Genomic DNA, 53,741 nt, shown 5'->3' on the forward strand with positions numbered 1-53,741 from the left:
CTACACGACTGGCGCGCCCGCCTCAAATAGCATTGTTGGCCCGGAGTACCAGGCCATTTTTAGATTTTTGTCCTGTACAGAGCCAGAATACATATCGCCAATGAAAAGCCTTTATCCATACTCCATTTATAGACGAAGGCCCTTCAAAAGCAGAGAGACTTGTATGGTTGAGTGGCATTTCAGCCAGAACAGGGTCAGGAAGAAACAGGGTCAGGAAGAAACAGGGTCAGGAAGAAACAGGGTCAGGAAGGCAGATACTCGGGGTCAGGCTCAATGTGCTCTGCAGGATGGGTGCCGGGTTCCAGGCCTGTGGTTCTGGTGGTTTTGATGGTTCTGAGTGTGAGGTCGGATTCGCAGGTGATCTGGCAGCTCAGGCGGCCCTGACCGGCCAGTCCCTTGGCTTCCAGAACGGTTTTTTCTGCCATGGTCATGGGGGTGGGGGTGCCTTCCAGAACCTCCACCATGCAGGTGGTGCAACGGGCCTTGCCGCCACAGCGGTGCAGCATGTCCACCCCTGCGTCTTCCAGACCCAGCACCAGCCGTTTTCCTGTTTCGATTTCAAATGTGCCGTATTGTTCCACCGTGATTTTGGGCATACGCGGACCATTCTAGCGAATTGTCAGCCCTGTTGCAGTGTAGAAAAGACACTTTCCAGTTCACTCTCGTTCAGAAAGCCTTCACTGCCAGAAGCTGCAGCAATTTTGTTGCCTGCAAAAACCACGGCCCGTTGCAGGGCTTCCAGGGGGTGCATTCCCCTGGCATAAAAATGGGTGAAACTGGCACACAGCGCGTCTCCTGCACCCACCGTGCTCTGAATGCTGGGAGGCGAAAATGCAGGAACATGGTGCAGCGTGCGGTCATGGTACAGCAAGGCCCCGTCCGCTCCCAGACCCACCACGATCACCTCTGTGCCATACAGGCGGGCCAGAGCGGGCACAAAGTCTGCAGCAGCTTCTGGCAGCTTCTCATGGCTGAAGAACAGCACCTCGGCGTGCTCCAGAAAAGGCAGGTTGTATTCGTGGTGCAGGCCCTGCAAATCCTGCACATCCGTCACAAAAGGCACCCCGCTGTTCACCACTTCTGGAACCAGGGGTTTCACAAAAGGTGCATTGGTCATCACGGCAAAGTGCACGTGATCCAGCGCTTCATGAAAAAGGGCGCGTGAATAATTGGCCTCTGTCAGGTCCTTGAGGTCGGTGAAGATCTGGCGGCGGCCCTGGGGGTCGGTCAGGACCACCGACTGGGGGGTTTCGGACAGCACCTCTGACAGAAACGTCAGGCCCAGACCTGCCCTTTTCACCTCCTGACGCAGCACCTGTCCCATCAGGTCGGGGGCGGTCAGGGCCGCAAAATGCACTTCGCTGCCCAGGATGCTCAGGGCCTTGGCCACATTGAACCCCACCCCCCCAGGACGGGTGGTGGTCTGGAATTTCAGGTAACTGATGGGCGCGTACTCCAGCGGGAAGCCAGAAACCGGAACCCCGGTTTCCAGGTTGACGTTCCCGCAGACCAGCAGTTTCACACCTGCACTCCAGAATGGATGTTTTTCAGGAAGTTCTGCAGCCAGCGGGCCACATCTCTGGGGTGGTCCAGTTGCTCGTCTGAGACCTCCTGCAAGTAAGGCATGTGACCGACCTGCACCGCATGACCGGCCAGACGCAGCATCTCAATGTCGTTGTCGCTGTCTCCGAAAACGGTGGTGTTGGAAAGACCCACACCCAGCGTGCTGGCGATGTACTTCAAAGCCTCCGCCTTATTGGCGGCTGTGGGGGTGATGGTCAGGAAATGCAGGTAAGGCTCCTGGCCTCCGGTGAGGGTCAGGTGCGGAAGGTGCTCTGCCACCGCAGTTTTCAGGTCAGGCACCGAAGTGTGGTCCACATTGAGCTTCATCACATCGGCCCCAAAAACCTCCTGGAAAGGCTTGACGGGCAGGTAACGGCTCCAGCGTTTGCTGCGTGCCCCTTCAGGTGCGCGGGTGAAGAAATGGGTGGTGGAGAAAGCATACAGTTCTGCTTCCAGATGGGTGAGTTCCACGATCCTCTGCACATCCTGCTGGGAAATCAGGTGCTGCACGTGAATTTCATCCTGAATGCGCACCTGGCCGCCATTGCTGGTGGCCCGCGCATGGTGGGGCAGGCGTTTTAAAAACTCCGGGGGCAACTCCCAGCGGCCTGTGATCAGGACAATCTTGATGCCTGCATCATGGGCCTGCTGGATCAGAGGAAAAATCTCCTCTGGAACCTGCTGCTGGTGCTCATCGAAAAGGGTGCCATCGAAATCAAAGGCCAGAAGGTGGGTGCTCACAAGGCTTTTATTTTACCGGGAATTGCTGGCTGGATTGGGGTCTATTCAGGTTTCCCAAAGAACGTCAGGAAATCTGCAAGCTGACTGGACCAGTACGCCAGATCGTGGTCGCCTTTGTCCTCGCTGAATTCGATGTTGGCTCCAGCTTCCCGCAATTCCCGCACAAAGTGCTCATTGACCTCTCTCAGCAGATCGGATTTGCCCACATCGATTCTGAAATGCAGGGCCTTGAGGTTCACTTTGGTGATCAGTTTGAAGGGATCCCGGTCACTCCGGGTTTCCGGGTTGGGATACAGCCAGTCCCGCTGGTCCTGGTACAAATCGTCCTTGCCATCCCACAATGCGGCACTCTGGGCCGCAATCTTGCTGAAGAGTTCGGTGTGGGTCAGCCCCAGTTGCAGCGCTGCGTAACCGCCCATGGAGGTGCCCCCAATGAAGCGCCCATCCCGCGAAGTCACAGTGGAATATTTCGAGTCGATGAAAGACACCAGTTCCTGGGTGAGGTAATCCGAATAACGTCCTGCATTCACACCCACAATGGCCTCACGGCTGTTCACGGCAAAGCTGTTGTCATAGTTCGGGGAGACCACCAGAAAAGGACGGACTTTCTTCTGCTCGATCAGGCGGTCCATGACCTCGCGGGTGTCCAGTGCACCCAGCCAGAATTTCTCGTCTCCACCATACGGATGCAGCAGGTAGACCACGGGATATTTCTGCTGGTCGTCATAATCAGGAGGCAGGTACACTTTGACGGCCATGTTGCGGTCCAGGACAGCACTTTTCACGGAGAGCAATTCCACATGGGAAGGGTCTGCAAAGGCCAGCCCCATCAGCATTCCTGAAAGCAGCAGAACGCGCATCATGCCCTCCCCTCCAGGTAACGCCCCAGCCACCCTGGAAGTCCAATCAGGGGACAGGACACCTGTTCTTTGCAGATGTCTTTCAAGTAGTGGGCCGCTCCCACCTGCACCGAGTGACCGGCAATGCGCAGCATCTCCATGTCGTTGTCACTGTCTCCAAAAGCAATCACGCTGGCAAGTGGAACCCCCAGCAAATCTGCAATTTCACGCAGGGCATGCTGTTTGTTGGCTTTCTGGGCGGTGATGTTCAGAAAACCCGGATAGGGCTCAATGGCACCTGCAGCATTCAAATGCGGCAAGGTTTCCCGGATCCGCTGCTTCAGTACAGGACAGGCTGGACCCTTGAACTGAAGTTGCAGGATGTCATGGTTCACCATTTCTTCCAGTGGGAACAACTGTCCTGCCTGATGCCACTGCTCCCACTGTGCAGCCTGATAATGGGATACAAAACTCAGGGGCCGATCTGTGAGGGCAGACCCCACCACTGCAAGGCCTTCGGGCACCAGATCCAGCACGGTTTGCACCTCTTGTGCAGTCAGGGCATGGGTGCTGACCTGGGTTTCCCCCAGCACAATGCGGTTGCCGTTTCCCAGCGCACGGGCATCCGGTTGAATCAGGTCCAGAAAATCCCTGAGCAGACCAAACCGCCCGGTGATCAGGGCAATTTTGTGCCCGGTGGCTTTGAGGGACTGGATGTGCTGGACCAGTTCGGGGGCATGGGTGTTGCTGGCCTCATCGATCAGGGTCCCATCCACATCGAACGCAAACAGAGACATGGGGTTATTTTATGCCATTCCCCCTGAGAATTGCAGGAGAAGTTACGGCAAGAGAACAAAGACAGGTGGAAGCCTGCCTTTGCTGGATCTGCAGTTAAAGCAGGCTTCCAATGCGTTGCAATGCTTCCTGGATGTTCTCCATGCTGGTGGCATAACTGATGCGAATGCGGCCCGGAGCCCGGAAATCGGTGCCGGGAACCACAGCCACCCGCCCTTCATCCAGAATGCGTCTGGCAGCCTCAATTTCATCTGCATGAATGGAGGTGGTGTCCACCATCACGTAAAAAGCACCCTGAGGGGTGGGGGTGGGCAGACCCATGCTGTTCAGCTCAGAGACAATGAAATCCCGACGCTCCCGGAATTTCTCACGGGCGAAGTCAATGTACTGCTGGCTGTCCCGGATGGCTTCCAGCGCAGCGTACTGCGCCACACTGTTGGCATTGGAGGTGCTCTGGCCCTGAATGGCATTCATGGCTTTGATCAGGTGCTGGGGTCCTGCTGCATACCCGATGCGCCACCCGGTCATGGCGTAAGCCTTGGAGGCCCCATTGATGGTCAGCACATTGTCCCAGCCGTACAGGGCAGCAGAAACATGCTTTTCATCGTAGATGATGTGCTCGTACATCTCATCGGTGATCAGAAGCAGGTTCTTCTCGGTGCACAGTTCCACCAATGACCGGATGGTGGCCTCTGGATACACCACCCCTGTGGGGTTGGAAGGGCTGTTGATCATGATCGCAACGGTGCGGTCTGTCACAGCAGCACGGACTTTTTCGGGATCCAGGGCGTAACCCTCTTCTGCCAGGGTGTCCACAAAGACCGGAACCCCACCCGCAAAAGTGACCATCTCCGGGTAGGAGACCCAGAAGGGCGCAGGAATGATCACCTCATCCCCCGGATCCAGCAGGGCCATCAGGGCATTGAACAGGGCCTGCTTGCCTCCAGAAGTCACCGTGACCTGCTCTGGGGTGTAGGTCAGATTGTTTTCGCGCAGCAGTTTCTCGCTGATGGTTTCACGCAGTTCAAAAATCCCATTCACAGGGGTGTACTTGGTTTTTCCGGTGCGGATGGCCTGATGGGCGGCCTCTTTCACATGGTCGGGGGTGTCAAAATCGGGTTCCCCCACCGACATGGAAATCACATCGACCCCCTGGCGTTTCAATTCCAGGGCGCGAGAGGTGACGGCCACAGTGCTGGACGGTTTTAAGGCTTGAATCTTCTGGGAAAGTTTGGCCCTGAACATTTTGACAGTCTAAACCCTTGCTCTGGAGGTGGATTTCTGGGTTATAGACCTGTGGAGGGAGCAGAAGGCAGAAGCCCCAAGGGAAGATGGATGTACCGAGGGCTGACCACTGACCGCTGAACACTTTTTCAGCCCTGGGGCCGCACGTTGAGGGCCATCTGCAAAGCGCTGCCTGCTGCTCCAATGGCACTGGCATTGCCTCCAAAGCGGCATTTTACGATCACCTGATCCGAGTAGATGCCCGGATGGGTGCGGGTTTTCACCTCGTTGAGCATGCTGGACCAGAAGTGCCCGGAAAGCTGGATCAATGGACCTCCCAGCACCACCCGACTGGGGTTGAAGGTGGTGAGCAGGTTGCTGATCAGGATGCCCAGGTAACGGGAAAAGCTGTGCAGGGCCGTGAAGGTTTCTGGGGTCTGGGCTTGCAGGGCTTCGGTGATGTCCTGCAAAGACCCCTGACCATGCCCGAACAAACTCTGGCTGAGGGCACGCACACTGATCAGGGTTTCAGCGCACCCGGTTTTCCCGCAGGTGCAGCGCCTGCCCTGATCGGGCTGCAAGATGGTGTGCCCGACCTCTCCGGCATAACCGCTGTGCCCCTGCAGGATGTCACGTTTTAAAACAAAACCTGAACCCAGACCTTCCCCCAGGCTCAGGTACACCAGGTCCTCCACATCAATCAGGTTCCCGAACATGTACTCGCTCATGGCTGCGGTCTTGGCCTCGTTGTTGATGTACAGCAAGACTTCATGTCCGGCCTGTTTTAAGAGGGATTCCAGAAAAGACTGCACCGGAACGCTGGACCAGTCCAGGTTGGGGGCATACAGCAGCACCCCGGTCCTGGGATCCACAGGTCCAGGCAAACCCACCCCGACCCCCACCACTTTGCGCTCCTGTTGCTGACAGAAGTCCAGGGCTGCAGTGATCAGATTGCCCATCTGAGAGAGCACAGCAGAGGGGTCCCCCGCACTGTGCACCTCCTGCACCTCAGAGAGGATTTCTCCTCTGGGATTGGTGACCACCAGATTGATCTGATGGGGGGTCAATTCCACCCCCACCAGGGCCAGCCCTTCATGGTTGAAATGGATGGGGGAGGAGGGCCGCCCCACCCCACTGGCTTCCTGGCTGCCCAGCAGAATCCAGCCTTCATCTGCAAGCTCCTGAATGAGCTGGCTGACCGTGGGTTTGGCCAGATTCAGTTTTTTGGCGAGGTCTGCACGGGACAGGCCAGGGGTTTCCCGCACCGACCCCAGCAGGGCCAGCCGGTTGAGTTTCTTGAGAAGTGCCTGATCACCTGCAATCGCGCCTGCGTGTTTCATGTGGGGGTCCTGTGTGGGGGAATTCTAGCATTTATCAGCCGAGGGTCGAGGGCCGAGGGCAAAAGCCATCAGCTTTCAGCCGTCAGCGTTCAGCATTTGACCCAGAGCTATTGCTAAAGCACCATAGGCTCTCGGCTCTCGGCTCTCGGCAATCCTTGACATCACCCGGCGTAATCCACATACCTCCCATACCCCTCCCGATAAGCCTCTGCATTCTGGGGCACCGTGGTCTGCACAGCAGGTTCGCGCTCTGGCAGTGGGAATCCGGCCACCTTGAAGCCCAGCAGGGCAGCACCGTATGCGGCCCCCTGAACATAAGCGGGTTTTAGCACGGGGATTTCCAGAACATCGGCCAGGATTTGCACCCACAGATCAGACTTGGAGCCGCCTCCTGTGGCCAGCACCTGCTTTAAAGGGGTGAGGGGCTGGATGATGTTCAGGGCGTCTTTTAAAGAGTATGCGACCCCTTCCAGAACCGAGCGCACAATGTCGCTGGCATTGCTGGCGAGGGAGAGGCCAGAGAGGGAGGCGCGCAGGTTGGGGTTCAGGTGGGGTGTGCGTTCTCCGGCCAGGTAAGGTTTGAAGGTCACGCCGCTGGAGCCGGGCTGGCTCTGGGCTGCCATTTCAGTCAGTTGCACAAAGGAATGATTGGGGAAAAGGGTGTCCCTGAGCCACTGCAGGCTGCTGGCTGCGCTCAAGGTCACGCCCAGCAGGTTGTAAGCGCCATCTGCGTGGCAGAACAGGTGCACCCGCCCCTGGGGATCGGGGTTGGCTTCGGTCAGGGGGGCAAAAATCACCCCGGAGGAGCCCAATGAGAGGGTTCCGGTGTGAATGTCATCCTGGCTGATCCTCAGGCCGGTGGCTGCAGCTGCGTTGTCTCCTGCGCCTGCCACCACGGGAATCCCAGCGGGCAGACCCACCTGTTTTGCAACTTCCTCAGAGAGCTTCCCGACCACCTCATCTGAAGCAATGACCTCCGGGAAATACGACACCGGGATGTCCAGCGCACCCAGAATCTCTTCGTCCCATTGTTTGCTGGCCAGGTGGAAGCAGTTGGTTCCGGAAGCGTCGCTGGGTTCGGCCCGCATGGTGCCGGTCAGCTTGAAGGAAATGTAGTCTTTGGGCAGCAGGATGTGGCGCACCCGGCGGTAATTTTCGGGTTCCTCATCGCGCAGCCAGATCACTTTGGGCAGCTGGAATCCGGTGATGGCAGGGTTTCCGGTTCGGGCAATGAAAGTCTCTTTGCCGATGATGGCGTTCAGTTTCTCCACGGCTTTTCCGGTGCGCTGGTCGTTCCAGAGGAGGGCATTGCGGATCACTTCACCCTGGGCGTCCAGGGCGACCATGCCGTGCATCTGACCTGACAGTCCCAGGGCCAGCACTTCAGTGCCTTCTGGAAGCTGTTCGGTCACTTCTTTGAGCGCGTCTATGGAGGATTGCCACCATTCCAGCGGGTTCTGTTCGGTCCAGCCGGGTTGCGGGGTGTAAAGGGGATGGGTTTTGATGACCTCGGCGATGATCTGGCCGCTGGCATCCACAGCCAGCACCCGTGCGCCAGAGGTGCCTAAATCCAGACCCAGTGTGACTTGAGCCATGTGAGCCTCCAAAAAGAGCGGACCAGGAGGGGAGAGAGAGCGTCCTGGTCCGGGAGAATTGCTGGATGAGGGGAAGTCTTGGTCAGAATCTGTGGTCAGAACCTGAGTGGAGAGAACGTCCCCTGAAGGGGGACAGTCCTGAGCAAAGCGAAGGACAGGGGGCGAAGGACAGGGGGTGTTACTTGCCCCGAACGCCCAGCAGCACTTCGGCGGTCAGCTGGTCGATTTTTTCCAGACCGCGCCCCTTGCTGCGGATGCCTTCCAGGTCAAAGCTGGTGTCTTTGAGTTGCTGGGCATTTTCAGGAGAGAATTTGCTGGTGAGGCCACTGAGGGCTTCGTCTTTGACGTAGTATTCGGCCAGGGCAGCCTGAATTTCGGGATCTGCGTTGTACTGCTCGACTTTGTCCTTGAGGATCAGGTAAGTGCGCATGCAGCCCTTCGCAAATTCCCAGACGCCGTCGTAGTCTTCGGTGCGCAGGGCGTGGGCGTCGAAGTGGCGGGGGCCCTGGTAGCCGGAGTCTTCCAGCAGTTTGACGGTGTAAAAAGCGCTCTTGTAGTTCTCACTGCCGAAACGCAGGTCCTGGTCAAAGCGGCCCATCTTCTGGTCGTTCAGGTCCACGTGGAAGAGTTTCTTGGCATCAATGGCCTGTGCCAGTGCGTGTGGGAAGCTGAGTCCAGCCATGGTGTCGTGGGCGAATTCGGGGTTCACACCGACCATTTCGGGGTGGTCCAGGGTGGCGATGAAGCCCAGGGCTGCACCCACGGTGGGCAGGAAGATGTCCCCTCTGGGTTCGTTGGGTTTGGGTTCCAGCGCGAATTTGTAGCCGTAACCCTGGGAGATGTTGTATTCAGCCAGGAAGTTGAGGGCCTCCCGGAACCAGCCCATGGCGTCCAGGGTGCGGCTGCCAGCATCCACTTCGGTGCCTTCACGGCCGCCCCAGAAGACGTAGGTTTTGGCACCAAATTCTGCCCCCAGGTCCATGGCTTTCATGGTTTTCTGGATGGCGTAGGCCCTCACACGGGCGTCTGCGCTGGTGAAGGCTCCATCCCGGAAGATGGGATCTTTGAACAGATTGGTGGTGGCCATGGGAACCACCAGACCAGTGGCGTCCAGTGCAGCCTGGAAGTCTTTTTTGATCTGTTTTGCTTGCTCGGGGGTGGCTTCTGCAGGGATCAGGTCATTGTCGTGGAAGTTGACGCCCCAGGCTCCCAGTTCACCCAGTTTTTCCACAATGTAGGGGGCAGAAATGGCTTCACGCACGGCACTTCCGAAGGGGTCGGCACCTGGATTGCCAACGGTCCACAGGCCGAAGGTGAATTTGTGTTCGGGTTTGGGCTGGTACTGGGTCATGGGTTCTCCTTGAGGGGCCACCTTGTGGGTCTGATGCATGGGTCTGGTGGGTGGTCCGGGGTCACAACTGAATTAGTTAGAAAGACTAACTAAAGTGTAGAGGTAAATCGGAATTCTGTCAATTGTCTGTCCGTCTGAGGGGCAGGTGCAAAGTCCAGATGGGTTTCCAGGGTCTAGGGTTTTCAAGAAAGCCTTGGTTTTTCTTTTGCAGGAAAACAAATTTTTCCTTTGATCTTTCTGAAAATTTGACATGCCCACTCTGGAAGCCCTTACGGGATTGACAGGGGATAGTTAGTTTTAGTAACTTATGCTTAACCGAACTTCTGTTTTGCATTGTCGCTGGACCTGGATTCCTCTCGCTTGATGTTCCCTGAAAGGTGAACGCCTGTGCTGTGGAATCTGGTGGGTTTTGTCTGGATGGTGCTGTATAGGTCAGGCTGCTTTGTACAGCACCTGAGAGCAATTTTAGCGCTAGAATGGTGGCTGAACAGGTGCAGAAATTCAGGCATGAATTCTGGAAGGCCAAATTCAATTTGACCTTTTCATGTCTTTTTCATGACATCATGGATAACTTCTGCATTTGCTTTGCAATGGGAAGATGATTTCGCAAAGAAGGTTTTGAAATCAAAAGACATTGACAAAGTTTGTTGGCAGCACTTACAATCCAAGCGAAGATCAAAACGAAGAGGACGCACAAGAGGACATCTTGTGTGGGGAGGATGTTATATGAAAAAAGCCTGGTTGCTTGCATGTGCTCTTGGGGTTTCTGCTTTTTCTTCTACTGTTCTGGCTGCTGATGTTGTGGTGGGGGTCAGCTGGTCCAACTTCCAGGAAGAACGCTGGAAGACCGACGAAGCCGCCATCAAAGCTGAACTGGCCAAAACCGGTGCCAAATACATCAGCGCCGATGCCCAGAGCAGCAACGAAAAACAGATCAGCGACATCGAAGGCCTGATCACCAAAGGCGCAAACGTGCTGATCGTGCTGGCCCAGGACAACGTAGCGATCCTGCCCGCCATCCAGAAAGCCAAAGAAGAAGGCATTCCCGTCATTGCCTATGACCGCCTGATCGAAGATCCCAGTGCCTTCTACATCTCCTTCGACAACAAGGAAGTGGGCCGCCTGCAGGCCAAGATGGTGCTCAGCGCCAAGCCCAAAGGCAACTACGTGTTCATCAAGGGAAGCCCCACCGACCCCAACGCAGACATCCTGTTCCAGGGTCAGATGGAAGTGCTGAAGAAAGCCATGGACTCTGGCGCGATCAAGAAAGTGGGCGAACAGTACACCGAAGGCTGGAAACCTGAAACCGCCCAGCGCAACATGGAGCAGATCCTGACCGCACAGGGCAACAAAGTGGACGCTGTGGTCGCCTCCAACGATGGAACTGCAGGCGGTGCCGTGGCTGCCCTCAGTGGCGTGGGACTTGCTGGCAAGGTGCCTGTGTCCGGTCAGGATGCAGACAAAGCCGCCCTCAACCGCATCGCCAAAGGCCTGCAGACCGGAACCGTCTGGAAAGACTCCCGCACCCTGGGCCAGAAAGCCGCTGAAATCGCCGTGAAACTGGCGGGCGGAACCGCCGTCAACAAGATCCCTGGAGCCAAACCCTTCAATGGTGGACCCAAGAAAATCTCGGTGAGCGGTATCCTGCTGAAACCCGTGGTGATCAAGAAAAACAACCTGAACCTGATCATTGACGCCAAATGGGCCACCAAAGCCGAAGTGTGCGCTGGTGTGACTGGCAAGAGCATTCCCCCAGCCTGCAAGTAAGCCAGGGGCTGGGAGCCGAGGGCCAGGGGCATTTTGCCTGCTTTGGCCTTCGGCTTCGGCCTTGAAACATCTGGGAAGCAGAAAAATGGGCTTTCGTCTTCAATTTCTTGCTGCCCCTCTCTTCCGACCATGTTCAACTCTGGTCTTTTCGCTCTCGGCCCTCGGCCCTCGGCTCTCGGCACAAACACCCTGACCGCTGGCCCCTGGCCCTCAAGGACAACATGCAAAGAAGTGCAGAAAAACAAACAAGCCAGAGCCTGATGTCCAGCCTGCAACTGGATGGGCGTCTGGTTTTCATGGTGGTCGCCATTGCGGTGGTGTGGCTGGGATTTCACCTGCTGACCGACTTCACCTTCCTGACCGCCAGAAACCTCTGGAACCTCGCGGTGCAGACCAGTGTGGTGGGCGTGATGGTGGGTGGCATGGTCCTGATCATTGTCACGCGCAACATCGACCTCTCGATTGGCAGCATGCTGGGTTTTGCGGGCATGGTGATGGCCGTGACCAACACCCACCTGCCCATTCCTGACCCCTGGAATGCCATTGTCACCCTGCTGCTCGGCCTGGTGCTGGGAGCCGGACTGGGTGCAGCACAGGGCTATTTCGTGGCTTACCTGGGGGTGCCGAGCTTCATCATCACGCTGGGTGGGCTGCTGATTTACCGTTCCGGTGCCTGGATTTTGACCTCCGGGCAAACCATCGCTCCCCTCACCGACAACTTTCAGGTGCTGGGCGGCGGTCTAGGCGGCTCCATCGGTGGCCCCTGGACCTGGACGCTGGGCCTTTTTGCCATGCTGGCCGTTCTGGGAGGGGACATCTCCGGTTACCGCAAACGCCAGTCCAGAGGCCTCGCCATCCGTCCCGTCTGGGCGCAGACCGTGGTCACCCTGATCAGCCTGCTGCTGATTGCAGGTTTCACCCTGGTGATGAACGGCTACACCTATCCCAGAACCGACATTCCCAGAGGAATGCCCGTTCCTGTGCTGATCACCATTCTGGTCATTGGCATCATGACCTGGGTGGTCAGAAACACCCGCTTTGGACGCTATGTGTTCGCTTTCGGGGGCAACCCTGAAGCGGCCCGTCTGGCCGGGATCAACACCCGCATGCTCACGGTGCAGATTTTTGCCCTGATGGGCGTGCTGGCGGGTCTCGCTGGAGCCATCCAGACCGCCCGACTGAACGCAGGCACCAACTCCACCGGAACGCTGGCAGAGCTCAGCGTGATTGCTGCCGCTGTGATCGGTGGGACTTCACTTGCTGGGGGCCTGGGAACCATCACCGGAGCCATGCTGGGCGCACTGCTGATGTCCAGCCTTGCCAACGGCATGGGACTGATGGATTTGCAAACCGCCTGGCAGAACGTGGTGCAGGGGGGCGTCCTGATTCTGGCGGTGTGGATGGATGTCATTTACAACAGGAACCGCCCGAGGTGAGCATGCAGAAGCTTGTGGAAATGCAAAACATCAGCAAGCGCTTCGGGGGCGTGCAGTCTTTAGACGATGTCTCCGTGGACCTTTACCCCGGTGAAGTGGTCGGCCTGCTGGGCCACAACGGGGCAGGAAAAAGCACCCTGATCAAGATCCTTTCCGGTGCGTACACTGCAGATTCGGGCAGGATCCTGGTTTCAGGTCAGGAAGCCCACATCCGCAGCCCCAAAGACGCCCAGAAAAGCGGCATCGAAACCATCTACCAGAATTTGGCACTGGCAGACAACCTGGATGTGGCAGCCAACATCTTTCTGGGCCGTGAATTGCTGCGTGGCGGCACCCTGGACGAGGACCACATGGAGTACGAGTCCCGGCAGGTGCTGGACCGCCTGAAAGTCCATTTGCCCACCCTCAAAAAACCTGTGCTGACCTTCTCGGGGGGCCAGAGGCAGGCCATCGCCATTGCCCGCGCCATCTACTTCAAAGCAAAAGTCCTGATCATGGATGAGCCCACTGCTGCACTGGGACCCCAGGAAACCCGTCAGGTGGGCGAACTGATCAAGGCCCTGAAATCCGAAGGGGTGGGCATCTTCCTGATCTCCCACGACATGCACGATGTGTTCGACCTCTCAGACCGGGTCAGCGTGATGAAAAACGGCAAACTGGTGGGCACCGTGCGCACCCAGGATGTGACGCAAGACGAGGTTCTGGGCATGATCATCTCGGGGGCCAAACCTGCGGTGATGATGCGGTAATTTATGCTCCTGTAAAGCCAGGGAGGTGTTCTCCCTGGCTCTTTTATTTCTTACACGTCATGTCAATCCTGAAATTCGGGGTTTTCACAAAAGGCAGTTTCTTGATGTTGGCCCCGTTTGGGACACGGGTGGCATCGATCTGAATCAGGATTTTGCTGAGGGGCGGGGTGATGGTTCTCAGGCGGGTGGCAAGCCGCAGTTTGATGGACCCGCCCGGAGGCAACTGCGGTCCTGCCACCTGATTTTTCACAGCTTCAAAGATGTAGTTCTCACTGCTGATTTTGCCTGCAGCGTCCACCACTGTGATTTTGTCTGAATCGATGTATTGCGAGAGGAACAGGTTGTACTTGCTGCCGTTGCTGACGGTGAATTCCGTGAACCAGTATTCGTCATCATCGGTCTGCTGGTGTTGCTCGCCCACTTTCAGACGCCACACGCCATTGAACAAATCCTGGTTGACGCAGCCCTGCAGGGCGTCCACCTGATTGCTGCCCCCCGTGAAAAGGGCTCCTGCAGATTGCAGGAAGTCCAGGGGCACCTGCACCACGTCTTTGCCGTTCACCTTGACCACCGGGGCTTCGATGACCTGACCATTGATGTTGAGTTTGACCGTGTTTGCCGCCAGAGCACTGCCCATCAGCAGGGCGGCTGCCACAAGAAATGTAGGTTTCATGTTTCTGAATTACGGGCATGGGGCAGGCAAGGTTGCCAGATGATGCCTCAGGAATCTCCCTGAGGTTGGTCTTTGTGGTCTGTGCGGGCTTCAATGGCCCGGACCACTGCAGCCATGTCCAGCCCACCAAATCCCAGGTTCAGGGTCTCGCCGTAAAGGGCGTAGCACACGTCCAGCAGGGGAGAGGCAATGCCTGCACTTCGGGCGGCTTCTGCCACCAGACGGTTGTTTTTGAACACGTCTGCAATGGAGGCCTGCACCGAGAAATCCTGCTGCAGGAGTTTGCTGGCCTTGATTCTGGACACATCACTCGCCATGGGACCTGCAGCGAGCACCTGCGTGAAAAGGGCAGGGTCCACCCCCTGTCTTTCTGCAAAGTGGTACGCCTCTGAAAGGCCTGTGACCAGGGTGATCAGGAACAGATTCACCGAAAGCTTCATCAGGAGGGCATTGGGCACCGGGCCGCAATCCACCATTTCCCGACAGAGCGGTCTGAGGAGGGGCCGGATGGTTTCCAGCGCAGCGTTGTCTCCAGCCAGCATGGTGATCAACTGGGCTTTTTCGGCAGGAACACGGGACCCGGAAACCGGGGCTTCCACGTACTGGCCCCCAGCAGCCCTGACCTCCTGTTCCAGACTGCGGGAATACCCTGGCGAGGTGGTGCCCATGTGCACCAGAATTTTGCCCCGCAGGTGGGTGGCAAAAGCAGGCGTGCCCCGTCCCAGCACCTCATCCATGCTGTCTTCGGTGGCCAGCATCAGCACAATGACCTCTGTTTTTGCAAAAACCTCTGGGGCATTCTGGGCAACCTGTGCTCCTGCATCTTTCAGGAGCTGGGTTTTGGCGGGTGTGCGGTTCCAGACCAGCAGGGGAATGCCTGCCCTCACAAGATTGAGGGCCATGGGTTCCCCCATGTGCCCCAGCCCAATGAAACCCACCTGCTGGACTGCATCCTGCATTGCACCTGTGGCTTCTGTCATGCTGCCATCTTAACAGCCTGCTGTTACAGCAGCACAGGTGCACCATGCAAATGTGCGTCGACTTTAAATCTGGAGCATCAAAATTATAGTCTTAAAATCCAGAAAATCAAGTCAGGACACCCCTCATTGTTTTCACGGCTTTCCTTATTTTTGTCATACCCATTCAAAACAAAAAAACCTACCATAAGGACATGATTGAACAGTTTAAAGATTTGCTGCAAAACCTCTGGGAAATGCTGCTGCAAAATGGCCTGTGGATTTTTGCAGGTCTGCTGGGTGTGGCGCTCGTTCTGGGCATCGTGGCCTGGATTGTCACCCGTGTGGACCGGGATGCCCTGCAGAAACTGGGGCAGGTGTTCAGGCCCCTGTTCAGTCCGCTGGGCCTGGTGTTGCTGCTGGCCCTGACCACCTGGGGGGCCTGGCTGGCCCTGGGCCTGCTCAAAAACGATTTGAATGTGCGCCTGCTGCACCGGGAAAGCGCCACCTTCTCCAGCACCGAAATGCCTGCTGCCGGAGACACCACCCAGTACAGCCCGTATGCCAGCTACATCCAGGAAAGAACCTACACCCGCAATTTGATTTTGCCCCCCGACATTCTGGACCGCATCGGGGTGGAAGGTGCAGAAATCCTCACCCCTTACCTGCCCGATCCCAGCACCGAAAACATCACCAGACTGCAGGACCAGTTTCGCCGCAGTGGGCGCAATCTGGTGCTCACCCGCGAAGCCACCCAGCTCACAGAGGAACCCATCGCCCTGGAAAGCACCGACATCAAAGTGAACCTGGGGTTCATCCAGAGTTCCGACAGCAAACGCTCTTACTACAACGCCTCTTTTGACGGCAGCTACGTTTTTGAGAACCCGCTGGATCAGGTGGCCACCGTCCGGTTCAATTTTCCGCTCCCTTACGGCTCTGGCACGCTCAAAGACTTCCAGATGACCGTGAACGGCAAGCAGTACGAACTGGCCAATTTAAGTCAGGGGTACCTCTGGGAAGGTGAAGTGGCTGCACAAGAGAAAATCACCGTGCAGGTCAAGTACAAAAATCAGGGTTCCCGCATGTGGCGCTACGAACTCAGCAACAAACGCGAACCCATCAAAGCCTTCAAACTGGTGCTCACCTCCGACCAGAACACCAAATTCCAGACCGGAAGCCTGTACCCCACCTCGCAGGGCGGCAACCGCTACACCTGGGACCTCAAAAACATCATCACCGCCCAGAGCATCGTGCTGGCGTTCTCGGGTGTGGCCATCCGGGAGACCCTGATCAAGGTGTTCAGTTTTGTTCCGGTCAGCTTGCTGTTGCTGGTGGGCTGGGTGGTGTTCTCCAGCCTGCTCAGAAACCGCAAGGTTCCCCTGCTGGGACTGGTGTTCTCGGTGCTGGGCCTGACCCTTTCTGCCGTGTTTGGCGCTTATCTGGTGACCTACCTGCCTGCTGCTCTGGCCGTGCTGCTGGCCCTGATTCTGGGTGCTGTGGTGGCTTTCCATGCCCTGGGCAGTGCCCATCTGGTGCCTGCAGTGGTCAGTGCCCTCACACCAGCCGTGTTTCTCTGGACGGGAAATGCAGGTCTGGTGCTCAGTTTGCTGGGGCTGGTGGTGCTGCTGGGGTTGATTCCTGTGAAGCGATAGATCCCCCGGCTCCTCGCTTCGCTCAAGGCTGTCCCCCTTAACGAAGGGGGACTTGGTGTGCGTCTGGGAGTGCTGAGGTCAGATCCCCTTGCCTTTCGCTATCGCTCAAGGCTGTCCCCCGTCAGCGTTGGGGGATTTTTGGTTGTCTGACATGGTCTCCAGTTCAGTTTCCCACCAACCCCCCTTCGTTAAGGGGGGACCACCGAACGGAGTGAGGTGCGGGGGATCTGACCTCAGAGATCTCAGCCTGCATTCCCCTTCAAAACCACCACCAGCACCACCAGTGTCAAGAGCAACACAGGCACTGTCAAAAGCAGCCCAATGCGGAAATAATATCCCCAGGTCACCTGGATTCCCCTCAAAGCCAGCACGTGCATCCACAGCAAGGTGGCGAGGCTGCCAATGGGGGTGATTTTGGGTCCCAGATCGCTGCCCACCACGTTGGCGTAGATCATGCCTTCTTTGATGGTCTGTGAGACCTGCGCTCCGTCGATGGCCAGGGCTCCGATCAGCACGGTGGGGAGGTTGTTCATCAGGCTGGAGAGCAGGGCCACCAGAAAACCTGCCCCGAGGGTGCCGGTCCACAGGTTGCCTCCCATCTGTTCCAGCAGGCGGCTGAGTTCGCTGGTGAGGCCCTGGTTTTTCAGGCCGTACACCACCAGGTACATGCCCAGGCTGAAAACCACGATGTGCCAGGGGGCACCTTTCAGCACTTTGCGGGTGCTGAGTTTGCGGGATTGACCGCCCACCAGCCACAACCACAGCGCTCCGGCCACCGTGATGAAGCTGACCGGGACATGCAGCCGTTCTGCACTGAAATAGCCGAGCAACAGGACCAGCAGGACGGCCCATCCAGACATGAACACCCCCCTGCTGCGAATGGCGCTTTGCGGATCAGGCAGGCTTTGCAGGTCGTACTTTGCAGGGATGCTCTTGTGGTAAATCCAGTACAGCAGGCCCAGGCTGCCAGCAAGAGAGGCCAGATTGACCCACACCATCACGCTGGCATAGCGCTCAAAGCTGATGGAGAAGTAATCGGCGGTGATGATGTTGGTGAGGTTGGAGATGATCAGGGGCAGGCTGGTGGCATCGGCAATGAAACCCACCGCCATCACAAAAGCCAGGGCCACCGGGCCTGTGAACCCCAGGGCAAAGAGGATTTCCAGCATGATCGGGGTCAGGATCAGGGCAGCCCCATCGTTGGCAAAAACGCTGGTGACCGCCGCTCCGAGCACCACCATCAGCACAAAAAGGCGTTTTCCGCTGCCCCCACCCCACCTGCTGACGTGCAGGGCGGTCCATTTGAAGAACCCGGCTTCGTCCAGCAGCAGGCTGATGACGATCAGGGCAATGAAGGTGAGGGTGGCGTTCCAGATCAGGCCCCACACGGTTTGCACGTCCTGCACATCCACCAGGCCGAGCAGCAGGGCAATGACCGCCCCGATGGTGGCGCTCCAGCCAATGGAAAGTTTGAAGGGTTGAAGAATGACCAGGACAAGTGTAACCAGGAACAGGATCAGGGCGAGCAGCACGACAAATAGCTTAGGGCATGGGTGTGAATGTGCTGATGTGCTTTCCAACAATTGGACGTAATTTAAGGTATGTTGTACCGCGTCCAGCGTGTGGATTACATTCCACCTTACAGTCTCCGGCTTCATTACACCGATGGCGTCCAGCTCAGGGTCAACCTGATGTCCTGGCTCAGAGAAGGACTGGTTTTTGCTCCCCTCAGAAATCCCGAGCGTTTTCAGAATTACCATCTGGAACGCTCGGGACAGGTTCTCAGCTGGGGAGAGGATCTGGAGGTGGATGTGGACACCTTCAGGTGTGACTAGTCCCTTAACCTTTGTGGGATCTCACCCAATGCAGCCACAAAACCCTTACATTTGGGAGTGTCATGCGTTCCCGTGTTTTTGCTGTTGCTCTGCTGCTTTTCCTGAATTCTGCCCATGCCCGTCCGGTGTACCTGGCGGGGCAGAACGCCCGCACCCAGACCCGGACCCTGCAAGGCCAGGAGGTGCTTCCCCTGGAAGGTCTGGTGCTTTTGGGTGTGCAGGTCAACCAGGACCGGCAAACCATTGAACTTGTCTTCCAGAACAACCGTTTTGTGTTCAAAAGTGGTTCTGGCTGGGAGGGCGCAACCCTTCCTGGTCTGGTCTTTGAGCAGGGAAAATGGTATGTGCCCCTTGCTGTGCTGGACGCTCTGGGTTTCAGGGCCCTCAACAACCTGCCTGAACTGCTGGATTATGCTGCTTTGCCTGTGGTGGTGCCTGCTGCTCAACCTGTTGAAACTGCCCAGACTTCCCCAGCGCCCATGCTGCCCGAACCCGTTCCCAACCCTGAAGTTCCCCAGGTGGTGCTGCCCCAATTCCAGGGCATCCGGCACAGCGTGCAGATCGAGGAGTACACAGAGCGCACCCGCATCGTGCTGGACCTCTCTGCTCCCACCCAGTACGAGGTGAAAGACAACAAAATCACCCTGTTTGCAACCCAGGGGCAGAATCTGGCCCAGGCCATTGCAGGTTCAAAAGGGGTAAAGGGCATTCGGGTGGAGCAAAATGCCCAGGGCATGCGGGCCAGCCTGACCCTCTCCAGAGATGCAGAATTCAAGGTGTTTCCCCTGCAAAACCCGCCCCGGGTCGTCATTGATGTTTTTCAATTTGTGCGTCCTGTAACACCTCCTTTCCCCAACCTTTCCAGTTTGCCTGCCGGGGTGTCCTACCAGAAACTGGGAGACCTGGAATTGCTCACTTTCCAGCGCAGCCAGTTTCAACCCAAATTGACCTCGGGTTTCTTGCAGGGTGTGGAAACCTTCGTGAAGCAGGGACAGGCCGTGGCAGGCATCAATGGCGGTTACTTCGACATGAAAACCGGATTTCCCGTAGACATGGTGGTGAAAGAAGGCCGCTTGCTGTTTGGAGGTCTGGAAAAACGGGCAGCCGTGGGCTTCACCTCTTCGGGGGATTTGATGTGGGGCATTCCCAAAGCCCGTTACACCCTCTCCACTCCGCTGGGTCAGGAGCGGGTCAATTCGGTGCGATCAGGTCCCAGGGACGGCTGGCTGACCCTTTTTGTGGGAGACGGAAAAAACGTGGTGGGAGGCAAGAATTTTGTGACCCTGACGGTGCAAGATGGTGTTGTGACCCGGGTGAGCACAGGCGCTTTCAAGGCCGCAGAAGGAGAAATAACCGTCACATTCCAGCCCGAAAAACACCCCATTTTGCCCACCAAAGTGGGGGCAACGGTGGGGGTCAGTGTGGCCTGGACCGATGAATCCTGGCTGACCGCGCGCGATGTGCTGGCGGCTGGACCCATGCTGGTCAAAGACAGCCAGTATGCCGTCAATGCTGTGCAAGAAGACTTTGACACCGGGGCAAGTGTCTGGAGGCCCACCCGTCAGGTGGCGTTTGGGACCACAGGTGCAGGAGATTACGTCTTTGCATACCTGAAATGGGGCACCCCGGAAGACTTTGCCCGTGCCCTGCTCAAAGCGGGCCTGAAGCAGGCCATGCGTCTGGACAGCGGAACCAGTGCCACAGTGTTTGTTTCAGGCGGGTTCCTCAACCGCACCTGGTCCAGACCTGTCCCCAATGCGATCCTGATGGTGCCCAGATTGACCACTGCCCAGAAGTGAGCGCAGACCGCAGTCCAAAACACCTACTGCATTTATCAGTGGAATAGAAGGATTCTTTTGAATCCTTCTATTCCAAAAAACATCAACCCTAGCAGCAACCTCTTCTTCTGTCAAATGCTCTAAAAAGCCCCAGGGATCTTTTGCCTGCATCGGGTAGAATGGCCGTATGCGTTCACTGGTGCTGATCGGACACGGCTCCCACCTCAATCCTGATTCTGCACGGGCGGTTTACCACTATGCAGAACTGCTGCGCAAGGCAGGGTCTTTCAGTGAGGTGATCGAGGGGTACTGGAAAGAAGAGCCTTCCCTCAGACAGGTGCTCAGGACCACCCGCTATTCGGATGTCACGGTGATTCCCATGTTCATCAGTGAGGGTTACTTCACCGAGACGGTGATCCCCAGAGAACTCAACCTGGGACATGCAGGTCCGGTGCCTGCCCATGGCATCACCCGGCAACTGGGTGGCAAAACCGTGCGTTACACCCAGCCTTTCGGGGTGCATCCCAAAATGGCGGAGGTGATTTTGGAAAGGGCCAGAGAGGCCTTTCCCGAACTGTCCCCCGAAGACACCGGGCTTTTGATCATCGGACATGGGACCACCCGCAATCAGAACAGCAACCGGGTGATTTACCAGAACCGGGACCGCCTGCGTGAGCAGGGCCTTTTCAAAGAAGTGCACGCGCTCTTTCTGGATGAAGACCCCAAAGTGGACACCTGGGACACCCTGTTCACAGCAAAGCATGTGGTGATGGTGCCTTTCTTCACTGCAGAGGGCTGGCACACCCAGGAAACCATTCCAGAAGAACTGGGTCTGACCGGAAAAACCACGGCATTTGCAGAACACACCGTGCATTACGCTTTGCCTGTGGGCACCCATCCCATGCTGGCAGAGGTGGTGCTGGAACTGGCGCAGGATGCCCTGAAAAACAGTTCAGCCAGTGGAGAACCCAGTCCAGAGCAGCAGGCAGCCTGGGGAACTTTTCTGGACCTGGCCCGGCAGGGCATGCGCCTGGGAGAACTGCTGATCCAGCAGGAAGTGGGGCTTTATACCGTTCAGCACATGCTGGATCAGGGAAAGGACCAGCTGCAGGTGTTTGTGAGTCCTGAATCCCTGCGGGATCTGGTGCGCCTTTCAGATGCAGGAGAATACCGTCCAGTGCACACGCTTCGCAACCTTCCCACTGGCTGGAAAGCGGTGTTCAACGAATCCGATTTCCAGCGGGCCATCGGGCATGTGTATCCCGGGGTCATTGAAGACACCTTCCTGTACCAGAGAGGGGCACTCAGGGTCACACCCTGGATCAGCACGGCCCGCAGGCAGACCGGGATTTACAGTCGGGTGCAGCAGGCCACTTTAAAAGATGTGGAGCAGGTCAGCAAGAAAATTTGTGGAAAATGCCTGAAAAGCCGTTTGTGGTACGGAGACACCCTTTACCAGACTTTTCTTGATGGGGTTCCTGGTGCGATTCCCTGTGTGGAAGCCTGCACCTACGTGATCTCTGAAGTGCGGGAACATGTGGTGCGCAAAGAGCAGGCGTTGCAGGAAACCCCTGTTTCTTCTTGAGGTTCCTTCCTGAATTGGTGTAACTTGCACACTTTGCATTGGCTTTTTTCGGCTTATGCTGGAAGCATGTTTCATCCCATTGATCCTCAACATTTTCGGGCCAGTCTGGGGCGCTTTCCCAGTGGCGTTACCGTCATTTCCTGCAAGCAAGAAGGCCAGGTTTATGGCATGACCGCCAGTGCTTTTGTCAGCGTTTCCATGGAGCCCCCTCTGGTGCTGGTTTCGGTGGCAAACAAGGCCCGCATGCATGCCCACCTGCTGGCTGCAGAAACCTTTGGCATCAGCGTTCTGTCCCAGGAGCAGGCACACTGGAGCAACCACTTTGCTGGCAAACTGCACGACCAGGAGCCAGAGTTCGCAGAGTGGGATGGTGTTCCTGTGCTGGAAGGTGCGCTGGTGAATCTGGTGCTCAAGAAAGACAAAGCCATTGAAGCCGGAGACCACACCCTCTTTCTGGGAGAGATCACGCACACCCGCTACACCGACCAGGACGCTCTGCTTTACTTCAGAGGACAGTATGGTGCCTTTCAGGGAAAATGACTGAAATGTAGTCAATTTGTAAAGATGTCTACACAAATCCTCTTTGAACCCAGCCCACCGGGTCAGGGTGGGCTGAAGCCTTGCTGAATAGAGATATACTCTGGTGAAAGCATGTTTTAATATTTGAAACAAGGAGTATCCACACCCTGCTTGCAACAAGGCGGGGCGGAGGTCTGGTGTAGTGATGTTCTTCCGCAAAAACGACGTGCATGTGCCGCCTGACACCCCCGAGACGCCTCCCCCAGTGCCCCACTCCATGCGAATGGCCCACTGGGTGTACACCCTGAGTGATGAGTGGTTCATCAGAGAAGATGTTTACCTGGAAGACACCCACTATGCCTACATCCTGCTGTCCAGGTACGGGATTTATGCCATTTACATGCAGCCTTTCATGGGGTATGTGGTGGCCCAGGGCATGCAGCTGAAAGTCAATGGAGAACCCCAGGACCAGTTGATCCGCCTGATCCGCAGCCGCAATGTGTTTCTGGAAAAAATCCTGAAAACCCGGGTGATCCCTGTGGCGATGTTTGACAACAGTGACATTCGGGGTTTCGATCTGGGGGGTGTGAAAGTGGCCAACCCAGAGCTGCTGGTCAATTATCTGGAGGCCCTGCAGGTTGTAGCGGTTCCCCTCAAGTCGCTCAACGCCCTCAACAAGCACCTGAGGCAGGCCCAGGACACCTCAAAAAGCACCTAGCCACACAATTTTAAATTGTAACGGTCTTTTGTGCCAAGAAACGTGTGCAAAAAGCCATGTCTGAAGCGTAAATTTTTTTATCTTTTGCTTGCATTCTTCTCATACTTCGTTACAATAATGATTATGGCGAAAACTGTTCCTCACCCGCAAACCTCTCGCAAAAGAAATGGTGGATTTGCCGCTGTTACTGCTCTGGGTTTTTTGTTGATCGTTGTGATTCTCGTTGGGATTGCTGCGGTCAGCGCAGTGGGCAACCGCAAAAATGCCAAATATTCCGTGAGAATTTCCCAGGCCCAATACGCCGCCGAATCTGGTCTTGAAGAAGCTGTTTATCAGGTCTGGCACAAGATCTGGAGTGGTGTCACCCCCACCAGTTCGGCAGACTACCGCCTGAAACTCAATGCATCATCTGAACCCTTCAAAACACCCGGAGGCAACTTCACTGTCAACCGCACCCTTTCTGGTGGAGGACAGTACAACATTTCCATCACCCGTCGCCCCATGGCCAACAACGATGTGGTCTTTGACATTGTCAGCACGGGCACCCTGCAGGATGGCACCACCCGTGTGCTCAGCCAGGTCTTCAAGGTGGCTGGCACACTGTTCAACGGCTTTGACTATGCCCTGCTCACCAACAACGTGAACTGCATTTTCTGCCACACCACCATTCAGGACATGAGTGCGCTGGGTGGTGCTGCGGCTCCCACCAATCCCCAGGATCGCGTCAAAGTGGCTTCTCTGGAAACCATGCAAATCCGCCCTGACCCTGAAGAAGCTGCCCAGCACGACCACGTGGACACCGTGATTGCAGGCACCCTGTACCTGCGCGGAAAATTCCAGGACAAATCCGGCAACGACCTGACCAGTCAGATGAACACCCTGTCGCTGCAAACCACCCAGACGGTGGATCAGGGAGCCATCACCAGCCGCACCATGCAGAACCTGACCCCCCAGAATTGCCAGACGGTCACCAACTGCAAAGACAAAGCCTACAAAAACTTTTACGTGAATTACCCGGACAAGGCCAACGTGGATGCCGCCCTGGGGGGCAAATGGCCTGATGGGGTTTTGCCTGACAAATTCCCCCTGCCCATTCCTGAAAAAGGCACCCCCAACAACACCATTGACCAGCTGGAATGGGATGAAGTGGTGGACAACTCCAACAACAACATGGATGAGGAAAACCCCAAAGGCAAGATCATGGGGGGCAAGATCACCATCAATCCTTCTGCTGCAGGGCTTTACGACTGGCCTGCAGGCAACGCCACTGAAGTGACCAGCACCAAGTGGAGCACCAAACAGAATGTGGTGCTGGATGGCACCTCTTCCACCTTGAAACTGGAAGGCACCACCTACATCAACGGTGATGTGGTCATCCGCGGAAAAATTGCAGGCACCGGAAAAATCATTGCCAGCGGCAACGTGTATGTGATGGGAGACGTCACCTACGACTGTGCTCCGGCTGCAACTTGTGATTACACCAAACCCGAAACCCTGCCCCAGGTGGGCCTGATTGCGGGTGGCAACATGATGATCGGTGACTTTTTGACCCGCCGCATGCAGTCTGGAGACACCGGTTCCAATTCCCTGAAAGCCGCCGATCAATATGTGGATTCGGGAGGCAACGACCCTGCCCTCAGCAGCTGCACCAACAAATGCAACATCATGTCTTTCAGCGCCAGAGAAGCCACCATCTTCAACCGTGCAGAACTGGAAAAAGCTGTGCTGAACCCCAGCTACACCCCCAGGTTCTACACCTATGAAAAAGATGCTCCTGTTTTCTTTTACAACGTGCTGAACAGCGAAGGCACCGATGACTACAGAAGCTCCAGTGTGATTGGTTTTGAAGTGGTGGGTGGTGTCCTGAAAGACAAATACGGCAACAACTTCACGGCCACCACCGGAGTGAAAACTTCTGCAGGCACCAAAAATGTCACTGCTGCTGGCCTGAAAGCCATCTGGGACAAAGCCAACAAACTCACCATGTCCGGCACCAATGCCTGGATTTCCAAGCAGCAATTGAAGTCCCTGTGGGTCAAATCTGTGGAATGTGCTTCCACCGTGGACAAAAACGGTGGAAGCTGTGGGACCGCCACCCGCAACAAAGGTCCCCTGCGCACCGATGGATTGCTCTACTCTTCCAATGCCATTTTCTCCATTGCACGCGGTAAACACGGTACGGGCCAGGACTCCAGGCTGCAGGGCCGCTGGGATCTGCGTGGCAGCATGGCTGCTGCAGACACGGGCGTGCTGGTCACAGGCAGCAACCCAAGCGCAGTGGACAGCAACAGCCGCAACAAACTCACCGAAGGCTGGAACACCATTGGCACGGAAGGCGTGGACAACACCACCGAGCGTGGCCTCAGCATCTACTATGATGCCCGCATGAAGAGCTTCATGAAAATCAAGCAAGATGACCTGCCCATCCTGCAACGCAGCGAATGGAAGGTGGGCACAAAATGAAATCCGGGGCAGGTTTTACCCTCATTGAAATTCTCCTGACCGTGGCGGTGATGGGAATCATGAGTGGAATTGCTGTTTTCAGTTTTTTCAATTTTCAAACCAAACAGCAATTGCGTGATGGTGTGGTTCAATTCGCTGGCGAGCTGAACAACCTGCGTGCCCAGGCCAGAAAAACCTCCAGCAACTGGACCATCACCTGGGTGGGAGGAGCCAGCAACTATCAGGTGACCAACAACAGTGTTACCACAGTGCGCAACCTGGCCACCGGGGTCAAATTTGATGGCAGTGGCTCAAAAACCTTGAACTTTCAGGCCCCTTATGGTCTGCTGGACCAGACCAACCTGGCCATCACGCTCAAAGGCCGAAACAACGCCACCCAGGGCATTTACTTGATTGGCATGGGCGGCAAAGTGGTGATCAAATGAACAACAAAGGCGTCACCATCATCGAGATTCTCATCGCCATTGCCCTCATTGGTGTGATCTCCATCCTCTCGACCTACTTTCTCAGTGGTTTCCAGCTGAACAGTGCTGCACAATACGACACCAACATGCAAGCTTTCTCCAGAAGCTACATGGATGATGTGCGGGCTTACTGGAGCATTGCGGGCAACTACAAAAGCAACATGTTGCCCATCAACGGCTCTGGGCAGGCGGTTGCTCCTCCCACCGGTTACAAATACAAAGTGGATGTCAAAACAGCTGTTCCCAGCACAACCCCGGTGAACATCCGTTCCCTGACCTACGCCCCTGCCCTGGTGGTGACTGCGGTCAATGATGTCACCCCGGTTCCTCTCAAAAGCGTCATCCTGACCGTGACCACCCCCAAAGGTCGCGTGGAAGTGTTCACTTTGCAGATTGCAGCTCCTGCAGGAGGAGGCTCATGAAGCCCCAGCAAGGTTTCACCCTGATTGAGATGCTGGTGGCAGGTGTGCTGGGGGTGTTCATTCTGGGCATCGGTTTGATGCAGTTGCAGGTGGGCGTCAAAAACACCACTTCCATTTACAACCAGCAGCAAATGATGGAAGATTTCCGCAACACCGGGAATTACATTGCAGACAACCTGTCTGCAGCAGGGTACATTTTTCCCAGTGGAGCAGTGATCACCCTTGGCTCTGGGGATTACTCCGTGAAAAACCCCCTCACCAGCAGCAACGTCTGGACCCTGGGCACCCACCCCATGGTGGCCATGCTGCTGCATCCCCGGGACAGCACTGCTGCCTGCACCCTGGGGGTGTCTGAAAATGGTTGTGTGCGGTTCATGGCTTTTTACGCTGTCGCCCGCAGCACGGTGGTCACTCAGGCCCCCGCCAATGAGAACCCAGGTGCAGATCCACAAAACGATGCCACCAGCTGGACCCTTTATGCGTACCAGCAAGCCATCAATGCCACCAGCCTTAAAAAATACCTGGAAGCCCTGGACGCTGCTTCTCTGCTGGACAAGCCCAGCTACACCACCTCCAAGGGTTCTTTGCTGGCGGACTACCTGAAGACCAGTGCTTTTGTGGTCACTTACCTCAACTGTCTGGTGGATGGCAACATCCAGGCCACCTGTGTCAACGCCCAGAGCAGTGCCAGCCGCCTGACCTTCTCCATGGCAGGCAGCATGAAACGGGGCAGCTCCATCGTGTATGCCCCCAGCGACAAATTGCAGTTTCAGGCGGCTTCCCGCAACCTGCTGTTGTTCTGATTCTTGCAAACAAAGTGTGCCCAACGGCAGAAGATTCGTCTTCTGCCGTTTTACTTCACAGTTGCTTTGACAGGGGGGTGTTAGGGTAAGTTATGCTGCAACCTCATACGCTAGGGGAACTTCTTGAACTTCCGCAGTACGCTGGGCGCAAGCCCTTTGACCACAAAACCGAAAGCATCAAAGATGAGGTGCGCAGAAACCTGATTTCCAAACTGCGCAACCGTGAAAAACTCTTTCCAGGCATTGAAGGCTTCGAAGAGACCGTGATTCCGCAGCTGGTGGGTGCCCTGCTCAGCAAGCAGAATTTCATCCTGCTGGGCTTGCGCGGCCAGGCCAAAAGCCGCATTTTGCGCCAGATCACCAGCCTGCTGGACGAATACATCCCCATCATTGATGGCATTGACATGCCCGATGATCCCCTCAACCCCATTGGGGCAGAAGGCAAGGCTTTGCTGGAGTCTCATGGGATGGATTTGCCCATCCGCTGGTGGCACCGCGACGACCGTTACGTGGAAAAACTGGCCACCCCCGATGTCACAGTGGCAGATTTGATCGGAGATGTGGACCCCATCAAGGCGGCCCGTCTGGGCACCTCGCTGGGAGACACCCGCAGCATGCACTTCGGGCTGTTGCCCAGGGCCAACCGCGCCATCTTTGCCGTGAACGAACTGGCAGACCTGTCTCCCAAAGTTCAGGTGGCGCTGTTCAACATCCTGCAGGAAGGAGACGTGCAGATCAAAGGGTATCCCATCCGCCTCTTGCTGGATGTGATGCTGGTGTTCTCGGCCAACCCTGAGGATTACACGGCCCGGGGCAAGATTGTCACGCCCCTCAAAGACCGCATCGGGTCTGAAGTGCGCACCCACTACCCCAGAACGGTGGAAGAGGGCATGACCATCACCCGCAACGAGGCCTACACCCCGGCAGGGGTGACGCTTCCCACCTTCATTCAGGAGCTCATCGAGGAAATTGCTTTCCAGGCCCGTGAAGACAACCGGGTGGACAAGCTTTCCGGGGTGTCCCAGCGCCTGCCCATCAGTTTGACTGAACTGGTGGCTGCCAGCACCGAACGCCGTTCTCTCTTGCACGGAGATGCCCCGGTGGCACGGGTCGCCGATGTGTATCAGGCATTGCCTGCCATCACCGGGAAGCTGGAACTGGAATACGAGGGTGAACTCAAAGGCGCAGACACGGTGGCCAAAGAGATCATCCGCAAAGCGGCTGGCCAGGTCTTTGCCAAACGGGTGAAGGCAGACACCACCGACCTGGAACGCTGGTTCGAGAAAGGCGGGGTCTTCAAGGTGCCCCAGGCTGGAGATGAGATGGGAGCTCTGCGCAGCATGCGCAACCTGCCTGGCCTGATCCCTCTGGCAGGACAGCTTTCAGAGGGCAACAACGATGCCCACCGCCTGAGTGCTGCAGAATTCATTCTGGAAGGCCTGTATGGCCGCAAGAAACTGGCCCGTGCAGAGGAATCCTACACCGCTCCAGAACCTGAACAGCCCCGCTTTAAAGGCGGAGGCCGCTGGAACTGAGCCAGAAAAACAATGTAAGACAGTGCAATACAGTGCAGGCAGGAGGGCATTTTGCCCTCCTGCCTGCACTGTTCAGGGTTCTGGCAATGCAGACTTCAAGATGCAAAGAAAATGTAAGATGTCGAATATGTCTACAACAGATCAGGCCCTCACTGCCTTTCACAAACGAAACCGCAAAGCCCTGGACCAGACGGCCCGGGAGCTGCAAAAAGCTGGCATTGCCCGCATCTATTTTGGACTCAATTTTTACAACGATGAAGGGGACCCTGCAGATTACTCGGTGGTGGAAAAGCTGGATGGCAGCGTGGAAACCCTGGACCACTGGCACCCGTTGCTGGATTTGCAGCTGTTCAGTTCGGTGCCTTACTGCAATGCTTATGTGTTTCAGGTCGGCACCGCCAGCGTTGAACCTGACCTGCAGGGTGGTTTGATCGATGTGGCCGAAGCAGACATGCGGGCCTACCACACCCCAGAGCAAAAACAGGCCTGGGAAGAACTGGCAGAGGAGATGGACGAAGGGCTGGACATGGAAACCCAGATGTGGCTTTACAACGATGCCCATCAGGAGGAATTTGCATCATGGGCCGAACAGTTGACCGAACGCGGCTGGGTGCGGGTGTATTTCGGGATTGATGCGGAAGAAGACCGTTACCCCCTCAGCGGGTATGTTTTGCTGGAAGCCTCTGAAGGGGATGTGGAGCCCCAGGATGCTTTGCCCGATTTCATGGATGCAGATGTTTTTGAAGACCTGCCCCAGTACGGTGCGTTTGTCTTTGATGCAGGCACCCAGAGTGTGTCCGTGGATCTGGAGGGAGGCATGGTGGAAAGCGAAAAGGGCTGGACCCGGGCCTACCACACGCCAGAAGAACGAGACCGTCTGGAACGGCTTGCAGCACAAGAAAACTGAAATCCCATTCTCCCTACGATTCTGACCCTCAAATGGGCGTACCATCAGAAGACACGGGGGGATCATGAAGCAAACGCGTTACAGCAAATACGAATCAGAACTGGAATCTCTGGACTCCAGCGAACTGATGCAAATGATTCAGGAAGCCCTGCTCGGCTCGGGCATGAACGACCGTTACGACCCGGATCCCAACGCCAGGCCCAATATGGACGACCTCTTCGATGCCATTCTGGAAGCGCTGGTCAACCGGGACCTGGTGCCAGAACAGATGCTGCGGGAAGCCCTGGAATCCGAAGACATGCGCCAGAGCAAACTGGGTCAGGAAGTGCAGCGCCTGATGAACCAGCTGGTGCAGGACGGCTTCATCCGCAAGGAATTTGAAGAAGGCGAGGGCGGAGGGACAGGCGAGAGCGGCGAGGCGCACTTTGAGCTGACCAACAAGGCCATCGACTTCCTGGGCTACAAGACCCTGCGGGATCTGATGGGCGGCATGGGACGTTCCAGTTCTGGCAGCCACGACACCCGCGATTACGCCTCTGGGGTGGAGCAGACCGGAGAACTGAAATCCTACGAATTCGGAGACACCCTCAATCTGGACACCACCGAAACCCTCAAGAATGTGATTCACAAGGGTTTTGGTCAGATGGAGGAAAGTGATCTGGTGGTGCGCCAGTCTGAGTACTTCTCCAGTGCAGCCACGGTGGTGCTGCTGGACTGCTCCCACAGCATGATTCTGTACGGAGAGGACCGCTTCACGCCGGCCAAGCAGGTGGCCCTGGCCCTGGCGCACCTGATTCGCACCCAGTACCCAGGAGACACCGTGAAGTTCGTGCTGTTCCACGACAGCGCAGAACAGGTGGCCATTTCCCAGCTGGCCCAGGCCCAGATCGGTCCTTACCACACCAACACCGCAGCAGGTTTGAAGCTGGCCCAGCAGCTCCTGAAACGGGAAAACAAGGACATGAAGCAGATCGTGATGATCACCGACGGCAAGCCCAGTGCCCTGACCCTGCCCGATGGAAGGATCTACAAGAATGCTTATGGCCTGGACCCTTATGTGCTGGGAACCACCCTGCAGGAAGTGGCCAACTGCCGCAGAATGGGCATCCAGATCAACACCTTCATGCTGGCCCAGGATGCAGATTTGATTTCTTTTGTGCGCCGCATCACCGAGATGACCAGAGGCAAGGCCTACTTCACCACCCCGTACAACATCGGGCAGTACGTCCTGATGGATTTCATGAAGAACAAAACCAAAGTGGTCAACTGAGTTTTGACCCCACACTTCTGAACAGACAGGACCTGCAAGCGTTTCAGCTTCTTGCAGGTCCTGTTTTGCTGGACAGCAGATGGCAAGTTGACTGGGTTTGTGTTGACAGGGATTGTGGATGCTAGATACACTTGCGCTGAGTCCAATCGTGTGAGAAGGGACTCACGTCAAGACCGTCATCCAGTCAGCAAGACTTTCCGCCTGAGGTGCAGGCACCCACTGGAGCACGCGTATCCGCGTAAACCTGTCGTGTGAGACGGGTTGAAAGGAACCACATGCAAGTCAAGCCAGGGTTCAAGCCCGGAGTGTTTTCCGGTCCCATGGGGCTGTCTTGAGGGCGGTTCAGCCGGGAACGGCTGTCCAGCCCATCACCCACCAGCAAATCACGCTGAGCCACATCACCAAGACTTTTCCTGGTGTGATTGCCAATGACGATGTGACCCTCACCCTCAGGGTCGGCGAGGTGCATGCCATCCTGGGTGAGAACGGTGCAGGCAAAACCAGCCTGATGAATGTGCTTTACGGCATTTACCAGCCAGACCGTGGAGAAATCCTGCTGGATGGTCAGGCCGTCAAAATCGACACGCCCAGAGCAGCCATCCGTCTGGGGGTGGGTCTGGTGCCGCAGCACCCCATGCTGGTGCGGGCCCACACCGTCGAAGAAAACATTGCCCTGTCCCAGATCCACCACAAAGGTGCCTCTTTCTGGAATCCGGTGGGCAACATCAGAAAGCGCATTCTGGAGCTCTCTGAGCGCTACGGTCTGAAAGTGGACCCAAGAGCGCCCGTCTGGCAGCTTTCTGCAGGAGAGCAGCAACGGGTGGAAATCCTCAAGGTGCTGTTGCAGGGTGCCCGGTTCCTGATTCTGGACGAGCCCACCAGTGTGCTCACCCCCCAGGAGGTGCAGGAGCTTTTTGCTGTCCTCAGGCGCATGCGGCAGGACCACGGCATGGTGATCATCACCCACAAACTCGATGAGGTGCTGGACATCAGCGACCAGATCACCGTGCTCAGAAAAGGCAAGGTCACGGGCAGCACACCCAACCAGAACCTCAAAAAGACCGACCTGGCCCGCATGATGATCGGAGAGGAGCTGCAGGAAACCCGACTGACCGGGCAACCCCATTTGAAAGGAGAGATGGTTCACCTCTCGGATGCCTGGGCCATGGGAGACCGGGGTGCGCCAGCCCTTAAAGGGGTCACCCTCACCGTGCAGGGCGGGGAAATTCTGGGTGTGGCTGGCGTGGCCGGTAATGGTCAGCTGGAACTTATCGAGGTTCTGACTGGCCTCCGGACGTTGACAAAAGGCCAGATTGTGGTCAAAGGCAAGGCCATGAAAGGTCAGGGTGCAGAGGCATTTTTCCAGGCCGGGATTGCCCACGTTCCTGAAGACCGCAACCATTACGGCATCGTGCCCAACCTGAGTGTGGAAGAAAACCTGATTTTGCGGTCCATGAACCAGCCTCCCTACTCAAAAAGTGGCCTGATGGATTTTGCCCGCATCCGTGAATACGCCAGGCAAAACATCCAGAAATACGACATTCGCACCCCCTCTGCAGACACCAGAGCAAGGCTTCTCAGCGGTGGGAATGTGCAGAAACTGATCCTGGCCCGTGAACTGGAAAGCAACCCGGATGTGCTGGTCGCAGCCCACCCCACTTACGGCCTGGACATCGGGGCCACCACCCAGGTGCATCAACTCCTGCTGGAAAAACGTGCCCAGGGCATGGGCATCGTGCTGGTCAGCGAGGACCTTGATGAACTGATGAACCTGTCAGACCGCATCGTGGTGATTTTTGCAGGCACCTTCACGGGAACGCTCACCCGTGCTGAATTTCAGCGGGAAAAACTGGGCCTGATGATGGCAGGTGAAGCATGAAACAATTCGCAGGTTTTCTGTTGCAGGAACGCAAGGCCCCCAGCACCCGCTGGACCTTGCTGCTGTCTCTGGTCAGCATTGGGGTGGCCCTGGTTTTGCTGGGCGTGGTGTTCTCGCTGTACGGGATCAGCCCCATTAAAGCCTACCAGACCATTTTTACAGGCACCCTGACGGACTGGTCTGGTTTTTCTGCAGTGCTGCAAAGGACCATTCCCCTGCTCCTGATCGGGGTGGGTCTGGTGATGGCCTTCAGAACACTCTTTTTCAACATTGGGGCAGAAGGACAGTTGCTGGTGGGGGCCACTGCTGCTGCAGGGGTGGGCCTGTTTGTGCCCCTGCCAGATCCCCTCACCCTGCCCATCATGCTGCTGGTGGGCTTTCTGGCCGGAGCCGCCTGGGCCTTCATTCCGGCCCTGCTGAAACTCAAACTGCAGATCAACGAGGTGATCACCACCCTGATGCTCAATTACGTGGCGATCAACCTGGTGAATTACCTGGTGCAGGGTCCCTGGAAAGGCAAAACCGCCTATGGTTACGCCTACACCGATCCCCTCAAGGACAGTGCCTGGATGCCCACCCTGCCCGGAACCAACCTGCACTGGGGCACCCTGATCATCGCGGTGGTGTTCGCAGTGGTGACGGGTCTGATTCTGGGCCGCACCACCGAAGGCTTCAGGATGCGCATTCTGGGAGAAAGCCCCTCCGTGGCGAAATACCTGGGCATGAACACCCTGAAAACCACCTTGCTGGTGATGCTGATTTCGGGCGGCGCTGCAGGACTGGCAGGTGTGGGAGAACTCACCGGAATTCACCACAAACTTCTGGATCCGCTGCAACTCTCGCTGGGGTACGGGTACACTGCCATCATCGTGGCGTGGCTCGCCAGAGGAAATCCCCTGGGGGTCCTGATCACCGCCCCGTTCTTCGGATTGATTTTTGCCGCTGGAGACGTGATGAAAGTGACCCTGCAGATGCCCTTTCAGATTGTGGACGTGTTCAACGGGATCCTGCTGTTCCTCCTGATTGCCACGGAACCCCTGATCCGCTACAAATTGGTGAAAGCCCCTGAACAGACCCCAATCCACACCACCAGGGAGACCCCCAATGGACGCTGAGAACTGGCTGGTGGGCATCCTCGGGCGGGCATTTGCCTTTGGGACCCCACTGCTGTGGGCTGCCCTGGGCGAAACCTACGTGGAACGGGCCGGAGTGGTCAACCTGGGCATGGAAGGCATGATGCTGGTGGGTGCCCTCACCGGTTTTGCAGTGGCCCACTCCACTGGAAACCCCGCACTGGCCATTTTGCTGGCCGGGGTTGCAGGAGCCGTTTTCAGCTTGCTGCATGCCTTCATGACCATCACCCTGAGGGCCAACCAGTACGTGTCCGGTCTGGCCCTCACCATTCTGGGCACCGGAGCCACCGGACTGCTGGGCAAAGCCTACGAGGGCCAGCCTCTGCTGGACACGCTGGAAAACATCAGTGTCCCTGGACTCAAAGACATCCCCATCCTGGGACCGATGCTTTTTACCGACCAGAGCATTCTGACCTACCTGGGCATCCTGATCGGGGTGCTGCTGTGGGCCCTGCTGTTCAGAAGCAGAATGGGCGTCATGTTGCGCTCTGTCGGAGAGAACCCCAAAGCCGTGGATGCCCAGGGCCTCAACGTCACCCTGATCCGCTATGCCGCTGTGGTCTTCGGAGGGTTCATGGCTGGCGTGGCCGGAGGATTCTTCTCTGTGGCCTACCGTCCGTCCTGGACGCAGGGAACCACTGGAGGGGTTGGCTGGATTGCCCTCGCCATCGTGATCTTCGGACGCTGGAACCCACTGTATGTGATGCTGGGATCGGTGTTCTTCGGGGCACTTTATGTGCTGAGTTTCCGGCTGCAGGAACACATCTCTCCCGAACTCCTCAACATGATGCCCTACCTGTGCGTGATTCTGGTGCTGGTCCTGACTGCACTGGGCAAGAAAGGCTCTGGTGGCGTGCCAGAAGCCCTGGGCACACCTTACCGGCGGGGAGAACGCTAGATGGAGCACAGGGCGAATGGAACGTTTCAGGACTTCCTGGCCTTCACACTTGCCCTGTGCACCAAACATCTGCTTCCCCAGCGGGGGCTTGAAAGCCATAAAATGAAAAGGCCCAGCGGGCCTGCCCGCATCTCCCTGCCTTTTCCCACGCTGTCCTGACATTCGGCCCCATTCCCAAGGAGGAAGGTTATGAAGAAAGCTGTTGCACTCGCCCTCACCGTTGCCCTGGTCAGCTCTGCCCAGGCTGCAGACAAACTCAAGGTTGGCTGGCTGTACATCGGTCCTGCTGGAGACTACGGTTGGACCTACGCCCACGACCAGGCCCGCAAGCAGGTGGAAAAAACCCTGGGCGTGGAAAACCTGATTGTGGAATCCGTCCCGGAAGCCCAGGCTGTTCCCTACATCGATCAACTGGTCAAGCAGGGTGCCAAAGTCATCTTCGCCACCAGCTTCGGGTATGGCCCCTCGGTCAAAGAAGCTGCCAAGAAGTACCCCGATGTGATCTTTGGCTGGGCCACTGGTGTGGAGCGCGGACCCAACATCGCCAACTACATGGCAGACTTCTACCAGATTTATTACCTCAACGGCCTGATGGCAGGAGCGTTGACCAAGACCAACAAAGTCGGGTATGTGGCTGCTGTGCCCATCCCCGAAGTGAAGCGCCACATCAACGCTTTCGCCATGGGTGTGGCCGCCGTGAACCCCAAAGCCACCGTGAACGTCACCTGGCTGAAAGGCTTTTATGACCCCAACGGAGCCAAAGAAGCCACCGAAAGCCTGATTGCCCAGAAAGTGGATGTGTTTGCCTTCACCGAGGACACCCCCACCGTGGCCCAGGTGGCAGACAAGAAAGGCCTGGTCAGCTTCGGGCACTACAGCCCCATGCTGAAATACGCCCCCAAAACCATGGCCAGCGGTCAACTGGTGGACTGGAGCATCGTTTACACCGACTTCCTGAAGAAAGTGCAAAACGGCACCTACACCAGCAAGAACCTGCAGAACGTGGATTACTGGCAGCTGCTGGCAGACAAGGCCGTGATGATGGGTGCAGATGAGAAAACCCCCATCAACCCTGTGTTCAAGGCCAAACTGCAGGCCGTGAAGGTCAAAACCGCTGACCTGGGCACCCTCAGTGTCTACGACCTGGTGATGAAGCGTCTGGCCCAGATGAGCAAGAAAAACCCCAGCTTTGATCCCTTCAAAGGACCCATTGTGGACCGCAAAGGCAACACCGTGATTGCCAAGGGCAAAGTCGCCACGGTGGCCGAACTCACCAGCATCGAGTGGGCAGCCAAAAACGTGGTGGGCAACTGGCCCAACGAACCCAAGTAACCCCCTGCTTCTCTCTGGCGCTTGAAGCTGTCCCCCTGAAAAGGGGGACTTTTTGTTGTCCACCCTTCCAGGGAGTTTTCCCCTGTGGAGAAAGCTTTTTGCCCTCGGCCCTCGGCCCTGCGCTCTCTGCTTTCTGCCTTCTGCCTTCTTCTTGACCCTACTACGTGCCTCCAGGACGGCCTGGTCGGCACTGGGTCGCTGCCTTCAGCTTTCTGCATCTCCAGCGGTATACTGCATACCAACATGCAGAGCCTCAAAGACCGCATCCGTGCAGAAGGCCAGAACCTGGGAAGCGGCATCCTCAAAGTGGATGCTTTCATCAACCACCAGCTGGACCCCCAGCTCACCCGTGAAATGGGCGAGCAGTTTGCTGAACACTTCCGGGAGCATGGGGCCACCCGCATCCTGACCGCCGAGGTGAGCGGCATTGCCCCTGCTTATGCCACGGGCGTGGTGATGAATTTGCCGGTGGTGTACGCCCGCAAGAAGAAACCCGTCACCATGAACGGCACCACCTATCAGGCCAGTGCTGTGAGCCGCACCAAGGGAGACGTGGTGACCCTCAGCGTCAGTTCGGATTACATCGCTGCTGGAGACAGGGTGCTGATCATCGATGACTTTCTGGCCAGGGGTATCACCATCAAGGCCCTGGTGGACATTGTTTCCCAGGCTGGAGCAGAACTGGTCGGGATCGGCACCATCATCGAGAAAAGCTTTGAGGGAGGCCGCGCTTTGCTGGAGGGTCTGAACATTCCGATTCACAGCCTGGCCATCATTGACAGCCTGGACGAAGGCAACATCCAGATCAGGTAACCCCTCTTTGCAGGGCTCACCGAAAAAAGAGGCTGCTCCCAGTACACTGGACCCATGACCATTCTGGTGACGGGGGGAACGGGTTTTGTGGGGGGCGCTCTGGTGCGCCACCTGTTGAAAGACCATGCAGGCATCCGGGTGCTGGCCCGCACCCCCGCGAAGGCCCGCGATTTGCAGGCCCTGGGGGTGGAGGTGGTCAAAGGGGACGTGCTGGACCCCAACAGCCTGAAAGCTGCCCTGAATGGGGTGGACACCCTGTTTCATGTGGCTGCGGTGTATGACTTCTGGATGCCCAGAAAGTCTGACATTGTGACCATTGCCGTGCAGGGCACCCAGAATGTCTTGCAGGCTGCTCTGGAATCCGGAGTCAAAAAGGTGGTTTTCACCAGCAGTTACAACACCATCGGGGAAAAACCGGGCACGGTGGGAACCGAAGAAACGGTGCATCGCGGGCCTTATTATGCGGTTTACGAGCAGGCCAAAGTGGAATCGGAACGGGTGGCGCTGGAATACGTGCAAAAGGGCCTTCCCGTGGTGATTGTGAATCCAGGGAGCGTTTACGGCCCCGGAGACTTCAAGCCCACGGGAATGGTGTTTTTGCAGGCCATGCAGGGAAAACTTCCTGGTGTGGTGGATGGGTTCTACAATTACGTCTACATTGACGATGTGGCCAGAGGGCACATCCTGGCTGCAGAAAAAGGCAAGATGGGAGAGCGTTACCTGCTGGCCGGACCTGCGATCACCGTGTGGGAATTCATCCGGCAGGGGAGGGCGCTGCTGGGACTGGGACCTGTACTGAAATTTCCTTACTGGATGGTGATGGTTGTGGCCTGCGTCATGGAAGGTTTCTCCATGCTCACCCGCAAACCGCCCATGATTCCCATCGATCTGGTGCGGGTCAGCAGGTACGGCATCCATGTGGACGGCTCAAAAGCTGTGCAGGAACTGGGTCTGCAATACACCCCTTTAGAGGTGGGTTTGCCCAGAACCCTGGAGTGGTACCACCGCCAGGGCATCATCAAGCGGCCTCCAATCAAAAGGGTGGACCTTTGAAACCTGACCTGCAGGGTCCCAAAATGTCCATCGGCAAGTTCTCGCAGCTGACCCGACTTTCGGTGCGTTCTCTCAGGTTTTACGATCAGGTGGGTCTGTTCAGGCCACTGTACACCGATCCGGACACCGGATACCGCTACTACCAGTCCGAACAATTCGAGATTGCAGAACGCATCCGCATGTTTCGCAGCCTGGAACTGCCTCTGGAAGACATCCGGCAGATTTTGCGGGAAGACCGGCCAGAAGTGACCCGCAGCATTCTGGAACGGCACCGCAAACACATTGCCAGCCAGGTGCAGAGCTACCAGCGCATCTTGCAGCAACTGGATCAGGTCTCTGCAGAACAGCGAAACTACCTGGTGGAGGAGGTGCATCTTTCAGACCGAACCCTGGTGGCTTACTCCACCATTTCTGGCCTCAGGGACATTGAGCGTTACCGTCTGGAAGCGGTGGAAAAACTCTCTGCCCTGTCCAACCAGACCGACCGGGAAGACCGGGTGCTGTACGCCATCCAGACCAATGCCCTGGACCCGGAACGCATGAAAGGACTGCTGGAGCACCAGAGGGTCCTGAACCCCAGAGCATTTGAAGTCACTTTCGGGATGGTTGTGCCAGAGCTTCAAAAAGCCCTCAGGTTGCCAATGCACCCTGCTGTTTTGCCTGGAGGCCCTTACCTGAAAGCCACCCATTACGGACCCTATGAACCCCTGCATCTGGCCCATCAGGCGATGGTGAAATTTGCCCAGCAGCACAGTTGCGCTCTGGGAGACCTCTGCTTTGAATGTTTTGAGGTGGGACCCTGGGACCAGCCTGCTTCAGACATGTGGATCACCCATGTTTTTTACCAGCTGCAGACCAACCCTGCAGTGGTGTCAGACTGAACCGGGACTTGAAGTCTCACGTGCGAGAGGGTTTAGCCTGAAGGCATGAACAAAGAGCAATTTCAGGCTTTCAAAGAAGCGCTGGCCCACAAAACCCAGCAGAATCCCGAACTGGTTGGACTGGTGTTTCTGGGCTCCAGCGCGGATGCCAGCAGGCAGGACCAGTGGAGCGACCATGACTTCTTCCTGATTTCTCAGGAAGGTTTGCAGGACAGATACCGCAAGGACCTGAGCTGGCTTCCAGATGACTTTGCCATCAGCCTGGGATTCCAGGACACCGACCACGGCGTGCAGGTGATCAGTGAAACCGGGCACCTGCTGGAATTTGCCGTGTTCAGCGAAGACGAACTGGCCAGACTGGGCCGGGTGAACGCCCACGACCTGATGGTGGACAAGAGCAACCTTGCAGAGATCATCCGGCATGCCGCCAGAGAAACCCCTCCCCAGCAGAAAGATTTGCAGCACCATGCCGGAAAAGTGCTGACCTGTGCCATCATCTCGATGGGCCGCTATGTGCGTGGTGAGCGAGCCAGTGGCAGAGAGGTGTTTCTGAATGGGGTTCTGCGCAGTTTCATTTACCTGTACAAGCACCTCCCCATTGTGGAAGGTGGTCCCAGACACCCCCGCATGGACAACCTGGATGTGTTCAGACGCATCGAGATCAGCCACCCGGACCTGGGAAAACTGCTGGATGAACTGGAAAGCCTGCCTGTTCCACAAGCCCTGCAACGCGTGTTGACCGTGCAACGGGAAAAGTGCGCCCACCTGGAGTGGTACCCCACGGCAGCCCATCTGGCCGTGCAGAAGAGGCTGGAAGGGGCATTGAAGGTTTACATCTGAGAGATGTCGAGAGCCCAGCGCTGAGGGCAAAAAGACAATTGCGGGTCAGGAGCAAGCAGAAGGCAGCGACCCAGTGCCGACCAGGCCGTCCTGGAGGCACGTAGTAGGGTCAAGAAGAAGGGAGAAGGCAACAACAGCTTCTGCTTTCTGCTTCGGCTGGTGTGATGGCTGCAGGTTGTTTCAGCCCTCGGCGCTGGGCTCTCGGCATCTTTGCCTTCTGCTTTCTGCCCTTGGCCCTCCCCAGACTTGCATTCAATATAGAAAAGCGATATCGTATTTCTATATCAAAATTCAACCCCTGAGGAGTCTTATGAAAAAGTGGCTGACCCTTGTCCTGGCCCTATGCTGCACTGCTTCTGCCCTGGAATCTCACATGGTGGACACCGATGAAGGCAGCAAGATTCACCTGAACTATTACGCCCCGGAAGGCACCCCAAAAGCCGCCATTGTGCTGCTGCACAGCCTGAGGAGCAACACCTGTGATTACGGCACTTTCCCGGAGACCCTGGCTGCAGAAGGGTACGCGGCCATTGCTGTGGACCTGCGCATCGGGGCCAGCACGGGTGAACTGTGCCAGAACCTCACCAGAGCCAGCACCACAGACATTTTTGATGCCTTCATTGATCTGGAAGTGGCCATTCAATGGATCCAGCAGAAAACGGGCCTCAAACAGGTGATTCTTTCCGGGAGCAGCACCTCTGCAACAATGGTGCTGGATTATGCAGGACAGCATCCAGAACTGGTAAAGGGGGTTCTGGCTTATTCCCCTGCCAGCCCGGATCTGGACCTCACTTTAGAAGCCATCAAGTACGCTCCCAAGATTGCTGCGCCCGTGCTGATGGTCAGCATCGAAGAGGAAAAAGGCTTTCCAGGGCAGATGCTGCCCCTGATTGGCAGCACCTGGAAAAACCTGTACATCCCCAAAGTGGGCATTCATGGAGCGGTGGGCCTGGTCACGCCAGGCATGGCTGAGGACTACCAGAAGACCACCCTGGATTTTCTGAAAGGCCTGTAAACCCCTCAAACAGATCAAACAGAAAAACCAGGACCAGTGTGGTCCTGGTTGGAAGTTTGAGGAGGGTTATTTGGCCTGCAGAATCACGCCACGGTTGCGGGTGAACTGCTGGTAGGCCTCGGTTTCGGCCAGCACGTCCTCGGTCTGCACATCAATCAGGAGGGCACCGTTCTGGCGAAGTTGCTCGTACTGGTGGGCCAGGGAGCGTTTGGTTCCGGCTTCCAGCACACTGCCAATCACTGCACCGTTGATCATGCCCAGAATGGTGCTGATCATCAGCAAAGGCCCCAGGTTGCCGCCCACACTGAAAAAGGCCAGGAAGCCCACCAGCACCCCAATGGCAGTTCCAATCAGGACACCATAGAGGATGCCATAACCCACATCTTGCTGGTGGAGTTTCGGATCGTTGATGCTGAGTTTCTGGATGTTGATTTTGAGGTGGGGATTTCCACCAAGGGTTTCAAGTACATTACGGGCTTGCTGCTGGTCTGTGAATGCTGCGCTGATGCGTCTCATGCGGCCTCCGGGCTGTCCTTTAACAAAGTAGGGTTTCTGGCTGAAGTTCAGTTGAAGAAATGCTTGAAGCTTTCTTCATCTCTGTTTTTTAGATCCAGAAAACCCGCCAAAGTTCCGAAGCACTACAGTTTCTAAAGCAAGGGTAAAGAAACCATGAGAAAGGGCATGAAAAAGAGCATGAAAAAGAGCAGAGGGGTTTCCTCTGCTCTCTGGTGTGAACATTGTGGAGCTTACTTGATGGACCCCATCGCCAGACCCCGGATGATCTGCCGTTGCAGGAACACGAACATCAGGACCATCGGCAGGGTGGCCAGCACAGCAGCAGCCATCACCTGTTCCCACTCCACGGTATAGCGCCCACCCACCAGACTGAACACCCGCATGGTGATGGTGGCATGCTCGGGGGTGCGCAGCACCAGGAAGGCCAGCACGAACTCGTTCCAGCAGTAAATGAAGCTGAAGAGGGCTGCAATGGCAGAGGCGGGCAGGGCCAGGGGCAAGAAGATGTGGATGAAACTCTGAAATCTGGAGCAGCCATCAATCCAGGCGGCTTCTTCCAGTTCACCGGGGATGGTGTTGAAGTAGCTTTGCAACATCCAGGTGCAGAATGCGATGTTGAAGGTGGCATAAATCAGGATCAGGGGCGTGAAGCTGTCGATCAGTTTCAGGGTGGCCACCACCTTGAAAATTCCCACCGTGATGATGATGGGACTGACCATCTGGGTGACCAGCAGGAACTGGCGGTAAAACCCCGTGAAACGCCGGGAGTGGTTGAAGCGGCTCAGGCTGTAAGCGGCAGGAAAGCTCACCAGCAAGGCCAGGAAGGTGGCGGCCACCGTCACCCAGATGCTGTTGAGCATGTTCTGCCCGAAGCCCAGTTGCCAGACTTTGGCAAAGTTGCCCCATTCCAGATGGCTGCCAAACCAGGTGGGTGGGTTGCTGTACACCTCTGCGGCGGGCTTGAGGGCAGTGGTGATCATCACGGCGTAAGGAAAGAGGGTCAGGATCACGATGGGGCTGAGGACCAGCCAGTAGATCACACTTTTGAAGGCTTTGGACTGCATCAGGCTCTCCTGGCGTCTGGAGGTGTTGGGAACACTGCGAACTTGTTTAAGCACGGACCTCATCCCCTTCTTTTGCAACACGGGCGTACACCAGACTGAAAATCAAAAGCATGATCAGCATGATGATGCCCAGTGCTGCACCTTTCCCTGGATCCCCGAAGAATTTGGCACTGGTGGCCTTGTACAGGTACGTGACCAGCACGTCGGTGGAGTTCACCGGGCCGCCCTCGGTGAGGACCCACAGGATGGGGAAGCTGTTGAAGACGTAAATCACATTCAGCACCACAGCAATGCTGATGAAGGGTTTCATCATGGGCAGGGTGATGTGACGGAACATCAGCAGTCCGGTGGCTCCGTCCACACGGGCCGCCTCGTACACGTCTTTCTGCAGGGAACTCAGGCCCCCCAGCAGCACAGTGACACAGAAAGGAATGGACACCAGCACCCCGATCAGGATGGACATGGGGAAACTGGTGCTGGCCTCTGCCAGCCATTGAATCCGGTCGTGGGTGATGCCCAGAGACTGCAGGGTGAGGTTTAAAAGTCCACTTTCACCGTTTAAAGCCCAGCGCCACACCACCGCCATGATGGTGAGGGACACCGCCCAGGGCAGCAGGATGATGGTGCGGGCCAGGGCCTGACCGTAAAATTCCTCGTTCAAAATCAGGGCGATGGGGAAAGACAGAAAGACGGTTCCCCCGACCACGCCCAGCGTCCACCACAGGGTGCGCACCAGGGCAGCCCGGAAGAATTCATCCTGAAAAAGGTTGAGGTAGTTCTGAAAGAGGACAAAATCCCCGACGTTGAAAAACTTGTTGACGCTGTGCGTGCTGGTGTTGAGGAGTTCCAGCACCGGGTACCCCAGCACGATCAGGGCCATCAGCAAACTCGGGAAGAGCAGGGCCGTGGCGGAAAATTTTTCTTGTTTCATGGTGGTGCTCCTGAAAAGAACCCAGGGCAGAAAGGGAACGCAATGCAGGTTCTGCCCTGGGATGCGCCAGTCCGGAAAGGGGAGGAGTTCCCGACCCTGGCAAGAGAAAGTGAAGAGGTGCAGCAGAGTTAAAGCGGAGAGAGCAGAGCAGCAGGAAGGAATCAGAAGAGAAGGGGCCTGCCGCTCCATTGCCTGAGGGTGCAGCCCTGCACCCTGAAAGCCTTACTTGATGACCTGATTGGCCTCGTCTGCAGCAGCGTTCAGTGCGGATTTCACGTCTTTCTGACCGAGGTAGATGCTCTGCAGGGCGCGGCTGGTGGCATCGGCGACTTTTTCCCAGTCGGCGATGTTGGGGGCGAACTTGGCCACGGGCAGCATGTTGGTGAAGATTTTCAACTGGGCGTTGCCGGTGAAGTAGGGATCGCTGGCTTCACCCTTGGCGATGGGGAGGAAACCCTCAGCCTTGGTGAAATCGATGTGCTGCTTGGCGTCCAGCACGTAGGCCATGAAGTCGAAGGCTTCTTTCTTGACGTTGGAGCTCTTGAACAGTGCGATGGAGTCGGTCACGCCGTAGGTGGCCTGTTTGGTGCCTTTGGGAATGGCGGTGATGCCGTAGTTCACTTTGGGGGCATCTTTGGCCAGCTGACCGATCAGGAAGGGTGCGGTGATCACGAAGCCCAGACGGCCCTGCTTGAAGAGGTCCTGCACGTTTTCGCGGCTGTAGCCAGTCACGCCAGGCTGGGTGTATTTGTTGGAGATCAGGCTCTTGTAGAGGGTGGCTGCTTTCACAGCAGCAGCGGAGTTCACGCCACTCTTTCCACCTGCAACGATGTCTCCGCCGTAGGACCACAGCGCGTAGTACCAGTAAGCGTCGGTTTCCACTTCTTTGCCCTGCAGACCAAAGCAATAGGTGTCTTTGATGTTGGCTGCAACGATTTTCTTACAGACGCTCTGCAGCTCGGTCCAGCTCTTGGGAGGGTTCTTCACGCCAGCTTTGGCCAGCACGTCTTTGTTGTAGTACATGGCGCGTGCAGAAGCAGCCACAGGCAGACCATAAATCTTGCCCTGCAGTTTTCCTGGCTCCAGGAAGGCATCGATGAATCCGCCTTTGACGGTGGCGTTCATGTAGCCATCCAGGGGTTCCACGATGTCGTTTTTCACGAAGTCGGTCAGCCAGCGGGTGCCGATGATGGAAAGGTCAGGTGCAGTGCCCCCTGCAATGTCGGTGGTGAGTTTGTCGTACAGGTTGTCCCAGTTGACGATTTCCAGCTTGATGTCCACACCGGGGTGGGCTTTTTCGTAGCCTGCTTCCATTTTCTTGAAGAAGGGTTCGGTGGCAGCGCTGTAGTAGGGGATCACCACTTTCACGTCGGTGGCGAGGGCGGCGGTTCCGAGCAAGGCGGTGCTGAGTGCGATGAGCTTGACTGCAGATGCTTTCATGACTTCTCTCCTTATGAAACATGGGGATGGGTGAGGGTGGTCTGATTGCTCAAAATGATCAGCACATGCCAGAGATACTCAGGAAATTCCGGGAAACTCTGCACGGTTTGATCAATTTGCTTGATCAGAATGATTGGTTATTGAGCCAATATTAATCACATTTTGATCAATCTGCAAGATCCTGAGACCACTCTGTGCATTTTTTGCATGCAGAGGGGTTTTTCAGGGCATACCACTTTTTGGAAACGCTTCTGTCCAAAACAGGGATTTTGAGGCTCTGCCACAGTTTCAGAAGCCTTTCTGATACAGGTGGTCTGGTGGTCAAAAGGGGGATAATTGTTTTGAAAGCCCCTTTCAAGCTTTGACTGAATTGCCTGAATTTGATCATAAAAGGTTGGAACCTGTAAAATACCAGTTCAATACCAGTCGGAGTGCAATGTTCAGATGGGGTGGGGTTTGATCAGGGGTGGTTTAAACGCCGAGGGCCGAGGGCCGAGGGCAAAAGAAGGCTTTTGCTTAAGTACTGCAAATTTGACATTTCGCTACAGCCTTTGCACTGTACGCTCTCGGCTCTCGGCTCTCGGCTCTCGGCTCTCGGCTCTCGGCTCTCGGCTCTCGGCTCTCGGCTCTCGGCTCTCGGCTCTCGGCCCTCGGCTCTCGGCGCTTTGCCCTTAACCAATTGTGACCCGCTTCTACCCAAGCCCGTCCATTTGTCATACAATGTTTTTTTGTGACGCAGGGTGTTGACATCAAAAAAGTCGGTTTTATCAGTCTGGGGTGCCCAAAGGCCCTGGTAGACAGTGAACGCATTCTCACGCAGCTTCGTGCAGAAGGCTACCACATTGCTCCCACCTACGAGGAGGCGGATACCGTCATCGTGAACACCTGCGGTTTCATCACCCCGGCGGTGGAAGAATCGCTCTCGGCGATTGGTGAGGCCTTAGACGCCACCGGAAAAGTGATCGTGACCGGATGCCTCGGAGAGCGCCCGGAAACCATCCGGGAACGCCACCCCAAGGTGCACTCCATCACCGGATCCCAGGACGTGGAAGGCGTGATGGACGCCATTCACGAACTGATCCCCCCGGACACCAACCCCTTCACCTCCCTGATCCCCGATACGGGTGTGAAGCTGACCCCCAAACACTACGCTTACCTGAAAATTGCCGAGGGCTGCAATCACAAGTGCGCCTTCTGCATCATCCCCAAATTGCGTGGCCTGCAAGTCTCCAGAGATGCCGGAGAAGTGCTTTACGAGGCTTTTCGTTTGATTGCTTCGGGCACCAAAGAAATCATGGTGATCTCTCAGGACACCAGCGCATATGGTGTGGACATCCGCCACCGCGAATCTGAATTCCAGGGCGGACAGGTCAAAGCCCACCTGATCGACCTCGCAACCAAACTCGGTGAAATGGGAGCCTGGGTGCGCATGCACTACGTTTACCCCTACCCCCACGTGGATGAAGTGGTCAAACTGATGGCTGCAGGCAAAATCCTGCCTTACCTGGATGTGCCCCTGCAGCATGCCAGCCCAAAAGTGCTCAAAGCCATGCGCCGCCCCGGTGCAGGCAAGCAACTCGAGACCATCAAACGCTGGCGCGGCATCTGCCCGGACCTCGCCATTCGCAGCACCTTCATTGTGGGTTTCCCTGGCGAAACCGAAGAGGATTTTCAGTTGCTGCTCGAATTTCTGCGTGAAGCAAGGCTTGACCGTGTGGGCTGCTTCACCTACTCCGATGTGGAAGAGGCAGATGCCACCCGCTTTGAAGACCAGGTCCCCGAAGACATCAAGCAGGACCGTCTGGAGCGCTTCATGGCTGTGCAGCAGGAAATCTCTCTGGAGCGCATGCAGGAAAAGATTGGCCGCGTGATCGAAGTGATCATTGATGATTACAACGAAGAGCCCGGACAGCTGATTGGCCGCAGCAAATGGGATGCCCCCGGCATCGACGGCAGCGTGATGTGCGTTCACGGCAACCTCGCAGAATCCGAAGCCTCCCGTGCCATCCCCGAGGGCAGCATCAAAATCGGGGACATTGTGCGCGTTCTGGTGGAAGACGCCGATGAGTACGACCTGTACGGCGAAGTCATCGAAGTCCTTCCCTGGAAGCCCAACGTGCCCCAGCTTGGACACTTCGGTAAACACTGAGCAGCAAGCATTGAATTTCTGAAATTCTGGCAGGGGCACTGAAAGGTGCTCCTGTTCTGCTTTTGGGGATCTTTTCCCACCTTTCTCCCGTATTTACCCCCATGAAACGCCTGATTTATCCTGCTTATGCCCTGTTGATTGCTGGAGTGTTTTTGCCTTATGTGGCCCTCAGCCCTGTGCCCTGGACCGGGCTCTCCGCAGAAGAGCACCAGAACCTTTTGACTTTTTTTCCCTGGATTCAATTGCATGTGCAAGTCTCAAAGATGTCCGTTGTGAATCCCAGTCTGGCCCTGATTTTTCTGGCCTGTGCCCTGCCTGCAGGTTTGAAACCTGGCACACACAGGCATCCCGTGGTCTGGAGGTTGTTTTCCCTTGCTGGATTCTGGGTTGTTCTCAATGCAGTGGGAGCATGGAACAGCATGCATGCTTTGCAAGTCCAGGTGACAGCCCAGGCTGCTTACATCAAGATGGGTGTTCCACAGGGTCCTTTGCTGACTTTTGGAGCGGGCTTTTATACCCATGTACTGGGCATGGCCCTGCTGATGATCGAGCTTTTCAGGTCCCAGAAAGTGCAGTCCAGACACCAGATGCAGACCGCTTGAATTCAGGGGTTTGCGTCACTCCTGAAACTCTATTTATGCTTTTGGAACCTTCATGAACCCTTTGATTTGTGTGATTTTATGCCCACCAAATTCAGCAAATCACCCAAACTAAAGGGGAGCAAAAGGGATTTTCAAAACACTGTGAAATTTTCGCGGTGTCCCTCTCATGGCACGGGCGGCGCGGCGCGGCATGATGAAGTCAGCAAAGAAGCAGGCTCGCTGTGAAAGCAGCCAAAGGAGGAATTATGTCTTCGTTCGCGATTTACATCATTGGATTTGCCATTGTGATTGCCGGTCTGGCCTGGGCTGCCGACAGTCTTGGACTCGCCCAGCAGTGGATCTGGATTGGCGTGATTGTGCTGGCCGGTATCGCTGTGATCTCCGCTGTGGGTTCCACCCGCCGCCGCGATCCCTCTCCTGGCGAAATGCAGATGAATGAAGGTGTGGACAACACCACCAACCGTCGCCCCTAAACCTGACCCCCTAAACCTGACAGAGAAACCTGACAGAGAAACCTGACAGAGAAACCTTACCCATACACCTGATTTCTGATTTTTGACCCTGAACCCGTTTTGAATTTCTGAAACATTCCCGATCATTCTTCCCTGATTCAGAACAGATGTTCATCCCATCAAACCTTCACCTTCCCGGACCTGCACAGGTCCGGTTTTTCTTGTTTTGACTTGCAAATTGACCAGAGTTGTCACTTGTTTGGTTCAGGGGATTCGCAGCCCTTGAAGTGGATTTATACTGAATGACGCTATGACACTGCCTGTTTTTGGACACACCAATCCTGATACCGATGCCATCACCTCTGCCCTTGTGTACGCCAGTCTGCTTTCCCGTCTGGGAACGGAAGCAAAAGCCTACCGTCTGGGCGACCTCAACAACGAAACCAGCTTTGTGCTGAAAAACGCTGGTGTGGAGGTTCCCGAACTGCTGGAATCCCTCCCAGAAGGCACCGAAGTGGCGCTGGTGGACCACAACGAATCTGGCCAGAGCCTTGCAGGACTGTCCAGCCTGAAAGTCACCCGTGTGGTGGACCACCACAAACTGGGAGACCTGACTTCCAAGGATCCCCTGTACCTGCGTTTTGAGCCTGTGGGTTGTACTGGAACCATCCTGGGCAAGCTCTACCGTGAAAGCAACCTCCCCATCGAGGGCTGGGAAGCCAGATTGATGCTGTCTGCCATCCTGAGCGACACCCTGCATTTCAGAAGCCCCACCACCACCGACACCGACCGTGAAATGGGCGTGTACCTGGCCCAGATTGCTGGCGTGTCTGACATCAAAGCTTACGCCCTGGAAATGTTCGCAGCCAAGAGCGACCTGGGAGACACCCCTGCAGACAAACTGCTCAAACTGGATTACAAGGTGTTCCCTTTTGGAGGCAAGAAGTATGGCCTGGGCGTGATGGAAACCACCAACCCCGGTTATGCCCTGGGCCGCAAAGCAGAAATCCTGGCCGCCATGCAGCAGGAAAAAGACGCCCAGAACCTGGAAGGGGTGTTCTTCTCTGTTGTGGACATCCTGGAAGAAACCAACCAGACTTTTGTGCTGGACGATGCCCACGCCGAAACCATCAAGGGCGTGTTTGGTGCAGACACCCAGGAAAACGTTGCAGACCTCGGGAACCGCATTTCCCGCAAGAAGCAGATTGTGCCTGCTTTTGAGAAGCACCTCGGCTGAATTTTCTGTGCTGGTTTGTGCCCCTCCTGAACATCAGGAGGGGTGTTTTTATGGGTTCTGAAGTTACTTCTGGTTGCCGCCGCCTTTGCGGATCACCGTGGTGCTCAGGTCGTTGCCCACCCGCTTGATGAACAGGGTGGTGCTGGCCCGGTCTCCTCTGGAGGTGAATTTGAGGGTTCCAGTCACCAGATCATCAAAGGTGGAGTTGCGAACAGCCTGCATGACCTGGGCACGGGTGGGGAACTTGCCATTGGTCCTGAAAGCGTTCTGGATGCCCTGCAACAGGACCTTGGTGGTGTCGTAGCCATAGATGGCCCAGCCCGTGGCGATGCTGCCATAAGCATCCTTGTAGGCCTTGTTGAAGGCATAAGAGTTGTTGAAGCTCTCAGAGGTGCCTGCCACCGAGGCGAAGTAAGTCCCAATGGCGTCGTCTCCAGCGGTTTCTGTGAAGGTGGGGCTGTCCAGGCTGTCGTTTCCGATGAAAGGCACGGAGATCTTCTGGGCTTTCAGGCTGCGCACCAGTTCGCCTGCAATACCAGGATCACCGCTGTAAAAAATCACATCAGGCTGATAGAACCCTGCTTTCAGGGCCACGCTGTTGACCCCCCGGTTGTCGGGCAGGCCTTCATAAGAGACAATGCGCACCCCGGAGGCTTCCAGCTGGGTTTTCAGGGATTCGGCGTAGGCTTCGCCTTTGCGGGTTTTGTCGTTGATGATCATGGCGCGTCTGGGAGAAAAGGTGTTGACCGCAAAACGGGTGATCACTTCGCTTTGCATTTCATCCCGGGCAATGATGCGGTTGACGTTGGGCAGTTTCTGTTCTGTGAAGGCATCTTCGGTGCTGGTGACGGTGAAGAGGGTCAGGTGCTCTTTGGCCAGTGTGGCTGCCAGTTTATCCAGCAACTGGGTGTCCACATTGACCACGGCCCCCAGGATGTCCTGGGCATTCAGCAGGTTTTCCAGTTTGCGCTGGTTGTTTTCGTCCGGGATGGTGAAACCTGTCAGTTCCACTTTGTGCTCTTTCCTGAAACTTTCTCTGTATTCGTCCAGGGCGATCAGTGCGCCAAGGCGGATCTGGTTGTGGATGGGGTTGTTCTGGTGGTCTCCCACCAGTGCAATTTTGAGGGGGGTGAGGGGCTGGGACAGGGCTGTGGTGGTCAGCATCATGCCCAGAATTGAAACTTTTTTCAGTTTCATGAAAGATTTCTCGATTGCCGTTCGGGCTGCTGGGTGGCAAAGGGAAGTCTGGTCTCTCATGCCACCACTGTGATGGAACACATAGACCTCTGTCCAGAGCAAATTTTTGTTTTGTCTTGCCGTTACTGGAGCAGTAGCGGGCAATTGTTACCCATGTGTTATGAATGCATAAATATAAATGCTTTTGCAGGCATCAACGGTCTTTCAGAAGCGCCAGTTCCACCTGTCCCAGTTGAATGATGTCTCCGGGCTCGATGGCCTGTGAGGACCCTTTCAGCACCGTCTGGCCATTCACTGAGGTAGCCCCAAAAGCCAGCAGGTAGAGCTGGCCATTTTTGACCTGCAATTCAGCATGGCGGTCCTGCACCCCCTGCTCTGCCAGCTTGACATCGCCCTGCCTGCCCAGCGTCACCGAGGTGAACGAAGCAGGCAAACGGTAAGCATGGTCGTTGCTGTGCAGCAAATACTGCTCTTCCAATTGGTCGGATTTGACCTTGCCGCCCTTCTCCTGAAAGACAAATTCATTCTGTCCGATGCGCAGACGGTCTCCAGATTGCAGGGCTTTTTTCTGGGTGGTCTGTCCATTGACCAGCACATCCTGGCCCTCCCAGAACCACAGTCCACCTTCTCTGGAAAGGGCCCCACTTTGCAAAGCCACGGTTTTGTCATGGTAGAGGGCGACATCGTTGGCATCTGAACGTCCCACGGTCACCCGGTTTTTGGTCAGGATGTACTGTTTGCCCTCGTAAGGTCCGGTGGTGGTTCCCAGCAACCAGGCGCTTTTCAACAGATCCTGGGTGATTTGCAGCATGAACCCAATGGCCGCTCCCAGCACAGTGAAGCCCACGCCACGGGACACGGTTCCAGTGTCCCCATCGCCCAGAGAGAACACCGTGAAACTGTCGAACAAAAGGCCTCCCAGAAAGCCACCTGCGGCCCCTCCCAGCAGACCCCTGAAGGCTTTCTTGACCGAGCGGTCATTGAAGCCCAGCAAGAGGCCCACCCCCGCACCCAGCAGGGTCCAGGCCAGTGCCCGCATGAAGCGGGTGGGAGGCTGACCGTTCTGCATCCAGCCGTAAAAGACCTGGGCAATGCCGCCTGCCCCTGCACCCACCAGCAAAGCAGGAAGCAGAATTCGGGTCAGGTCCCGGTTCCAGCGGCCCCGCAAACCGATCAGGTTCTCTGCTGCCACCAGGGCAGCCGCCAGCGGCACCGACAGCACTCCGGTCAGGGCTGCCGTGCCCAGCACCAGGGAAAAACCATTTCCCTGGTCTCCCAGGTTCACCACGGTGTTTTCGGCCAGCAGAAAGCCCAGGAAGCCACCCAGCGCTCCGGCCAGGGTTGCAGGCACCCAGGAAGGCAATTGTTTCATGATGGGTTCTCCATGCCTCTAAATACGGGGTTCTGACTGCTCATGTTCCACTGATCTTGCGGATCTCCTCATCTGTCAGAGGAACATCTTTGGGCTGCACGGTCTGGGTTCTCGATCCAATTCTCAGGGTCTTGGCTGTCCCCAGGCTGATGGTCTTGTTTTGAGCCACTTCCTGCAAGGCCCGGTCCAGTGCCTGCGTCATGGTGCGGTTGCCCAGACGCTCTGTGACCTCACGGGCAAGCTGCAGGGATTGAAGGGCCTGCTGGGGGTTGGAGGCAGCTTCCTGAATGGCCTGAGACACCATGCCTTCAATGTTGCGCTGCTGCACGAACTGCATCACCTGGGGTTTCAGGCGGCCCGCCACCTCCTCATTGGGGGTGAATTCTGCCACCACATCTATGGGGGGCACCTCCCCGGTGAAATTTGCTCCAGGCACCTGATAGGTGAACCCCAGTTGCGCCACCCGAATGCGGGCAGGTGGTCTGGCAGGCAAGGTGAACTCCAGCACAAAAGTGGCTCCTGATGGCCCAGAGAGGTTGCCCAGCAACATGGGACCTTGCTGCAATTGCACCTCGGTCTGGGTGGGATGCACCTTTGTGACCCGGTTTAAAACCACATCTTTCACGGTCTTCACGCTCAGGTTCACCTGGGTGACCACCTCACTGATGCTTTGCCTGAGGTCGCCCAGCAATGCTGCAGGCAAATCGCTGGCCTTGACTGCGGGAGGCTGTGGATTCTGGGTGTCTGGCACCACATCGATGGGTTTCCCCTGGGTCTGGTCGGTGATGAACAGCAAAAGCTCGGTGTTGACCTCATCCCCCACACCCACGGTGGTGACCGGAATCTGTTTTGCGGCCAGCAACCGGGTTTCACTGCGCACCAGTTTTTCATCGGAGGTCTGGCCATCGGTGAGCACCACCAGACGCAGGCTTCCGGGCTGGGTTTCCAGGGCTTCACGGGCCAGTTTCATGCCTGCTCCCATGTGGGTGCCTCCGGTGTGGCGGTCCAGGCGCTCCACCCCGGCCAGCAACCTCGCACGTTGCTGGCTGCTGGTCAGGGGCACCACCACAGACGCATCATCGTCAAATTGCACCAGGGACACCCTGTCACTGGCCGTCAAGAGCTGTGCACCCAGAATGCCCTGCAAAGATTCAATCACCAGGTCCATCTTGTTGCGGGCCTGTTTCTCTCCAGGGGCTGTCACTTTCTCCCTCATGCTCCCCGAGGTGTCCACCACGAAAACCACACTGAGCTGGGGCCGGGCTTGCCGGGCCTCGGCCTGGGGCTTCAAGGTCAGCAGCAAAAACAGCTTCTGGTGTTCGGTGTGGGCCAGCAGGTGGTCCCGGTGCAGTTGGTGGGTGATGTCAAGCATGGGTGCCTCTGGAGTTCATTGTAGGGGTTTGAGAGGCCGAGAGCCGAGAGCCGAGAGCCGAGAGCCGAGAGCTTATGGTGCAAAGGCTTTAGCAGAATGTCAAATCCACAAAGCTTTAGCACAAGCCCTCTTTTGCCCTCGGCAAAAAAATGCCCCCCAGTTGCCGCTGGGGGGAGTTGGGAGGAAAGGGAGGATCAGTAGGTCTGGGTTTCCAGTTTGCCGATGGAGACGTTGGCAGAGTTGGCGGTGATGGTCAGGGTCTTGACGCCTGCGCTCACTCCGGCGAAGTCGATGGGCACGGTCTGGCCAGCGTTCACGGAGAGGGGGATGCTGGTGCCGTTGAAGTTGACGGTGAAGCTGGTGCTGTTGAAGGTGCTGTTGCTGGTGACCAGGATGCGCACGTTGCTGGTGCTGGTGACGTTCAGGCTGAAGGTCTTGTTGGTGCCGTTGGCGATGGCCCCGACGTTGGTGCTGACCACTCCGGGAACGTTGGTGGCTCCGGTGCTGGTGGTGACGGTCAGGTCACTGGTGAAGGCGGACAGGTTGCCTGCGTTGTCCTTGGCCCGGACTTTGAAGGTGTAGGCG

The 53,741-nt window shown here is 56.5% G+C and carries 48 protein-coding genes and 1 pseudogene; 29 read left to right on the forward strand and 20 right to left on the reverse strand.

Annotated features, from left to right (window positions below; all coding sequences use genetic code 11):
• Positions 1 to 242: 242 nt before the first annotated feature.
• From IEY52_RS22385 to xylA, 9 genes are all read right to left on the reverse strand, one after another.
• Positions 243 to 596: a 2Fe-2S iron-sulfur cluster-binding protein gene (locus IEY52_RS22385; protein WP_189007318.1), complete on the reverse strand. Its 354-nt coding sequence runs from the start codon at positions 594 to 596 to the stop codon at positions 243 to 245.
• A 23-nt stretch (positions 597 to 619) separates the two neighbouring features.
• Positions 620 to 1,522: a carbohydrate kinase family protein gene (locus tag IEY52_RS22390; protein ID WP_189007320.1), complete on the reverse strand. Its 903-nt coding sequence runs from the start codon at positions 1,520 to 1,522 to the stop codon at positions 620 to 622.
• A complete protein-coding gene (locus tag IEY52_RS22395; protein WP_189007322.1) occupies positions 1,519 to 2,304 on the reverse strand; it encodes an HAD-IIB family hydrolase in 786 nt (261 codons plus the stop codon). The genes IEY52_RS22390 and IEY52_RS22395 overlap by 4 nt, the downstream gene beginning before the upstream one ends.
• 41 nt (positions 2,305 to 2,345) lie before the next feature.
• The gene (locus tag IEY52_RS22400) at positions 2,346 to 3,167 is read right to left on the reverse strand and encodes an alpha/beta hydrolase (protein WP_189007325.1); all 822 of its coding nucleotides are present in this window, start codon (positions 3,165 to 3,167) and stop codon (positions 2,346 to 2,348) included.
• The gene (locus IEY52_RS22405; RefSeq protein WP_189007327.1) at positions 3,164 to 3,940 is read right to left on the reverse strand and encodes an HAD hydrolase family protein; all 777 of its coding nucleotides are present in this window, start codon (positions 3,938 to 3,940) and stop codon (positions 3,164 to 3,166) included. The genes IEY52_RS22400 and IEY52_RS22405 overlap by 4 nt, the downstream gene beginning before the upstream one ends.
• A gap of 94 nt (positions 3,941 to 4,034) precedes the next feature.
• Positions 4,035 to 5,183 carry a pyridoxal phosphate-dependent aminotransferase gene (locus IEY52_RS22410; protein WP_189007329.1) on the reverse strand — a complete coding sequence of 383 codons (1,149 nt, stop codon included), beginning with the start codon at positions 5,181 to 5,183 and terminating at the stop codon, positions 4,035 to 4,037.
• 128 nt (positions 5,184 to 5,311) lie between these two features.
• A complete protein-coding gene (locus tag IEY52_RS22415; RefSeq protein ID WP_189007333.1) occupies positions 5,312 to 6,502 on the reverse strand; it encodes an ROK family transcriptional regulator in 1,191 nt (396 codons plus the stop codon).
• 161 nt (positions 6,503 to 6,663) lie between these two features.
• Positions 6,664 to 8,097, reverse strand: a complete 1,434-nt coding sequence (gene xylB / locus IEY52_RS22420; RefSeq protein WP_189007336.1) for a xylulokinase — start codon at positions 8,095 to 8,097, stop codon at positions 6,664 to 6,666.
• Positions 8,098 to 8,275: 178 nt separating this feature from the next.
• Positions 8,276 to 9,448 carry a xylose isomerase gene (gene xylA / locus IEY52_RS22425; protein ID WP_189007339.1) on the reverse strand — a complete coding sequence of 391 codons (1,173 nt, stop codon included), beginning with the start codon at positions 9,446 to 9,448 and terminating at the stop codon, positions 8,276 to 8,278.
• Positions 9,449 to 10,174: 726 nt separating this feature from the next.
• On the opposite strand from xylA, the gene xylF reads away from it, so the two are divergent.
• From xylF to IEY52_RS22440, 3 genes are all read left to right on the forward strand, one after another.
• Positions 10,175 to 11,215, forward strand: a complete 1,041-nt coding sequence (gene xylF / locus IEY52_RS22430) for a D-xylose ABC transporter substrate-binding protein (RefSeq protein ID WP_189007341.1) — start codon at positions 10,175 to 10,177, stop codon at positions 11,213 to 11,215.
• Between the two features lie 221 nt (positions 11,216 to 11,436).
• Entirely contained in the window at positions 11,437 to 12,651 is a 1,215-nt protein-coding gene (locus IEY52_RS22435) for a sugar ABC transporter permease (protein WP_189007343.1), read from the forward strand.
• 2 nt (positions 12,652 to 12,653) lie between these two features.
• On the forward strand, positions 12,654 to 13,400 hold the full coding sequence (locus IEY52_RS22440; protein WP_229684920.1) for an ATP-binding cassette domain-containing protein: 747 nt from the start codon (positions 12,654 to 12,656) through the stop codon (positions 13,398 to 13,400).
• Positions 13,401 to 13,443: 43 nt separating this feature from the next.
• Here the strand turns inward: IEY52_RS22440 and IEY52_RS22445 are convergent, their stop codons facing one another.
• Together IEY52_RS22445 and IEY52_RS22450 are read right to left on the reverse strand one after the other, a co-directional pair.
• A complete protein-coding gene (locus IEY52_RS22445) occupies positions 13,444 to 14,073 on the reverse strand; it encodes a hypothetical protein (RefSeq protein WP_189007346.1) in 630 nt (209 codons plus the stop codon).
• 47 nt (positions 14,074 to 14,120) lie between these two features.
• Positions 14,121 to 15,053, reverse strand: a complete 933-nt coding sequence (locus tag IEY52_RS22450; protein ID WP_229684921.1) for an NAD(P)-dependent oxidoreductase — start codon at positions 15,051 to 15,053, stop codon at positions 14,121 to 14,123.
• A gap of 191 nt (positions 15,054 to 15,244) precedes the next feature.
• Here IEY52_RS22450 and IEY52_RS22455 point away from each other — a divergent pair, with 191 nt between their 5' ends.
• Complete coding sequence (locus IEY52_RS22455; protein ID WP_189007348.1) at positions 15,245 to 16,681, forward strand: hypothetical protein; 1,437 nt, start codon at positions 15,245 to 15,247, stop codon at positions 16,679 to 16,681.
• 242 nt (positions 16,682 to 16,923) lie between these two features.
• On the opposite strand, the gene IEY52_RS22460 is transcribed toward IEY52_RS22455, so the two are convergent.
• Complete coding sequence (locus tag IEY52_RS22460; RefSeq protein ID WP_189007350.1) at positions 16,924 to 18,213, reverse strand: arsenic transporter; 1,290 nt, start codon at positions 18,211 to 18,213, stop codon at positions 16,924 to 16,926.
• A gap of 69 nt (positions 18,214 to 18,282) precedes the next feature.
• Between IEY52_RS22460 and IEY52_RS22465 the strand changes: the two genes are divergently transcribed.
• From IEY52_RS22465 to IEY52_RS22565, 21 genes are all read left to right on the forward strand, one after another.
• On the forward strand, positions 18,283 to 18,516 hold the full coding sequence (locus tag IEY52_RS22465) for a DUF2442 domain-containing protein (protein ID WP_189007352.1): 234 nt from the start codon (positions 18,283 to 18,285) through the stop codon (positions 18,514 to 18,516).
• A gap of 62 nt (positions 18,517 to 18,578) precedes the next feature.
• A complete protein-coding gene (locus tag IEY52_RS22470; RefSeq protein ID WP_189007354.1) occupies positions 18,579 to 20,315 on the forward strand; it encodes a phosphodiester glycosidase family protein in 1,737 nt (578 codons plus the stop codon).
• A gap of 166 nt (positions 20,316 to 20,481) precedes the next feature.
• Complete coding sequence (locus tag IEY52_RS22475) at positions 20,482 to 21,879, forward strand: CbiX/SirB N-terminal domain-containing protein (RefSeq protein WP_189007356.1); 1,398 nt, start codon at positions 20,482 to 20,484, stop codon at positions 21,877 to 21,879.
• 66 nt (positions 21,880 to 21,945) lie between these two features.
• Positions 21,946 to 22,419, forward strand: coding sequence for a flavin reductase family protein (locus IEY52_RS22480; RefSeq protein ID WP_189007358.1), 474 nt, complete (start codon positions 21,946 to 21,948; stop codon positions 22,417 to 22,419).
• A gap of 184 nt (positions 22,420 to 22,603) precedes the next feature.
• Positions 22,604 to 23,116: a hypothetical protein gene (locus tag IEY52_RS22485; protein ID WP_189007361.1), complete on the forward strand. Its 513-nt coding sequence runs from the start codon at positions 22,604 to 22,606 to the stop codon at positions 23,114 to 23,116.
• 123 nt (positions 23,117 to 23,239) lie between these two features.
• On the forward strand, positions 23,240 to 25,579 hold the full coding sequence (locus IEY52_RS22490) for a pilus assembly PilX N-terminal domain-containing protein (protein ID WP_189007364.1): 2,340 nt from the start codon (positions 23,240 to 23,242) through the stop codon (positions 25,577 to 25,579).
• Positions 25,576 to 26,004: a pilus assembly FimT family protein gene (locus IEY52_RS22495; RefSeq protein WP_189007367.1), complete on the forward strand. Its 429-nt coding sequence runs from the start codon at positions 25,576 to 25,578 to the stop codon at positions 26,002 to 26,004. The genes IEY52_RS22490 and IEY52_RS22495 overlap by 4 nt, the downstream gene beginning before the upstream one ends.
• Entirely contained in the window at positions 26,001 to 26,465 is a 465-nt protein-coding gene (locus IEY52_RS22500; RefSeq protein ID WP_189007371.1) for a prepilin-type N-terminal cleavage/methylation domain-containing protein, read from the forward strand. Before IEY52_RS22495 ends, IEY52_RS22500 begins: the two co-directional genes overlap by 4 nt.
• Positions 26,462 to 27,268, forward strand: a complete 807-nt coding sequence (locus IEY52_RS22505; RefSeq protein ID WP_189007374.1) for a PilW family protein — start codon at positions 26,462 to 26,464, stop codon at positions 27,266 to 27,268. Before IEY52_RS22500 ends, IEY52_RS22505 begins: the two co-directional genes overlap by 4 nt.
• Positions 27,269 to 27,360: 92 nt before the next feature.
• Positions 27,361 to 28,803 (forward strand): sigma 54-interacting transcriptional regulator, encoded by a 1,443-nt coding sequence (locus IEY52_RS22510; protein ID WP_189007377.1) that lies wholly within the window; start codon positions 27,361 to 27,363, stop codon positions 28,801 to 28,803.
• A gap of 127 nt (positions 28,804 to 28,930) precedes the next feature.
• Positions 28,931 to 29,710 (forward strand): hypothetical protein, encoded by a 780-nt coding sequence (locus IEY52_RS22515; protein WP_189007380.1) that lies wholly within the window; start codon positions 28,931 to 28,933, stop codon positions 29,708 to 29,710.
• A gap of 61 nt (positions 29,711 to 29,771) precedes the next feature.
• Positions 29,772 to 30,980: a vWA domain-containing protein gene (locus tag IEY52_RS22520; RefSeq protein WP_189007437.1), complete on the forward strand. Its 1,209-nt coding sequence runs from the start codon at positions 29,772 to 29,774 to the stop codon at positions 30,978 to 30,980.
• Between the two features lie 331 nt (positions 30,981 to 31,311).
• Complete coding sequence (locus IEY52_RS22525) at positions 31,312 to 32,859, forward strand: ABC transporter ATP-binding protein (protein WP_229684922.1); 1,548 nt, start codon at positions 31,312 to 31,314, stop codon at positions 32,857 to 32,859.
• A complete protein-coding gene (locus IEY52_RS22530; RefSeq protein WP_189007383.1) occupies positions 32,856 to 33,974 on the forward strand; it encodes an ABC transporter permease in 1,119 nt (372 codons plus the stop codon). Before IEY52_RS22525 ends, IEY52_RS22530 begins: the two co-directional genes overlap by 4 nt.
• On the forward strand, positions 33,964 to 34,890 hold the full coding sequence (locus IEY52_RS22535; RefSeq protein WP_189007386.1) for an ABC transporter permease: 927 nt from the start codon (positions 33,964 to 33,966) through the stop codon (positions 34,888 to 34,890). The genes IEY52_RS22530 and IEY52_RS22535 overlap by 11 nt, the downstream gene beginning before the upstream one ends.
• Positions 34,891 to 35,079: 189 nt before the next feature.
• Positions 35,080 to 36,222: a BMP family ABC transporter substrate-binding protein gene (locus tag IEY52_RS22540; protein ID WP_189007388.1), complete on the forward strand. Its 1,143-nt coding sequence runs from the start codon at positions 35,080 to 35,082 to the stop codon at positions 36,220 to 36,222.
• A 243-nt stretch (positions 36,223 to 36,465) separates the two neighbouring features.
• Positions 36,466 to 37,035, forward strand: a complete 570-nt coding sequence (gene xpt, locus IEY52_RS22545; RefSeq protein WP_189007391.1) for a xanthine phosphoribosyltransferase — start codon at positions 36,466 to 36,468, stop codon at positions 37,033 to 37,035.
• A 54-nt stretch (positions 37,036 to 37,089) separates the two neighbouring features.
• Entirely contained in the window at positions 37,090 to 38,088 is a 999-nt protein-coding gene (locus IEY52_RS22550; RefSeq protein WP_189007394.1) for an NAD-dependent epimerase/dehydratase family protein, read from the forward strand.
• A complete protein-coding gene (locus IEY52_RS22555; RefSeq protein WP_189007397.1) occupies positions 38,085 to 38,969 on the forward strand; it encodes a MerR family transcriptional regulator in 885 nt (294 codons plus the stop codon). Before IEY52_RS22550 ends, IEY52_RS22555 begins: the two co-directional genes overlap by 4 nt.
• 45 nt (positions 38,970 to 39,014) lie before the next feature.
• Positions 39,015 to 39,809, forward strand: a complete 795-nt coding sequence (locus tag IEY52_RS22560; RefSeq protein WP_189007400.1) for a hypothetical protein — start codon at positions 39,015 to 39,017, stop codon at positions 39,807 to 39,809.
• A 310-nt stretch (positions 39,810 to 40,119) separates the two neighbouring features.
• Positions 40,120 to 40,824 (forward strand): alpha/beta hydrolase, encoded by a 705-nt coding sequence (locus IEY52_RS22565; RefSeq protein ID WP_189007403.1) that lies wholly within the window; start codon positions 40,120 to 40,122, stop codon positions 40,822 to 40,824.
• A gap of 66 nt (positions 40,825 to 40,890) precedes the next feature.
• On the opposite strand, the gene IEY52_RS22570 is transcribed toward IEY52_RS22565, so the two are convergent.
• From IEY52_RS22570 to IEY52_RS22585, 4 genes are all read right to left on the reverse strand, one after another.
• Positions 40,891 to 41,340: a hypothetical protein gene (locus tag IEY52_RS22570; protein WP_189007406.1), complete on the reverse strand. Its 450-nt coding sequence runs from the start codon at positions 41,338 to 41,340 to the stop codon at positions 40,891 to 40,893.
• Positions 41,341 to 41,570: 230 nt separating this feature from the next.
• Entirely contained in the window at positions 41,571 to 42,458 is an 888-nt protein-coding gene (locus IEY52_RS22575; RefSeq protein WP_229684923.1) for a carbohydrate ABC transporter permease, read from the reverse strand.
• Complete coding sequence (locus tag IEY52_RS22580; protein ID WP_189007409.1) at positions 42,451 to 43,335, reverse strand: carbohydrate ABC transporter permease; 885 nt, start codon at positions 43,333 to 43,335, stop codon at positions 42,451 to 42,453. The genes IEY52_RS22575 and IEY52_RS22580 overlap by 8 nt, the downstream gene beginning before the upstream one ends.
• Positions 43,336 to 43,557: 222 nt before the next feature.
• Positions 43,558 to 44,775 carry an ABC transporter substrate-binding protein gene (locus IEY52_RS22585; RefSeq protein ID WP_189007412.1) on the reverse strand — a complete coding sequence of 406 codons (1,218 nt, stop codon included), beginning with the start codon at positions 44,773 to 44,775 and terminating at the stop codon, positions 43,558 to 43,560.
• 730 nt (positions 44,776 to 45,505) lie between these two features.
• Between IEY52_RS22585 and rimO the strand changes: the two genes are divergently transcribed.
• The 4 genes from rimO to IEY52_RS22605 all read left to right on the forward strand — a co-directional run bounded on the left by rimO (position 45,506) and on the right by IEY52_RS22605 (position 49,215).
• Positions 45,506 to 46,924, forward strand: coding sequence for a 30S ribosomal protein S12 methylthiotransferase RimO (rimO, locus tag IEY52_RS22590; protein WP_229684924.1), 1,419 nt, complete (start codon positions 45,506 to 45,508; stop codon positions 46,922 to 46,924).
• Positions 46,925 to 47,025: 101 nt separating this feature from the next.
• Positions 47,026 to 47,526: a hypothetical protein gene (locus IEY52_RS22595; RefSeq protein ID WP_189007415.1), complete on the forward strand. Its 501-nt coding sequence runs from the start codon at positions 47,026 to 47,028 to the stop codon at positions 47,524 to 47,526.
• 245 nt (positions 47,527 to 47,771) lie between these two features.
• The gene (locus IEY52_RS22600; RefSeq protein ID WP_189007418.1) at positions 47,772 to 47,999 is read left to right on the forward strand and encodes a hypothetical protein; all 228 of its coding nucleotides are present in this window, start codon (positions 47,772 to 47,774) and stop codon (positions 47,997 to 47,999) included.
• A gap of 289 nt (positions 48,000 to 48,288) precedes the next feature.
• Positions 48,289 to 49,215: a manganese-dependent inorganic pyrophosphatase gene (locus IEY52_RS22605; protein WP_189007420.1), complete on the forward strand. Its 927-nt coding sequence runs from the start codon at positions 48,289 to 48,291 to the stop codon at positions 49,213 to 49,215.
• Positions 49,216 to 49,278: 63 nt separating this feature from the next.
• On the opposite strand, the gene IEY52_RS22610 is transcribed toward IEY52_RS22605, so the two are convergent.
• The 4 genes and pseudogenes from IEY52_RS22610 to IEY52_RS22625 form a co-directional block, all read right to left on the reverse strand.
• Entirely contained in the window at positions 49,279 to 50,412 is a 1,134-nt protein-coding gene (locus tag IEY52_RS22610; RefSeq protein WP_189007423.1) for a branched-chain amino acid ABC transporter substrate-binding protein, read from the reverse strand.
• A 193-nt stretch (positions 50,413 to 50,605) separates the two neighbouring features.
• On the reverse strand, positions 50,606 to 51,784 hold the full coding sequence (locus IEY52_RS22615; RefSeq protein ID WP_189007425.1) for an FHA domain-containing protein: 1,179 nt from the start codon (positions 51,782 to 51,784) through the stop codon (positions 50,606 to 50,608).
• Positions 51,785 to 51,824: 40 nt separating this feature from the next.
• Positions 51,825 to 53,156 carry a vWA domain-containing protein gene (locus tag IEY52_RS22620; RefSeq protein WP_189007428.1) on the reverse strand — a complete coding sequence of 444 codons (1,332 nt, stop codon included), beginning with the start codon at positions 53,154 to 53,156 and terminating at the stop codon, positions 51,825 to 51,827.
• A gap of 194 nt (positions 53,157 to 53,350) precedes the next feature.
• Positions 53,351 to 53,741 (reverse strand): annotated as a pseudogene (locus IEY52_RS22625) (glycosyl hydrolase); the annotation flags it as partial.

Origin of the sequence: Deinococcus roseus, from assembly GCF_014646895.1 — a bacterium.
In the GTDB taxonomy this organism is placed as follows: domain Bacteria; phylum Deinococcota; class Deinococci; order Deinococcales; family Deinococcaceae; genus Deinococcus_C; species Deinococcus_C roseus.

Bases quoted from the DNA above. Each gene is read 5' to 3' on its own strand.
- IEY52_RS22410 (WP_189007329.1), bottom strand. From the start codon at position 5,183: ATGTTCAGGGCCAAACTTTCCCAGAAGATTCAAGCCTTAAAACCGTCC.
- IEY52_RS22585 (WP_189007412.1), bottom strand. From the start codon at position 44,775: ATGAAAGCATCTGCAGTCAAGCTCATCGCACTCAGCACCGCCTTGCTC.
- IEY52_RS22620 (WP_189007428.1), bottom strand. From the start codon at position 53,156: ATGCTTGACATCACCCACCAACTGCACCGGGACCACCTGCTGGCCCAC.
- IEY52_RS22480 (WP_189007358.1), top strand. From the start codon at position 21,946: ATGTTTCATCCCATTGATCCTCAACATTTTCGGGCCAGTCTGGGGCGC.
- xpt (WP_189007391.1), top strand. From the start codon at position 36,466: ATGCAGAGCCTCAAAGACCGCATCCGTGCAGAAGGCCAGAACCTGGGA.
- IEY52_RS22405 (WP_189007327.1), bottom strand. From the start codon at position 3,940: ATGTCTCTGTTTGCGTTCGATGTGGATGGGACCCTGATCGATGAGGCC.
- IEY52_RS22610 (WP_189007423.1), bottom strand. From the start codon at position 50,412: ATGAAACTGAAAAAAGTTTCAATTCTGGGCATGATGCTGACCACCACA.
- IEY52_RS22495 (WP_189007367.1), top strand. From the start codon at position 25,576: ATGAAATCCGGGGCAGGTTTTACCCTCATTGAAATTCTCCTGACCGTG.
- IEY52_RS22505 (WP_189007374.1), top strand. From the start codon at position 26,462: ATGAAGCCCCAGCAAGGTTTCACCCTGATTGAGATGCTGGTGGCAGGT.
- IEY52_RS22550 (WP_189007394.1), top strand. From the start codon at position 37,090: ATGACCATTCTGGTGACGGGGGGAACGGGTTTTGTGGGGGGCGCTCTG.
- IEY52_RS22450 (WP_229684921.1), bottom strand. From the start codon at position 15,053: ATGACAGAAGCCACAGGTGCAATGCAGGATGCAGTCCAGCAGGTGGGT.
- IEY52_RS22435 (WP_189007343.1), top strand. From the start codon at position 11,437: ATGCAAAGAAGTGCAGAAAAACAAACAAGCCAGAGCCTGATGTCCAGC.
- IEY52_RS22445 (WP_189007346.1), bottom strand. From the start codon at position 14,073: ATGAAACCTACATTTCTTGTGGCAGCCGCCCTGCTGATGGGCAGTGCT.
- IEY52_RS22385 (WP_189007318.1), bottom strand. From the start codon at position 596: ATGCCCAAAATCACGGTGGAACAATACGGCACATTTGAAATCGAAACA.
- IEY52_RS22560 (WP_189007400.1), top strand. From the start codon at position 39,015: ATGAACAAAGAGCAATTTCAGGCTTTCAAAGAAGCGCTGGCCCACAAA.
- xylF (WP_189007341.1), top strand. From the start codon at position 10,175: ATGAAAAAAGCCTGGTTGCTTGCATGTGCTCTTGGGGTTTCTGCTTTT.
- IEY52_RS22570 (WP_189007406.1), bottom strand. From the start codon at position 41,340: ATGAGACGCATCAGCGCAGCATTCACAGACCAGCAGCAAGCCCGTAAT.
- IEY52_RS22565 (WP_189007403.1), top strand. From the start codon at position 40,120: ATGAAAAAGTGGCTGACCCTTGTCCTGGCCCTATGCTGCACTGCTTCT.
- IEY52_RS22510 (WP_189007377.1), top strand. From the start codon at position 27,361: ATGCTGCAACCTCATACGCTAGGGGAACTTCTTGAACTTCCGCAGTAC.
- IEY52_RS22595 (WP_189007415.1), top strand. From the start codon at position 47,026: ATGAAACGCCTGATTTATCCTGCTTATGCCCTGTTGATTGCTGGAGTG.
- IEY52_RS22455 (WP_189007348.1), top strand. From the start codon at position 15,245: ATGATTGAACAGTTTAAAGATTTGCTGCAAAACCTCTGGGAAATGCTG.
- IEY52_RS22465 (WP_189007352.1), top strand. From the start codon at position 18,283: ATGTTGTACCGCGTCCAGCGTGTGGATTACATTCCACCTTACAGTCTC.
- IEY52_RS22485 (WP_189007361.1), top strand. From the start codon at position 22,604: ATGTTCTTCCGCAAAAACGACGTGCATGTGCCGCCTGACACCCCCGAG.
- IEY52_RS22615 (WP_189007425.1), bottom strand. From the start codon at position 51,784: ATGAAACAATTGCCTTCCTGGGTGCCTGCAACCCTGGCCGGAGCGCTG.
- IEY52_RS22535 (WP_189007386.1), top strand. From the start codon at position 33,964: ATGGACGCTGAGAACTGGCTGGTGGGCATCCTCGGGCGGGCATTTGCC.
- IEY52_RS22470 (WP_189007354.1), top strand. From the start codon at position 18,579: ATGCGTTCCCGTGTTTTTGCTGTTGCTCTGCTGCTTTTCCTGAATTCT.
- IEY52_RS22605 (WP_189007420.1), top strand. From the start codon at position 48,289: ATGACACTGCCTGTTTTTGGACACACCAATCCTGATACCGATGCCATC.
- IEY52_RS22580 (WP_189007409.1), bottom strand. From the start codon at position 43,335: ATGAAACAAGAAAAATTTTCCGCCACGGCCCTGCTCTTCCCGAGTTTG.
- xylA (WP_189007339.1), bottom strand. From the start codon at position 9,448: ATGACCCAGTACCAGCCCAAACCCGAACACAAATTCACCTTCGGCCTG.
- IEY52_RS22540 (WP_189007388.1), top strand. From the start codon at position 35,080: ATGAAGAAAGCTGTTGCACTCGCCCTCACCGTTGCCCTGGTCAGCTCT.
- IEY52_RS22475 (WP_189007356.1), top strand. From the start codon at position 20,482: ATGCGTTCACTGGTGCTGATCGGACACGGCTCCCACCTCAATCCTGAT.
- IEY52_RS22400 (WP_189007325.1), bottom strand. From the start codon at position 3,167: ATGATGCGCGTTCTGCTGCTTTCAGGAATGCTGATGGGGCTGGCCTTT.
- IEY52_RS22530 (WP_189007383.1), top strand. From the start codon at position 32,856: ATGAAACAATTCGCAGGTTTTCTGTTGCAGGAACGCAAGGCCCCCAGC.
- IEY52_RS22440 (WP_229684920.1), top strand. From the start codon at position 12,654: ATGCAGAAGCTTGTGGAAATGCAAAACATCAGCAAGCGCTTCGGGGGC.
- xylB (WP_189007336.1), bottom strand. From the start codon at position 8,097: ATGGCTCAAGTCACACTGGGTCTGGATTTAGGCACCTCTGGCGCACGG.
- IEY52_RS22490 (WP_189007364.1), top strand. From the start codon at position 23,240: ATGGCGAAAACTGTTCCTCACCCGCAAACCTCTCGCAAAAGAAATGGT.
- IEY52_RS22415 (WP_189007333.1), bottom strand. From the start codon at position 6,502: ATGAAACACGCAGGCGCGATTGCAGGTGATCAGGCACTTCTCAAGAAA.
- IEY52_RS22600 (WP_189007418.1), top strand. From the start codon at position 47,772: ATGTCTTCGTTCGCGATTTACATCATTGGATTTGCCATTGTGATTGCC.
- IEY52_RS22515 (WP_189007380.1), top strand. From the start codon at position 28,931: ATGTCTACAACAGATCAGGCCCTCACTGCCTTTCACAAACGAAACCGC.
- IEY52_RS22500 (WP_189007371.1), top strand. From the start codon at position 26,001: ATGAACAACAAAGGCGTCACCATCATCGAGATTCTCATCGCCATTGCC.